We start from the raw sequence: 57,671 nt of genomic DNA, 5'->3' as shown, positions 1-57,671 counted from the left end.
TAATCTAGCGGGGTTCTTTGCCAAGTTGGTGAAGGTTAAATAGTAAAACCTAACAAGAAATTCAAGCCTGACTACCAACGCGTGGCTGAATTAGTTCCAAAATGGTTTAGTGGTTACGGTGCATTGCTTCAAATGACGTTGTGCGTTGGTAGCAGCTTAATTCGGCGTTATACCTTATCGAATACTTTAACTTGGTCACATTTGATATGTTGCGCATTACTGCATATTAAAGTAATTTCATTTCGGCATTTTTATGTTTTTAAAGCACTGATGTATCTAACGAACTTAACCAACTGATACATCGCTTCATCAGTCCAGCAAGTTGGCTCTACCAACTTACTGTAATTCACAATCTGGTGATTGTGTTGGCATAGCCATACAAACATCAGGACTTAGCCTATGGGAATTGAGACTGCATTTCTTATCCTAAAAGCCGCGACCCTAACTGTTGCGCTGGTTACACAATGTGTTCGTCTTTACAAAGAACTGAACAAGTAATCAACAAGTTGAAAATACTCGCCTATTGATAGGCAAATACCAGTAATCTGGAAATAAAAATAAATAAATCAGAAGCGCTTTTGTCTCAATAAAATTAATGAGTTTTGCGCTCACTACAAAATAATCTTGCATAAGGAGTATGTGATGAATGTTAAAGAAATGACAAATGATGAGTTTAAACCAGCTTGTCCTCGATGTGGAAATATCAACTTTATAGCGGTCAGTAATGGCTATGTTGCGCGCGCTGATTTTAGTATAGGAATGATCATTTGTAGTAAAGAAGATTGTCAAACAGTTGTAGGTTGCCTTCCTCAAAAAGATATTTGGCAACAGTAGCTAATATATAAAGTGTCAGCAACGGTATAACAAGGCGTTCAAGAGGGATTCATGCCGCGTGGCATTTTTGGTATGCGGTTGGTTTAGGTGGTGAAAGTGGTGTGCGGAAAGTTGGTTTATGCGGCATTCACCCCTTAACGCGGCGTTAGCCGTCATCGTTGGACTTAGAACTAGAGGAATAAAATTGAGTTCACCAATATTAGAAGCTCTTCCTGCATTACATGTAACTGTGATTGGTGTAGTCGCAGCTTTCTTTTCTGCTTTTGCTATTTACGCGTATCAAAAAGTGAACGATGCGAAAGAAAAGCTAGATGAAGCTCTAAAGCACAGTATGTCTGTTAGCACACCTAATTCAATGATGTTCAATGGTAACAATGTTTACTTGAATCAAGATGGAACTTTGAATTGGGACGAGAGAGGTAAGGAAACATTGCGCAGAGCGGCAATGCTGTATTCATATTTAGATTACGAGGAAAAATATGGAGTACCGCGAAGCTCTTTCCAAAGAGAACCTAGCCCCGAAGAGGTGATTTCAGTATGCAATGAGCTTTTTTCTCTCTTCACAACAATCTTTACGACCTACCCATTTTGGAACAATAATCTTGTTCACATTCAGGGGCAAACGGATAAGGTTAGCCAATTGTGTTCAAAGGAATTTGATACAAAGCGTATTCAGGAAATGCAAAGGATCGTCGGGTATTTGAATTGGACTTGGAGTACGAGTAATCGTTCTCTTATGACGCTGGCAAGTCGTGGTATGGAGTTTACTCGCCAGCAGCAATTGAAAGAACAAACAGAGATGTTTGAAAAGCAGGTGGTCAATATGCCAGATCAAATGCCTAAAAGTGAGCAAGAGAGAATTTGGAAGCAATTTCATCAACCTCATGTTGATAGAGTTACTGACTTTCAAGGTGTCTTTGTTAGTTACTTTGAAAAATCGCATGTTGTTGAAAGGGAAGTTATTCCGTTGCTTTCTTCCTCTATTTCTAGCTTCAATACTTACAACGAAACTTTTAGAGTTAAAGAAACAACGCTCAAAGTTATTACCCTGATTATGTTTAATATGGTGTTTGGTGTACTACTTCCCTTAGTGACTCTAAATTTACTGGTTGGAGTTAATTTTAAGTGGTCTAACTTTTGGTTTAGTTCGTTTGAGTACTTTGTTCTATTTTCAACAATGTTTCCATATCTATGGGCATGTAAGTTCTTGTTTAACAAGGTTAAGAAGTTGAACTTTGCATAAACGGCTAACAAACTGTTTAAGAGTGATTCGCAACGCGTGGCATTTTTACTATGCGTTGGTTTTAGTGTTTAAGGTGGTATGCGGAAGCTTCGGTATTGCGTTGCTCACACCTTAACAGGGCGTTAGGGTTTAATGGAAAGTTTGGAGCATAAATGAGTAATCAAAAGATTGAACCTAGTAAAGTCACTAAGCCTATTCAGTTAGTTGCGGCTTGGTTAGTTGGTCTTGTTTTAGTCAATGGTGCTTTTCTAGGTGCAGCGGTTGGAATAAGTGAACCAGTTTGGTTGAGAGGGACTTTAGTAATAGCATCTGTAGTTAATGTGCCTGTGTTCCTGCTTGCGATATTTATGCTTCAAACTAAGTTTCGACCTCAGTTGCAAGAAGATGAGTATTATTCAAAGTATCTTGACAAAAGTACAAGTGAATACGTTGTTGTATCCAAAGATGAGAGCATTTTGTCAGCAATAACAGAGATTAAAGCAGAACTTGTTACTATAATTGATGATAAATCTGGTAAATGTAATGAAACTCCAGAAATATTAAGTATTCAGGCAGGAGGGTGGTCTCCTCACTACAAGGTTGCACTCTGCGACTATTTACCTGACTTTGAGTCCATCAGAGCAGAGTTAAAGAAAAATAATATTTCAATTAATAAAATTTTTGGTCAGTCTACTACAAAAAATGTACCTGAATTTAATCATTTATCTTTCAGTCGAGACGTGAATTTTAGAACTAAAGTCGCCGTATTAAGAATATTAACTAAGTATAATTTCGATGGGTACGCTTACGCGGTGAGTAACGATGTTAACCCTGAAGAAATATACATTGGTGGTTTTGGATACATGAATGGTGGTTTTTTTCCAATTAACTCCGAGTTAAAGGCTCTTCTGGATTCCGATGTCGAGCCTTCAGACTTGGATTACTTCGAGCAAAAAACAGAGAAAATTAAACCCTAACAAAGCATTTAAGAGTGATTCGCAACGCTTGGCAGTTTCGCTTCGCTCAAGTATAGCCAAGCGTCGCTCACACCTTAATGCGGCGTTAGGCTAGTCGGTAACATCACTAACTGACTCGCATTAATGACGTAATTTTTGTTCTTTCTTTGTTCGGGGCTATCATATTTTCGACGAATGTTGTTGCCACTTTCGATAGGTAAGTTGATGGGTATATTAGTTTTTATTGCAACGATAGTTTTGGTGAAATTTGTAGAAGCGCAACTTGGTTTCACATACAACATTTTCTCAGATCCATTTAACGTAAAACTGGCTGCATTAGACTTAGTGTTGTTTGTGTCTATTTATGCTGCGTTAACATTGGTCTATGAAAAAAGTGGCAAGTACCTAAGAAAGAAGCAGCAAAGCTAAGGGTTCATTGCTAACAGTCAGCACAAGCCTAACAAACTGCTTAAGAGGGATTCGCAATGCGTGGCATTTTCAGCATGCGGTGAGTTTTGTGATTAAGTTGGTGTGCGGTAACTTTTGTAGTGCATTGCTCACCCCTTAGCAGGGCGTTATGTTTAATCACCAACAATCAGTGGATTATGGTTTTTCTTTGTTCCCTCGGCTGATTGGTTTTGTGTTTGTCGGCAAGTTGGCTTCAGCGGACGCTGTTTTCCGGACAATTATTCTTTGGCGCTGGAAATTCAGAGAGTTGCCTCAGTCAATTTTCGGTATCCGCCCCATGAACCCACGGGGCGATATTGTTAGTGTTTGAAGTTCCAAGGCAGGAGTGCATCGATATCAGGTTCCGCTTTCGCTAACTCCTGCATGCACTTGACCATGTAGTCGTAAAGGATAAGGCCGTTGGCTTTCGCTGTCTCGACGATACTGTAAAGCATCGCGCTCGCTTCCGCCCCGTTAGGGTTGGTCGAGAAGAGCCAGTTCTTTCTCCCAATAACCAGCGGTTTTATTGCGCGTTCAGCTCGGTTGTTGTCTATCGATAAGTGACCGTCATCGATATAGCGGGTGAGCTTCGGCCATTGGCCGAGCGTGTATTTTATCGCTTTACCCAGCGGGCTAGACTCAAGCACTTTCTGAGTTGTCATCCATTCATAAAGCTCATCCAGTATCGGCTTAGCATGCTCTTGGCGCTCTGCTTTTCGTTTTTCCGCAGACTCACCTTTTAAGCGTGATTCTATTCCATAAAGCTTCTGGATTTTGGCCAGCGCTTTATCCGCTTTACCTGACTTGCCTTTGCCTTGAAGCTTCTTCGCCTCCATGAACTTGCGCCGAGCATGCGCGAAGCAACCGACATTGGTGACGAGATGAAGCCCATCATAAACACCATAGCCATCGGTTTGTAGATAACCACTGTAATCCCCCAAGAAGGCAACAGGGCACGCCCTAGCTCGACTGTTTTGATAGTCGTACAAGACGATATTTCTCACATTAGGGAGGGCGGCATCTGGCGAGTCTGCGCCCGAGCAGTAAAGCCACATATAACACTGTTTATCTTCTTTGAGGACATTGAGCGGCGTTTCATCCGCCTGAATCACCACTTGCTCAAGTAGGTGCGTTTTTAAGGCCGCGTAAAGTGGAGCGAACTTCTCACTGACTTGGATAATCCACCTTGCCATGGTGGTTCGTGAGAGTTCGATACCCGACTGGGTAAACAGGGATTCTTGACGGTAAAGTGGCATCGCATATTGGTATTTGCCGAGGATGATATTGGTCAACAAGCTTTCTGTGGCGAAGCTCTTCGGGATAATGCTTTGCGGCGCTGGCTTTTGAACAATGCGGCTGTTGTCCTGAGTTTGCTCGCATTGGCGGCAAGCATATTTAGGACGAACATATTCCAACACTTTAAGTACCGCAGGTGTGAACTCAAGTTTCTCGCTACGGTCTTCACCGATTTTATGCAGACTATGTTGGCAGCAAGCGCACTGCTTTTCATCGTCGTCTAAATCGAGTTCGATAACCTCACGAGGCAAGGTCTTTGGCAGTGGCTGACGTTTACCGCGTTTCTTCGTTGTGATGGTCGTTGTGACAACTTCAACCTCTTCTTCCTTAGCGGCTTCACATTCCGCTTCGTTGAAGAGGTCACCTTGTGATTCATTGTAAGGCTTTAACGCCTCCGAGCGTTTAGCGAACTGACGGTCGAAGGCAAGTTTGAGTTGTTCAAGCAGCGATTGGCGCTCTTGTTTCAATTGGTTTTCTGACGCCAACAGTGCTTTCACCATCGCTTGTAGCTCGGCAACATCTTGGCTTTCTGGGTTGATATTTGGCGTCTTTTTCATGGCATTGATGATACTAAAATCATGCCGTTAATGCTTGGTGGATAAGACTTTATTATCGCTTAAGTCATTGTAAAATCGTTTATTCTAACGGGTTTATGGCCGATAATCGTGAAGCCAGAAAGCAGTCTATCAAGCTCGAATTGAGTTAGGGTAAACACCTCATTTTGCTCTTTTGATGGCCACTTGTACTTGGCTTTTTCAAGGCGCTTATACCAAAGAGCAAAGCCTGTTTTATCCCAGTACAACACTTTGATTTTGTCGCGCTGTTTGTTGGTGAACAGGAACAGTGCGCCGCTGCCCAAGGGCAAGTCGGTGTCATTTTCGATAATCGCAGCGAGGCCGTTGATGGACTTTCTAAAATCGACGCTTTCACGATACAAGTAAATCTTTGGAGCGCTGAGCATGCGTTTCATGATAACGCACCGATAAGCTCTGCGAGATAGGTCGCTGGTGTGCCTTGTGGGATGCTCAGTTCAACATTGTTTACAAGTAGTGTCATGTTGGCAACGACAACGTGAGTGGCTTGATACTTTGTCGTCTTTTCAACGACTTCTGCTTTAACAAAGCCAACCGTGTTCGGTTTTTCGATGTGCTTTAACTGTTGGCGCTTAGCGTAAAAAGTGGAAAGGCTCAGTCCGTTACGTTCACAGAATAATCGTTGTGATAGCTGGCTGGATTCATAGTGTTCGAACAGGGTTCGCCATTCTTGGTTAGTGCGTCGTTTGGCCATTTCAAATCTCCTTTGGGTTGGAGGTTTGATCTTATTATTCGGGCTAGACGATTAGAATGCGGGGTTTATGATGCGCTTACGTTTAACCGAATATTGACATCAGAAACCGACTTGGGTAGTCACCATTGGATGAACCAATCAATCGTTATGTGACAAAAGTCACATTATTTATTGGATAATTAAGTGCGGAATGACGGGTTACAGCTATTGATTGCCAATATGAGAATAGATCTGGACGAATGGATAGACTACAACAACAAACATGATAGAACTCATTAAGGAAGAATATGGTGTGGCAAAACGCCAATATAAACATTAGAAGATGGAGAAATCTATCTGAACTGAAAGAATCCAGCCAAATATAATCTGACAGTCACCAAATAGAAGATCGGGCAACTGTCAGGTAAGATATTAATTAGTAAAGAATTATTGGTGTTATGCTTGCACAATAATGACGTTAACACCTTGCTCTTGTAATTGCTTCAAGTATTCATCTGGGATGTCTGAATCAGTGATTAGCGTATCGATATTGTTAAACGCTCGAATCATGTGGCAGCTACGTTTGCCAAATTTACTTGAGTCAGCAACCGCAATTATTGTGTCTGATACTTCACACATTAGTCGGTTAAGTGATGCTTCCTGTTCGCTGTAAGTAGTAATACCAGCTTTTATATCGAAGCCATCTACACCTAAGAATACTTTATCGAATCGATGATTTTTTAATCCATCTTCTGATTTTGGTCCAGAAAAGGACATTGCTTTTTTTCTTAAAACGCCACCAGTCATTAAGACCTCAACGCCAGACTTAGATGAAAGCTCCATCGCGACATCAAGCCCATTAGTCATGACGACCACGTTATCCACATTATTTAAGTAACGTGCAATTTCTAGTGTCGTTGTGCCTGAATCAATGATTATTGCATCACCTTCTTCAACTAGCTTTGCTGCAGCCTTACCTAAAAGTACTTTTCCCTCAGAGTTGTGACGTCTTTTTTCGTGAACCGACAGCTCAGAAATTAATCCAGAATTAGGAATTGCTGTGCCGTGTGAACGAATAACATAACCATTCTTTTCGAGAAATGAGAGATCGCTACGAATTGTAACACTAGACACATTAAACTTAGAGGCTAAGTCTTCAACACGGGCTCGGCCGACAGAATTAACTAGCTCTATAATTTCATTGCGTCTTTCGACCGCCGTTATCATTGGATTACTCCTAGAACATGAAACCAACTTTCATTTTGTTTCTTTAAAGATATTCTATATTAAATCGAAAGTGAGCCTACAACAAGTTATACCAGTTCAACATGTAGAGTATTTACCCTTCGTTTTAGATTTAGATGTTTCGATTATGTTATATATCTAAGGCAAGCGCATGAGTGCCTAAGTTTTGCATTACCTGACTAAAACTAGCACTTAACACAGCCTCTAGCATGGATTCATCATGCGGTACTCTAGCTCGACAGATTTGCCTTTCTCAAAGCGGAGGTTTTCAACCATTACAATGCTCTTCGACCCTTTCCAACGAGAGAAGTTCATACACATCTGTAGAAAATGTCGCTCTTCAAACTTGATACTAAGGAGTTTGTCTTCTAGCACGGGCGCATTTTCGGGCAAAACAATAACTACCGCTAAAAGCGGTGGTTTTGGGATGACAATAAAAAGGGGCTGATGCCCCTTTTCAATTAATAAACGGTTTGGAAAGTTGTACGATATGTCCAACGCATTCCTTGCACAATGACGATGGCTCGGCTGTCTTCCGCCACCTTATAGATAACGCCGTGCATATTTGAGTCGATACGTGGATCGTTTGGATCATCGCAGGTTATTGCACCATTAGAGACACGATAGAAGTTCGACATCCTCTTTACATCAGCATTTAATTGGCAGGTCAGCATAAAATCCAGTTGAGCAAACATACGATCATCGTTAGAGAAGATGAGTGTCATACGTTCCCAATCCGCATAGCTTTGATACATCAGGTCAAAATCAGCGAGTGTTGGCTGCTTGGTGTACGTGGTGTCCACAAGTGTTCTATTACCCTCATCTTTGACTAGCGCGGACACATTACCCTTTGAAAAATGAAACTGAACGGTAGAGTTTTGGTAATGATAGTAGTCGCCAAGTTCCGATTTCACGAAATGGTTCGTATCTATATAAGGACCAATTAAACTGTTGTCGACCACAATGCTACGATTTGAGCTGCTTATATAACCATCCTCGTATCGTTGTGGTGGTCTATATAAATAGATCGCATCTTCATTCGAGCTATAAAAAAGAGACTCCCCGCTTATATCTTTATAAACACCATCGTAACTTTCTGCTAACTCTGATGGAGAATCAGAAGATCCATTACAGCCAGATAATACGATTTGCAATGTTATTGCCATTAACAAGCTTAAATATTTTTTCATTTTATTTACTAATCACACTTAAAAACTGTCATTAAACCGTCATTCCGCACCTAATTATCCAATAAATCATGTGACTTTCATCACATAACGATTGATTGGGCCATCCAATAGTGGCTACCCAAGTCGGTTTCTGATAACAATACTTGGTTAAACTATCTCTCACTACTATCAGGAGGTTAAGCGTGACTCGTCATCAAAAATTACATGCCTCTCTGCTAGAGTCTCAAAAGCAGCAAGATTTCGTAATTGTCACGAACGTGTTGGTATCTTCGGCGAAATAAATTCTAAAAATAGCTGCGGAATCTCGGATTAAAATATGACTTCATGATTATTATGCAAATAATTATAATCATCAAGATAAATATGATTAAACAAGCATACATAAAGGGCGGGATCGAACTTTAGTTACTGAAATTATGAGACTTTTTATATCCTATTGAACTTTCTGGTATTATATCGATCAGATCTTTCAGTCTTAACTACTGGTTACATGAAATGATCATCATCAAACACTTAGACAAAGTATGTGACACCCGATCGCACATCAATCAAGTCTACCCCGTTATTGAAGTCGCTTTCCTTTTCATCTCTGCCATGCTTTGTGGCCCAGGGCGTCCGCATGAATGGTTAGAATTTAGTCATTGACTTAAATCCAGCGACTAAGACTTGATCCAAGAAGCCGGGGTTCATCATGCAACGTTTCTGCTTCATTGGCACACTAATTTTGCTTGGCTTGTAGTGGTCAACTAAAATTGGCCACGGTTTTAGAGTTTTCCCAATACAAGCGTTCCGATTCATTGGGCGTTAACCCACCGTTATACTGATGTGGCCTAAGTTGGCTGTAATATCCAATAATGTATCGAATGATCTCTTGTTGCGCCTCTGCAAAACTACGATAACCCGCCCTGGGAACCCATTCGCTTTTCAGGCTTCTAAAGAAGCGCTCCATCGGCGCATTATCCCAACAATTGCCTAGTCTTGATAGGCTTTGTGTAATCTGACAACGCCATAGTAACTGACGATAATAGCGACTCGTATAATGGCTACCCTGATCACTGTGGAACATGACCCCTTTGGGCCTGCCCCTAGATTCAAAGGCCATCATCAATGCTTTTCCAGTGAGCTTGCTGTCTGGCGATAGTGACATTGCCCAACCAATAGGTTTTCGTGCAAACAGATCCATGACAACAGCCAAATACATCCAACGATGGCCAACCCATACATAGGTGACATCACCAACCCAAACCTGATTCGGTTGAGTCACAGCAAATTGCCGCCCTAAAAGATTGGGGATCTCAAGATGCTCTTGTTCGGCCTTTCTGTATTTATGTTTAGGTGACTGGCAGCTCACTAAGCCTAGTAATTTCATTAGCTTACTTGCTCGATAACGGCTAAGCGGTATGCCCTCAATATTGGTTACCATATCAGCAATCGTACGTGCACCTGCTGAGCCGTGGCTAGCTTCATGCATGTCACTCACAATAGAGTGCAATTTCACCTGCTCTGGCGAGAGTTGTTTGTCTCTGTTACGCCAATACTTGTAGCTACTACGATGAACACTGAACACATGGCATAAGGTTTTTACACTAAAGCTCTTCCTGAGTTTCTCGATCATCGAGAATTGTTCAGTGAGTCCGACATCAAGAGAGCAGTAGCCTTTTTTAAAATTTCATTGTGCTCCTCAAGGTTAGCGATTCTCTTCTTGAGTTCACGAATTTCTATTTGTTCTGGAGTAAGCGGAGAGGCTTTCGGCGATATACCTCGTTGCTCTTGCTTAAGCTGTCGTACCCAGCGATCCATTGCTGATTTACTGACATTCATTGCTTTAGCGGCTTCGGTCACCGAATGGCCGTGCTCTGTTACTAATTGTGCTGCTTCAAGCTTGAACTCTGCACTAAAAGTTCGTCTTGTGCGATTTTTCATAAAGTCACCTATTTGTCTCTGAGATGTATTTTAACACCTCTATTTAGGTGGCCAAATTTACTGTACCACTACAGCTCAGCTCTTAGCATGTTAAGCGCCATGTGTCTTAAACCTGCCAAATTTTCAGCCGCGTTTTGTCGGTAAATCTGACAAGCATCTTCTCGCATGCTCACATCTAACCGTCATTCCGCAGCTAATTCCAGAATTTAAATAGTGTGATCTGGCGATCGGTTTTTCATAAAAACCACGACACCATCTTGACCGCGATCGACAGTTTTGATCTATTATTGCTATTTGACGGTCTCAAAATATGTCTACTCATCCTGTTATTAAACGCTTAGATCACCTTGGTCTCATTGCCGCCTTTTGTCACAAAATTGGCCTGCCACGGATGATAGATGCCGTTATCCCAAAATATTCTGACCATAATGTTTCTCATGGTGACGCGGTATTGGCCATGCTCCTAAATGGACTTGGTTTTCATAGCAGAACATTGCACATGTTCTCGGACTTTTTTAAGACCAAGCCTGTGTCTAAGCTACTCGCCAAAGACATTGAAGCACACCACCTTACTGATGATGTACTAGGCCGCACCTTAGATGCTCTATACAAAGCCGATGTCTCAGCGCTCTATCAGGTTATTGCTGAGCGTGTTGTTGATAAACTGGGCTTGACGACCGATTCTGTTCATCTTGATATCACTAGCTTCCACGTTGATGGTGAGTATGCACAAGATGAAAACACCAACGTGATTAAGCTTGTAAGAGGCTACAGTCGTGATCATAGACCAGAGCTTAACCAAGTCGTGCTTGAACTCATCTGTGAAAACCAAGCAGGTATTCCTGTTTACATGCAAGCACTGAGTGGCAACACCAATGATGCCAAGGCATTCGCTTAAGTCACTAAAAGACACATACATTGCCTAAAAGCCGCGCAAAATAGTCGTTACTTTATCGCTGATGCCGCTTTGTACACCGAAGAAAGCATCTCCTCGCTAGATGAGCAAAATCAAAAGTTCATTACCCGTGTACCCATGACCATCAAGCTCGCAAAACAAGCACTGCTTGCGCTAGAACCAGAGCAATTAATCGCTATCGGTCATGGCTACTCAGGATGTTGGATAGACTCGGATTACGGAAAGGTCAATCAACGTTGGTTGCTCGTTCACAGTGAACAGGCCACCAAGCGGGAAGAAATCACTTTCTTCAAGAACAGAAGTGGCCCCAAATTTTCGGACATGACTTTATTTGGCCAACTACGCGTATGATCGGAACTATACATATTCTAATCTGAATCATGTCAACTAGTTCAAAAGCACTAAAACAGTTTTTATCAAGAAATAACTTACTTGCTGCCGACTGTAGAGAGCCTTCAGATAGCTACTGTCAGATCACGTAGAATTTGCACACCACTTCTGTAGGCCCCCACTGGAAACCTTCAAAAGTGATGTAGGGCAGGGGACCTAAAGAACATCCCTTAGGTCATTTTCACTCTCATTTTTTCTTTTCGGCTTTGGCGTGATACTCAAAACCTCGGGTTCTTCCTGAATTGCTTTCGCAATTCTTGGTTTCTCCGCTTTTTGTTTTTTCGGTGGAGCAAAACTCAATACCCCTTTTCGCGATAAAACACCGTCAACAAACTCAATATCAAACTCCCTTTCCTCACTTTGAGGCAGATAGTTGGACTTCAAGAACCTGACTTTTCTCTCATTTTTTTCCGCTTTTATCGTGATTAAAAACTTAACCAGCCGCATAACAGAGCTAAGCCCGGCACCAGAGGCCATGGTCACTTCTTGCTCTCCACGAATTTCATTTTTATTGACGTGATGAACAAGCAAAATAGCAGCCCCTGTGCGTCTTGCGATGGCTTGAAATCCCGCCTTGATGTGCTTGTCGTGTTTCACTTCATCACAGCTGCCAACGGCTTCCGTGACGGTATCAACAATAATTAGATCAACGTCATTATCAACCGCAGATTGAACGAGATTATTCACATACAGACTGGCCGCGTCATGCTCATCTTTATTCGCCTCTGGCGGCGCTATCAACGGCGTTTGCTCGGTGAGAAAAAGCAGGTTACTAAGCAGTTCATTTTGAATATCAGGTGAAAATGATTTGAGCTTTTCCACCATACGTTCCCGCAAAACCGCACTGCTATCCTCAGAGCTGACAATCAGTACTTTTCTCGGCGTCTCAGCACATGAAAGCCCGAGCGTCACCGCTGACGAAGCATGTTCTATCGCTATCGACAATGCTAGATGACTTTTTCCAGCGCTGGGAGCAGCAATCAGCATACCGATGGAAGCTTTAACCAAACCTTTTAGAACAAAAGGGACTTCCGAAATAGTCTGGTCATTCAGCAATGAGTTTAGATTTTTAATCATGACTACGTCACCTTGAAGAATTGATGTTCACGGCCATCGACGGAGACGATTTGCAGGTTAAAATCGGACTCAATCTGATCCCTAACCTCCAGTAAGCTTCGCTTAAGATCGTATCTGAATGACGCACCCACATTGGACGCCACCGAGTTCATATATTCCTCAATCGCCCAGCTTAATTTTTTTGTATGCAGAAAATCGAGATTATGCGTGGTGAGCCATTTAATGAACGAACGGACAGCGTAAGAACGATAGTTTGTGATTTTGTGCTGCTCAAGTCGGTAGTAATAGCCATGGGATTTGATGGCTTCTAAGAGCCTTTGATCAGGAACAACAAAGATGTGGTTGGCGACAACATCGTCACTCTTGCCGTTTTTGTTTTTAGATTTGTCATAGCAAAGCATGAATTCTTTTACGAAACTCAAAGGCTTACGGCTTGAAATGTGGCCATCTGAATCCATTTCACAAATGAAAAGCTTTGATGTGTTGAGCTGAAAGATCCTATCCTCGATCAACCGATAGTTAGATCGTGTCGGCTTTATCTTCATTCGGGTCGCAAGCTCATACATGCTCATAGATAGAACTATCGCGTTGCTATCAATCCCCTCGTCTAAACTTTGCTCACTTGAGTTTGGAAGTGTTTGAGCATCATTTAACGTTCCTAGCACCGCTCTCCAAGTCATTTTGCCGCCGCTCTTATACGCCTCATCATCCAGCTTAATCAATTTCGCATAGGCTAGAAGCGTCTCAAGCACATCTCGGTGGGCGTGTAACAGGTAGTTATTGTGCAGCTCGACTCGGAAATTTTTACCAAATGAGTTTACAGTCACAACCTCTAGGGGATGATCAAATGAAACCCCGCCCATTGATGCGACTTCAGCCATCCTTTTGCTCATAGATGGCGTCATTCGAGCAGAAGGATGAAAAACCGTTGCTCGTGAGAATAGTAGGGAGCTGATAAATTTATTAGCTCTGTCTTTTTCATCAATTACGGATAGATCTTTCGTTTCTTCGAACATGATCACTATGTCAACTGGGATACCTAGATAGCGATATTATGTCAACTGGGATATCTTTTACAAACATTTTTCTGTCAACTGGTATAGTTTTTCTGTCAACTGGGATACTGATCACCGTCAACTGGTATATCAAATAGGTCAACTGGTATAGTTTTGAGGATCTTCCTAGATCTTTAAGAATATCTTTAGATATTCAAGTTCTTATTCTCACTCGTTCAGACGAGCTGCGACAATCAACGAAGAACTTTCCTCGCGAGGGCGAGAAAAGTCCTTCATTGATTTTTAGAAAGAGCTAGAGTGTGTTGAACTTCAGTATGCAACAGATGTGACATTTATCTTTCTAACGAAAGAAAACTTTAAGAAATACGTCGTTTTAAAGGATTACATTGTAGAGGTAAAGTGCATAAAGGTTATCATTCGCTTTAACCCTGATGTTAGGGTATTAACAACAATGTCTAAGTACTTAAATAATAAGAAGGATTTTGATATGAATGACAAAAAGCAGACTGGTTTAAATAGTCACCTGCCACCTGATTTTGAAGAACAGTTGGAAAGGATGATTGATAGTCAAGGTAGTGACCTCGCTATAGGTAAAGAACTACGAGATTCAATTAACAGTATTAGCCGAGAATCCTCGGTGAATAGATATCAGGCAGGAACACCTGAAGGATTATCTAGAGTGCTCGACATTATTGCTGATTCTCATCATCCAGAATCAACTCCGATTAAACATGAAATTGAAGATAAAATGATGCCTCAAGTAATTTGCCAATGTCACCATTGTGAGCGCGATATTCTGGTTGGTGAAACTATGGCAACACTCAATGTAAGCAAAAATACGATTCACAGTCAGTCTAAAATTCATCCCATTGAACATACTATTGGCGGTGCTTGGTGCGACAACTGTGTCGATAGTCTTTCTAACGTCCTGAATACATCAAATGCGATGACACAAATGGCAGCTGCTGGAGCTAAAGCGGTTAACTACATTATGGATGGTGGGAAGTAGGTTTGTATGTACGTCGCTCTGTGAAGACAGGCCTGTTCCAAGATGGTTTGTGCCTGGACTGATCATAGCGGCGTTCATATTACTTTCCGTTATCGGCAATTAGCAGCAACGCTTTAAGTATTCTGCACTAACGATCTTATATAACGGCCTATTGTGAGATTCACAACAGGTTCAACAGCCTTGATACTTCTCCAGTACAGCCGCGATCGCCTGATCGAGTTCACTTTGCACGTCTTTTAGAAAAGTGGCCAAACTCATACGAGAAATTGCGGCCTTTTACTCGCTTACGGGCAAAAACGCCTTTGCTGTTAAACTGGGCGAGTGGAGTCACTTCAGCTTGCTCTTTCACTTGTTTTGCTTCAGTGATTTTAACTCTGCTTTTATCGCGGCAATGATGTCTAACTTGGTTTCATCAAGGGGCTGTTCAGCCTGAACATTGACAAATTTCTCCTGAACCCGATCGACAAAAAATCTAATTCGTTCGCATTACTTCCCAATAGTTTCATGACCTTACCGAACAACGAAAAATCTATTATCAAGTTTAAAAGGGTGAGTGAGCGGCCAGACGAGATCGCGGCTGGATCTGCTGAATTTGAAAAAATTCTCGATGCGGGTGACGCGAACCTAAGCAAAATTGACTTTAGAATGAGTGGAATCGGCATAGTTAGAGTTTGTGACCCGAGTGGAGCAAGCTGCCTTTATAAGAGCTGCTAAGTTTTACGGTCAAGCAAGATAAAAGCGACTCTTTAAATACCTGCCACAGGAGGCACTTAGTAACACAGAAATGCCCCTTTTCGTGCTGGCGAAAACTAACGGCCCCCATCTCATCCCGAGATTTCTAATGCCAACCGTGAGCTGCGTAAAAATCCCCCATTTTGTCGTATTTCTCATTCTCGCTTTTGAAGTATTACATGCTACCCTAGCAAAAACATGTGGTTACGATAGAGTTCAGTTTTCATTAGATGTATAAAAAACCAAATGGAGTGTTTGAAAGCCCCTGTTTGGGATCGAATAAATTGTTAGTTGCTAAAATGCTTCACTAAAGGAACAAGAATGAGTAGGGATTGGGAGTCAATTTTTTCAAGATGGGCGCAAGGGCCAAGTCAAACTGAGCAGGAGCGAGCTGAAAACGCAGAACGCCAAATCAGGCAGGCAATTCAAAATAGCTCTAAGCTGCAAAGTCGAAATATAAAAGTAATTACTCAAGGTTCTTACAGAAATCGGGTAAATGTAAGAAAAGATAGTGACGTTGATATCGGTGTAATTTGTTATGACGCTTTTTTCCCAGAATATCATGACGATAACGTCAAAGCAGAATTGAATAAAAGTTTTAGCGATGGCAATTACACTTATTTGACTTTTAAAAATGAGCTTGAAGAAGCTCTAGTTGCTCGATTTGGTAGAGCTTCCGTATCTAGAGGTAGTAAGTCTTTCGACATTAAGGAAAACACTTATCGAGTAGAGTCAGACGTAGCAGCGTTCTTTGAACATAGAAGGTATATGTCTACCACTAGGTACTTATCAGGCGTAGAAATGCGGCCTGATGATGGCAAACCGTTTATCGTACGAAATTGGCCAGAGCAACATTATGCTAATGGCGTATCAAAGAACGACGCTACATCCAGAAGATACAAGCGCGTTGTTCGGATTCTTAAAACGCTATCCAATGAAATGGCCGAAAATGGTATCAAGTCAGCCAAAGACGCTCCCAGCTTTTTGATCGAATGCTTAGTTTTTAATGCTTCAAACTCCTGCTTCAACTATTCAACATATAACCAAATGGTTCGTGCAGTTCTTGCTGAAACTTTTAACAATACAATTAATGATGAAAAATGTTCTGAATGGGGTGAAGTTAGTGAGCTTAAGTACTTATTTCGAGGCTCACAGCCTTGGACGAGGCAGGGAGCGCATCAGTTCTTAAGCGATGCATGGGACTACATAGGTCACGAGTAATGCTAACTAGACTTCATATTTCATCATTTATTGGTCTCACGATCGCGGTTTGGTTACTTGCACTTTGGGTTCAAGGTATGCCTGTACTCAGTGCGGACTTTGTAAAACCATTTGGTACAGTAGTCGGTGTAATAACTCTGTTTGTAACCTTGTTTAACAAATACATGTGGTCATGGAAAATATTTAAAGGTTGGTATGTTAAAAGACCGGACTTGAGGGGGACGTGGAAAGTTGAGCTGAAAAGTAGTTGGATAGACCCTAACACTGGTGAAGGCATTGCGCCAATCTATGGATATGCAGTCATCAGGCAATCGTTAACATCTCTTAGTTTGAGGCTGATGACAAAGGAATCTAGATCCGTTTTGGTGGCTCACAGTATAGAGCAGCAAGAAGATGAAGATCTGTTCAAGCTAGTTGGTGTTTATCGAAATGAACCCAAAATTGAATTACAGGGTGTAAGAAGCGAAATGCATCATGGCTCTTTCGCCCTAGAAATTCATGGTTCTCCAGTCGAAGAACTAGCAGGGCATTATTGGACAGATAGAGCAACCAAAGGTGGAATGAAATTGGTTGGTCGTGTGGAAAAATTATATAGCACATATGAGCAAGCAGAGCGTGAAATCGGCGACTAACAGATATGATCCCTTCTCGGGTCAATAGGCAATAGCATTCTTTTGGTTGCATCAGCAGCCAATGCTCTCGAACAACAAAGCCGTCTGCTTCGCTTTACCCAATCCGAAATTATCCGAAGTGTTTGCTTTAGAGCATAAGGTCTAACAGATTTCTGTCCAAAGGTGTGCTGACGGGGTATGTAACACGAAATTGCCCCATAACCTGTTGGGGAAGGAAAGAAGCTGTAGAAGTAACGAACGAAGAAAGGTAAGCAGCTATATCTGTTAAGTTGAGATATAACTGCTTCTTGAAGTGAGAGGTTAAAGTTATTTCACTTCGTACCTCAGTAGGACTTCATTATCCAAAACAACGTTTGTTGACCAAATAAAACTTGCCCCAGCACCACTAAATTTCTCAATGAAGTTCATGTAAGATTTTTTGTTGTTCACACCAATTTCATCTTCTGAATATTCAGTCGCTTGAGGCCATGAAACGGCATCGAAGTCTTTTGCCATCCAGTTACTTGGGGTCTCCCAGTGAGCTGCATAAGCATTTGCACCGTTATCTGTGCCTTTTGTTGTGCAGTTCTCCGATAAGCGTTTACCATCAACCTCACTCAGGCAGCTTAAATCATAGACTGGTGCAGTATAAAATGTCTGTGCTTGCCAGTCGGAACTCGTCATAGTGCCATCACTAAAGCTTGCGATAAAGCCACCATCACCTGGGTGGAATGCCTTGCCACGGTTATCTTCTGTACCTAAACCTAAGTTTTCTTCCCAATCAATTACTTTTACAGCAATAGTGTATGGCTTATTTACTTTGAACTTTACGATACTAGAGTTAAACGGCGTAAAGGGTACGGTGTCTACCGCAACAAGCTGACCATTGATATATAACTCGAAGTAGTTGTCAGCAAAGATGTAACCAGTGATCTCTTCACCATTTGCATCAACTATGGTCACAGGGACTGAGTCTTCGTCCACATCGGCAATGCTTTCAGGAGTGATGTTGGCGCACTCTTCATAAAGATCGACCACTTTTGGCGCAGTTGTAAAATGGTTTTGAGCAGGAACTGTCCATACCTTTCCGCTAGCATCAGCAATTTCACCAATGCCTGCAACACGGCTTCGACCATTCGCACACTCAAAAAGGTTTTCTTCTACTGTTTTTGCGAGACCTTGAGTAATGCTAGCTGAACCTTTGTAATCACTGACACTTCCGCTAACAGTTAGGTCGGAGGATGGAGAACAACCAGCCAACAACACGGCGATAGACGAAAGAGCTAATACTCTATTATTTGTAATAATCATCAATAAAAATTCTGTCGTTAGCATGGAGCTTAAGTGTAGATAATTAATCTCAACAGATCAATATGTTGGACTGGTGAGATAGCTGGCGCTGGCGCGTAGATATAGACTATATAATGCAAATCAACGTAAACGATGTGCAATTCTCGGTAAATGAACTTCTGTTCCGAGCTTTCACAGACTGCACTTCGTAACTCACAAATGTCGGGTGGACGACACCTGTTACCAAGTGCCGTCTCCCTAAGAACCCAGCGTGCAACTTTCACTGCACTAGGCTCAAGCCTCCACGAAGGCATCGTTTGATACCCAGCAACTTATAAAGCAGTCGGAGCAGGTTCTTTCCAAGAGTTACGAGCTAGCCTTTTGGACTTCCTTTTGGTCGAATGATCAGATCGGGGAACGAGCAATTAGTTCCTCTGCCAGCTCAGTTTCTTATCCAGAGTTCAGGTTAAATTAGTGATAACGTGCGATTTTGGCTGTAAGATTCTCTCGAAATAACGTATGCGCCCCATGATCCCACCGGCTGATGTTGCTAATGTTTGAAGTTCCAAGGTAGGAGCGCATCGATATCAGGCTCAGATTTCGCTAGCTCTTTCATGCACTTGACCATGTAGTCGTAAAGGATAAGGCCGTTGGCTTTCGCTGTCTCGACGATACTGTAAAGCATCGCGCTCGCTTCAGCTCCATTGGGATTGGTCGAGAAGAGCCAGTTCTTTCTCCCAATAACCAGCGGTTTTATTGCGCGTTCAGCTCGGTTGTTGTCTATCGATAAGTGACCGTCATCGATATAGCGGGTGAGCTTCGGCCATTGGCCGAGCGTGTATTTTATCGCTTTACCCAGCGGGCTAGACTCAAGCACTTTCTGAGTTGTCATCCATTCATAAAGCTCATCCAGTATCGGCTTAGCATGCTCTTGGCGCTCTGCTTTCCGTTTTTCGGCACTGGCACCTTTTAAGCGTGATTCTATCCCATAAAGCTTCTGGATTTTGGCCAGCGCTTTATCCGCTTTGCCTGACTTACCTTTGCCTTGAAGCTTTTTCGCCTCCATGAACTTGCGCCGAGCATGCGCAAAGCAACCGACATTGGTGACTCGATGAAGCCCATCATAAACACCATAGCCATCGGTTTGCAGATACCCATCATAGTCGCCCAAGAAGGCAACAGGGCACGACCTCGCGCGACTGTTTTGATAGTCATACAAGACGATATTTCTCACATTAGGGAGTGCGGCATCTGGCGAGTCCGCGCCTGAGCAGTAAAGCCACATATAACATTGCTTGTCTTCCTTGAGGACATTGAGCGGCGTTTCATCCGCCTGAACCACCACTTGCTCTAGCAGGTGCGTTTTTAAGGCCGCGTAAAGCGGGGCGAACTTCTCACTGACTTGGATAATCCACCTTGCCATCGTGGTTCGTGAGAGTTCGATACCCGATTGGGTAAACAGTGACTCTTGGCGGTAAAGTGGCATCGCGTATTGATATTTGCCGAGGATGATATTGGCCAACAAGCTTTCTGTGGCGAAGCTCTTAGGGATAATGCTTTGCGGCGCTGGCTTTTGAACGACGTGGTTTTTGTCCTGAGTTTGCTCGCATTGGCGGCAAGCATATTTAGGACGAACATATTCCAACACTTTAAGTACCGCAGGTGTGAACTCAAGTTTCTCACTGCGGTCTTCACCGATTTTATGCAGACTATGTTGGCAGCAAGTGCACTGCTTTTCATCGTCGTCTAAATCGAGTTCGATAACCTCACGAGGCAAGGTCTTTGGCAGGGGCTGACGTTTACCGCGTTTCTTCGTTGTGGTGGTCGTCGTGACCTCAACCTCTTCTTCTTTAGCAGCTTCACATTCCGCTTCGTTGAAGAGGTCACCTTGGGATTCATCGTAAGGCTTTAACGCCTCCGAGCGTTTAGCGAACTGACGGTCGAAGGCAAGTTTGAGCTGTTCAAGCAGCGATTGACGCTCTTGTTTCAATTGGGTTTCTGACGCCAACAGCGCTTTCACCATCGCTTGTAGCTCGGCAACATCTTGGCTTTCTGGGTTGATATTTGGCGTCTTTTTCATGGCATTGATTATACTAAAATCATGCCGTTAATGCTTGGTGGATAAGACTTTATTATCGCTTAAGTCATTGTAAAATCGTTTATTCTAACGGGTTTGTGGCCGATAATCGTGAAACCAGAAAGCAGTCTATCAAGCTCGAATTGAGTGAGAGTAAACACCTCATTTTGCTCTTTTGATGGCCACTTGTACTTCGCTTTTTCAAGACGTTTGTACCAAAGAGCGAAGCCTGTTTTATCCCAGTACAACACTTTGACTTTATCGCGCTGTTTGTTGGTGAAGAGGAATAGTGCGCCGCTGCCCAAGGGCAAGTCGGTGTCATTTTCGATAATCGCAGCGAGGCCGTTGATGGACTTTCTAAAATCGACGCTTTCGCGATAGAGATAGATTTCGGGAGCACTGAGCATACGTTTCATGACAGCGCACCGATAAGCTCTGCGAGATAGGTCGCTGGCGTGCCTTGTGGGATGCTCAGTTCAACATCATTGACGAGCAGCGTCATATTGGCAACGACAACGTGAGTGGCTTGATACTTTGTGGTCTTTTCAACGACTTCTGCTTTAACAAAGCCAACCGTGTTCGGTTTTTCGATGTGCTTTAACTGTTGGCGCTTAGCGTAAAAAGTGGAGAGGCTCAGTCCGTTACGTTCACAGAATAATCGTTGTGATAGTTGGCTGGATTCATAGTGTTCGAACAGGGTTCGCCATTCTTGGTTAGTGCGTCGTTTGGCCATTTCAAATCTCCTTTGGGTTGGAGGTTTGATCTTATTATTCGGGCTAGGTGATTAGAATGCGGGGTTTATGACGCGCTTAGAACGCTAGGCAAAGCTGGCGAATAAATAATGGGTGGAAGTCCCATCTCAGTAAGGACTAACCATCCGCTGAGTCCTCGAGCTATGCGCTGAGTGTGGGTAACTGCATTAGTGAAGTGTTAGTAGAGGCATCTGTAGGCTAAGTATTGAGCCACGAAATTCAGTTTGGAAGTGGAGATGTTGTTAAGCGAAGCAGAATCCAATAGTGACAAGAGCGTAATTTGGTGAGTTCTTGGGCACACTTCCCGGGGTCGTAGACCTTATGCATACAGAGAAATTTATACGCCGGAACCTAGGAGATCCTATACAGTCCCGGTAAGTATCAATCGGGCATAATTATTGAACCCTCTCAGGCAAGATAAATATGGTATAGGAAGTCGGACAGGATAATAGTACTGATGAAACAGACGAACAAAACTCGTAAAACAGACGCGGAGTCTGCGGAGGGAAGTATCCTGACCAAGGGAAATGGTCAACAGTCTAACCACGGCCAGACACAGAGCTGGATCCCCGTGATGTCAAAGTTGGTGGCCATACGCAAACTCGCAGCTCAAAATAAGACACTGAAGTTTAACAATCTTCTTCATCTTATAACGGAAGAATTGCTCATGGAGTGCTTTTACACTCTCAAGCGTGATTCTGCCGCAGGGATCGATCAGGGCAAGATCATGAACATTTCTTGTACAACGCAAGGTTAAATTTGACCTGAAGCACGGTCTGTGATCTTATGCTCTTCTTTTGGGGAGCGACCATGAATATTAATACCATCAAAGCGCATTTCAGTATCATCCGTGACAAACGGCAAAGTGCAAAAGTTGATTATCCTCTGTTTGATATTTTGTTTGGGTCTATCTGTGCCGTGATAGCCGGAGGTCAAGGCTGGACTGACATTCGTGAATATGTTCTTGGCCACCATGAGTGGTTTCTTAAACAGGGGCTGTTTGAAAACGGTGTGCCTGTCGACGATACCTTTGCTCGTTTGATTGCAAATATTGATCCTGCCGAGTTTCGCGACTGCTTCCTGGGTTGGATGAATGCGGTACATACCATGACGTTTGGTGAGGTGGTTGCCATTGATGGCAAGACTTTGCGCGGCTCCTACGATAGAGACGACAGGCAAAGCACCATCCATATGGTGAGCGCCTATGCAAGTGCTAACCAAATGGTACTGGGTCAACTCAAAACCAACAATAAAAGCAATGAAATTACCGCGATTCCAGAGCTTATTAAGATGCTCGACTTGCGAGGAGCTATCGTGACGATTGATGCGATGGCCTGTCAGACCAAGATTGCCAAGGCGATCACTAGCAAGGGCGGTGATTACTTGTTGGCAGTAAAGGGGAATCAAGGCAAGTTGTCGGCAGCCATACAGACAGCCTTCGCCCCACACCGCCGTGCTCCGATTGACAAAACCACCTATCAAATCGAGAAACAAAAAGGCCGCGTTGAAGCACGTACTTGCCATGTACTCAAGGCTAGTGAGTTAGAGGGTGACTTCTCAACGTGGAGCGGACTCACCAGTATTGTCATGGTTGAAAATTACCGAGTAGCCAAAGGTAAAGCGCCAAAGTTGGAGTACCGCTACTACATAAGTTCAGCAGACCTGACCGCGGAGCAGGCAGGAAATGCCATTCGAGCCCACTGGGGCATAGAGTCAATGCACTGGATTTTAGATGTGAGCATGCGAGAAGACGCTTGTCAGATTTACCGACAAAACGCGGCTGAAAATTTGGCAGGTTTAAGACACATGGCACTTAACATGCTAAGAGCTGAGCCAAGCAAAATTAGTGTGCCAATGAAGCAGAAACGTTGCATGATGAACCCCGGCTTCTTGGAGCAAGTCTTAGTTGCTGGATTTAAGTCAATGACTAAATTCTAACCATTCATGCGGACGCCCTGAGGGATCGATGGGGTAACATGGGATAAATATCAATTATTCTCAAAACAACTCATCAAGCAGCTATGTGAAGATATTCAATCAGGACGATATAAGCCAAAACCTGCCAGAAGAATTTATATCCCTAAACAAGACGGTAGTCAGCGACCGCTGAACATATTATGCATTAGGGACAAAATTGTTCAACAAGCAGTCAGTAAAGTTCTAGAATCGATCTATGAGAGCGACTTTATGGGCTTTTCATATGGTTTTCGACCAGAGCGGAGTCAGCATCAAGCTCTTGATGCACTTTATGTTGCACTCAACCGGAGAAAGATAAACTGGGTGCTTGATTTAGATATAACCAAGTTCTTTGATACTGTAGAACATGATTGGTTGATCCAATTCTTAGAGCATCGAGTCGCAGATAAACCATTGCTCAAAATTATTACCAAATGGTTAAAAGTAGGATACGTTGATGAGCATAACCAGCGAGTTAAATCGCTCCTCGGGACTCCTCAAGGAGCGGTGATCTCACCATTGTTGGCAAATGTTTATCTTCATTATACTTTTGATCTTTGGCTGAACCGAGAACGGCATCGAAGTGCAATCGGCGATGTCATCATGGTTAGGTACGCTGACGATGCTGTTATCGGTTTTCAGTATAAAAATGATGCAAATGCGTGTTTAGAGGGGTTGAAAAGACGCCTCACTCAATTTGGCTTATCGGTTCATCCGGACAAAACCAAGTTGATACACTTTGGACGATTCGCTTTTGAAGACTTTAAAAGAGGGAAAGTTCAAAGACCAGGCACCTTTGATTTCCTTGGATTCACACATTACTGTGACTTGACTAAGAGCCGAAAGGCCATAGTGATCAAGCGGAAGACAATCAAAAAGCGACTTATCAGTAAGATAAAATGTGTCAGACAGGAGCTAAAGAAAAGGCTTCACTTACCGCCGTGGAAGGTTGGAAAGTGGCTGAATCAGATTATTCGAGGGCACATCAACTATTATGGTGTCCCAATGAATGGTCGCTCCCTAAATCTGTTTATTACAGAGATCACTAATGCATGGCTAAAGCAGCTGCGAAGGCGTAGCCAGCGTCATAAGATGACATGGTCACGTTTTAGGAAATTAGTTGATTACTGGATCCCCAAAGCAAGAATTGTCCACCCTTATCCTGAGCAGCGATTTGACGTTAGACCCAAGGTAGGAGCCGTATGCGTTAGTAGCGCACGTACGGATCTGTGCGGGGGGTAGCGGGTGACCGCTATTCCTACCGCGACCGAAATAACAAAACTTTAGCAATGTCTTAAAATTAAACTAAATCAGCCCCTTACCTTGCATAACATAGTAGCCTGTACCAATCTTATTTCATAAGCATGGATAAGGATTGTGTATGCCCGCAAGTTCAATGAAAAACAAAGGGGTGGTGGGGAAAGTCCTACTGCCTTCTTTGCTCATAAATCTTCTTTCTCTCGCCGTTCCGCTAACGGTTTTACAAATTTACGATCGTATCTTACCTAACCAGAGTTATGGGACTGCCACTCTGTTATTAGCGGGTGCGACGTTGGCTGTCGCTATGGAAGCGCTAATCCGGTTTGTGCGAACTTGGCTTTTGTCTGCCGCGGCCAGTAACACCGAGAAAGCGACCTATCAAACCTTGGTTGAAAGGGTGACTAACGCTTCATCAGGTCATCTGCGTCATTTAGGTGTTGGTGGCGTAGAAGAAGGGCTCGGCTCTGTATCCAAAGTTAAAGATTGGTATTCCGGAGGGGTGATTGCAGGCTTTATTGATTTGCCTTTCGCATTGATCTTCTTGGGTTTGGTGGCTTATATCGGCGGTGAACTGGTGGCGATACCTTTGGCAGTTTGGCTGATTACTCTCGGAATTGTTTGGTTATCTTCTATTCGCGTTAAAAGCCTAAGTGAAGAAGCTTCCCAAGATGAGCAGGAGCGAAAAGCGTTTTTAATTTTGCTAAGCCAAACCATTCAAGGAATCAAACGTCAGGCCGTTGAGTCTCGAATCTTCAACCAGTTTAAATCCCTCAATAATGTTCGCTCTCAGTCTAAAGCGAGAGAAGAAGAACAGAACGCCTTCGCCCAAGAATGTATTCAGCTTGCAGCATTAGCGACGTCAGTTTTACTTGTGATTACTGGCAGCTTGTGGGTGCTGGATGGACAGTTAACCACAGGTGGGCTGGCAGCATGTTCTATTTTATCTGGCCGAGCGGTTGCACCGTTAAGTGCTTTAGTGGGAGTTCGAATCAAGCTTAATTCAATACACAGTGCCAATCAGGCAATAGAAAAATTGAGTGACTTGTCACTATCGGACTCTTCAGATTCTGAGCAAGCCGAGAGCCACTTATCTGACTTTGAGGTGTTGGAAATCAAGCAAGCGACCGTTGAAAGATACGGTGAACTCGCTCATGCAGATGTCACATTGAATAAAGGCGAGTTGGTATTGCTAGAGAGTGAGGATCGCCACACCAACAGTCATTTATTGTCATCGATTGCAGGTATTGACGATCTAAAAGCGGGGGAGTGCTCCATTAACGGAGTTACCGTTTCGATCGCATCCGTAACCAACATTGCGGCCTACTGCGGTGTTAAAGGGCAGTTGGTGTCAGGTACTATTCTCGACAACTTGTGCGGGTTTGATCCTGAGAGAACACATAGCGCCAGTGACTATGCTAAGCGTTTGGGTTTAACCAAGGAAATCACTCGATTACCCGATGGACTAGAGACACAAATTGGCCATACGAGTGCGTCTCTGCTGAGTATGGGCAACGTGAAAATGCTCAATATCGCGACTCAACTGGCAAGTGATAAACCCATTATCATGTTAGAAAGGCCAGATTCCTCGCTTGATTTAGATGCCCTCGGAAACCTAGCTAATGTTCTGGAAGAAGAAGTGACGGCAGGACGCACGATACTGATGGTGAGCTACCATTCTAAACTTCGCGAATTGGCTAATCGAATCATTACAGTGGAAAGTCGAACTATTGCGGTCGACAGTGAGAACAACCAGGAGGCTATTGTATGAATCGTTTAGATACTGGTAACCCTTCAGGTACGAACAACCTTGCAGATACGAATGGTCGACAAGAGGTGATGAATCATTTAGAAAATGAAAGCCTTTCTGTCCTTAAACAGTTGGAAGTGAATACGAATATCCAGTTGTTTGCACGTCAATGGGTCGATGAAAATGGGATTGAATCAATCGACGATATGTTTGCCTTGTTCGATAGGCTTGCATTGCCATATCGCTTGGTTGCCAACCTAGACGAAGTTGGCGAGCATAAATTGGTTCTACTGGTGCTTGGTGAAAATGAGCTGGTCTCTGGTCATTTAGAATCCAAACAATTTGTTTCTTTTAACGCCAATGACGACATCACCGATGTCCCGCAGTTTTGCATCGTTATCGAAGGTCCGCCATTAGAGAAAGCCTCTCCTGATTGGGTTGGCGAAAGGTTACATGCGTTTCGTCCCATCATTCCTAAATTGTTGTTGGTCAGCTTTATTACCAACTTGTTTGCACTTGCCGTCCCCTTCATCACGATGTCGATCTATGACCACGTGATTGGTGGAGACGCAGGTCATGAGCTTCAAGGTATCGCGATTGGTGCAGCGTTGTTGTTTGTGATGATGGGCTGGTTAAGAACATTACGTAGCCGCGTGTTTGCTTCAGTTTCGAACCGAGTAAGCCGTGAAATTTCTCAATCCCTCGTGCAGCGTCTGCTTCGTAATAGCTATGCTCAAAATCAGCAAACAGCTTCTTCTAGTCAGCAAAACCAAGTGATGTTGTCAGAGCGTATTTCAGGTGTGCTATCGGGGCCATTAGGAAATGCGTTATTTGACCTACCATTCATTCTTATTTTTGTACTTGCGATAGGTGTTTTAGGCGGGTGGTTGGTACTGGTTCCAGTCGTCTCTTTAATCCTTTATTACTTGCTAGCAAAACGCTCGATACGCTCTAGCAGCAAGCGCTCTATGCAATCGACAGTGGCAGGTACGAATCGTCAAAACATGACTAATGAGCTGTCATCCAAGCTTGCCTTTATTCGCAGTGCTGGATTCTCAGAGCACTGGATTCAACGTTTCAAAAAGGCCAATCTTCTTGCTTCAACAGTGACCTTTAATCAATCGGTTCTCCAGAGCCGGTACACCTCGATTTACTATTTCATTGGTGTGGGGTCGACACTCGCCGTGATGGGGTTAGGTATAGGACTTATTTTTGAACAAGTGATGACCCCTGGTGGTTTGATTGCTTCAATGATGTTGATATCTAAAGTGACAGGCCCTGCTCAGGTATTGGCGAATAGCGCGATGCGTTTTAATAGCTTTAATCAATCCAAGTTGCAAGTGAACCGTATTTTGTCTCAGCCGTCTGAGCGTGAATTCAGTTACCAGCATCACCCGTTACCTGTGGTAGCGCCTAATTTGAAATTAGACCAAGTGACACTGCGCTATCCCAAACAGAGTCGCCCGGCCTTGAATGGTGTGAGTTTTGATATTGAAGCCGGTGAAATTGTCGCGATTACCGGCCCTTCTGGGAGCGGTAAATCAACATTAATTGAAGTGCTGTCTGGCTTGCAGCCTATCCAAAATGGCATGGTCGAGCTTGAAGGCGTTAACCTCGTTCAATACGATCCGCAGCTTTATCGCCATTGGTGTTTCATTCGAGCCGCATATCCTGATTTGCTTACGCTGAGTATTCGAGAGTGGCTAAACGACGGTCACAAAGTCGAAGATCAGAAAATGATCTCTGCAATTGAAATGGTCGGTGGAAAGCGTTGGTTCGAGACATTATCAGGTGGGCTCGATACTTCCATCAGCAGTATTCAGCCGGACAGCCTTTTTGACATGTTGTCTGGCAGCGTCGCGCAGATCCTCATTGACGCGAAAGCGCTGGTTTATGACTACCCAATGTTCTTAATGGATAATCCTGTGCCTGATGCTCACCCAAATGCTAAACGTATATTTGGTGAGTTTGTGCAATCGAAAAAAGGAAAAGCAACGGTGATTTACACGTCCCACGATCCGGATTTAATCAAGCTTGCCGATAAAGTGGTGGTATTAAATGAAGGTGCAGTGGTTTATGCAGGCCCATTAGAGCCGGAACAGTCTTCGAAGCAGGGACAGCCTTCAGAGCCTCAAACTTCCCAAGAACAAGATCCGTCTGCTCAACAAAATGCAGCCCCACAAGAACAATCTGAGTCTAAGCAAGGAGTCGCTAATGGCTAAACAATCTATCGAGAAGGGCAAGCGCTACGGTGAACTTGTTGAATCACAAAATACGGCTCGTACATTGGCATTGGCGACGTGGTCAGTTGCTTTGTGTGTTATCGCTTTTGCCACTTGGTCTGTCGTCACCCAAGTTGATGAAATTGCCAAAGCCAAAGGCGCAGTGATTCCTGAAGGAGAGAAGCAGATACTGCAAAGCGACATTGGCGGGAAATTAAAACGTATTCTTGTGAAAGAGGGGCAGCTGGTGGAGGTTGGTCAGCCGTTGGTAGAGTTTGATGCAACGTTCCAACAAACGGCGCTCGAAGAGTTGCAATCACAACAAGTTACACTGCAAATGAGTGTTGAGCGAATGAATGCGCTGCTTGAGCAACGAGAGCCGAACTTTGCTGAGTTTGAAGTGGACTTTCCCGACATTGTCAGCCAACAAAAAGCCCAGCTGAATGCCCAAAAAGCGTTGTATTTCCAAAAAAGAATTGTACTGGAAAAAGAGAGCGAGCAAATATCAGAGCAGCTAAGAAGTGTTGAAAAGACGTTGCCCAGCTATGAAAAAGAACTCACCGCCACTAAGCAAGAATTAGTGATACTTGAAAAAGGTTTCAAAGCGGGAAATATATCCCGTTTGCGTGTACTCGAAATGCGTCAGAAACTAGCCTCCATCGAACAAAAGATAGAAGAAGCACGAGGCAAGAAATCCGTGTTGATTCGTCAAGGTGAAAGTAATGATCAAAAAATAGAGCAGTTACTCGCTGAGGCTAAAGTGGAAGTGAGCGATCAACGCTCCAAAGCGGTTTCAGACTTGTCCGCATTGAACGCAAGAGTGCGATCCAGTCAAGCTAAGTTAGTCAATACGGTTATGGAATCCCCAGTGCAAGGCTTGGTTCAAAGTATTCCTAGCACAAGAAATGGTGGCGTGATTCAACCGGGAGGTACTGTTGTTGAAATTGTCCCTGTTGGTGGAAAAGCCGCATTCAAAGCGCGTTTATCTCCACGAGATATCGGCTTTGTGAGCGTTGGTCAGCCAACCCGTATCAAGGTAGATGCCTTTGACTACAGCCGATTTGGTGCATTGAAGGGGTTAGTTGAAAGTATCTCGCCGACGACGAGCCAAAGTGAAAGAGGCGAGATTTTCTACGAGGTGATCGTGTCGGTAGACAAGCCGTATTTTAGAGATAACCCTGAACAGTTTGTTATTTTACCGGGGATGACCGGTGAAGTTGACATTACCACGGGTGAGAAATCGGTTTTTCAGTACCTATGGAAACCGATTTATACCAATGTGAGTGTCGCGTTTGGTGAACGTTAGTTTCTTTTTATAATTTCATTTAAAATAATCACACATAAAAAGGAACGCGATCTAGCGTTCCTTTTTTGGGTTTACATGTATACCAAATCCACTAAATAACTACTTAATCTTGCTTGTTAAAAGAAGCTATTTCAGCGCTGAATATTTCGTAAAGGTAATACTATTACATCAATGTTCGCCTTTAACTAACTTCTTTTTCACACCCAATATTTGATCACTTTATTAGTGGAAATGGTATTAATTATCGACTTGCTGATGCTGATCATCATGTTGGTTGTCGTGACCATTATCATCTTGATGATTTTCATCTGTAACTGCATCAGAAACATCAATATGTATACCATGTTCATCAACGAGTGACGCTTGCTCGCTTTGCGCCCAAACAAGATCCATATCAGCGGGTTGATGTTGCTGCTCATTTTCTATTGCGTGATGTGTTGGTGTTATACCAAGGGCATCAAGGTAAGCATTTGCTCCAGTCATTGAGGTATCATTCTCATGACCACTTTGTATTGCGTCGGCACTGTTCAATTGGTTAAATTTATCGTCACTCGGGATGGCGATATCTACCTCAACGCTAAACTCCTCACTGTTAACTTGCTCAAAATCAGGAGTGTCATGTTGGATAGGAGAATCAGGTACTAAGTTAGTAGTTGCACCTGTATGAGCCACACCACCGTGTGCATCCTTAACGTCATAGCTAAAATGTACATCGCCGTTATAGTCTTTTTCTGGGGTAAAAGTAAACGTGCCATCGGTATTGTTTAGAATGGATCCATGGTCAGCATGCAGGTTTTCAATGGTTAGTTTACCGGCGTCATTGGCATCCACATCGACGGTATTCGCTAATAGTTGCGCGGTGGTTAAGGTTTGGCGTGTATCTTCACTGCCATTTGCAAGCACCACTTCAGATGAACAGTAAGGTCTGTCGTTACTGCCGTGAATGGTGATGACAATATCGTGTGTTGTGCCATCTTTGGAGTGAACTGTAATCGTGTCGGTTAGGCTTTGGCCGTCGCCGAGTTGGTCAATCGCGCTGCCACGAGTTGTCGTTGTACCACCAATAGCTGCTCTGTTCCCTGCATCAGCATGGTAATGCCAGGTGCCATCGGTGAGTAAGATTAGATCGCCATAGGTGCCGTGATAGTCGTAACCATTGCTGCCTTGGCGTTCAAATCCTGACTCGCCTACATCGGGGTCTGTGATGGTCAGCTTGCCATCCGCATAGAGTGTTTTATTGCCAAGTGTGGCGATGCCTGGTTGAGCATAATCCGGTGACATATCGACACCCGCACTGTTTTCGGTTATTGAACCAGTATCAACGCCAGCGATTTGGGCTTTATCGCCAACTGCCGAGAGTGTTGTTGATGCACCGGTGTGTGTTACACCACCGTGTGCATCTTTGACGTCATAGCTAAAGTGCACATCGCCGTTGTAGTCTTTTTCTGGGGTAAAGGTGTAAGTACCGTCTTTGTTGTCGGTGATCGTGCCGTGGTCTGCACTGAGGTTATGCACACTGAGCAGCGCTGCTTCACCATGATCAACATCTGAGGCATTGGCCAGCAGTTGCGCTTCAGTCAATGTGACTGTTGTATCCTCAGTACCCGTCGCTAAAGCCACATTCGATGAAACCACTGGCGCATCGTTTGTGCCTGTCACTGTGATCACAACAGTCTGGTCGACGCTGGCTCCATAACTGTCGGTCACCCTAAGAGTGAATGTTTCTTGCTTTTGTTCACCATCTGCAAGAGCTTGCGTATGAGCGCCCTGATCCAGACGATAAACCCACTGACCGGTTGAAGGTAAGACCGCCAGATTCCCATAGTTCCCTGTACCAGGATTTGAACCACTGCCAACGACCTCCCAAGACAGTTGGTCACCCTTATCTAAATCACTCGCCGACAACTGGCCGCTGACTCTGGTGGCACCATCTTCTACTGTAGCGCCCTGTGAGTCGCTCACAGCATTCGTAATCACAGGCCCATCATTACGCCCTGTCAGCGAGATTTGGAAGGTTTCTATCGCGGTATTCCCAGCTTTGTCTGTGACCGTAAACGTGAAGGTTTCTTGCTGGTGCTCATTGAGGTTTAGTGCTTGCGCTCGTGCATCAGGCGTATAGGTGTAGGAGCCATTAGCATGGATCACAAACTTGCCATAGCTGCCCAGTTGCTCACCGAGCCCACCGGTTACTTGAACACCGGCTTCGTCATCAGCAATCAAGTTGCCATGAATGCTAGGCTGATTTTCGTTCATGCTGGCGTTGTTATCGTGCACGGTGGCCACGCTATCTTTGATAATCGTGTCAGTCGAGGTAGCGGTTGTACCGTCATGACTTGTCGCATGCGCCGTCACAGTCAGCGTTCCGTCTTTTAAGGAGGAAATATCTGCGGTTGTTTGATAGGTGCCGTCTGCAGCGACGGTGATATTGGCTTTGTCGACGGTGACCGTCGTTGTGCCATCGGTGATCTCAATGCGCTCCAGTGTCGATGCTACGCTCGGGTCAAGTGTCCCTGAGATAGCTGCCGCGCCAGATTCGCTGTCATTCAGGGTATTATCAGAAGTATCCGTAATATCGACATTCAAGATAGGCTTATCGGCCACGGCGGCCAAGGCCATGGATGCCGAGGTAGCAACCGTCGCACCCTGAGGGTCTTGAACATCGTAGGTAAAGTGTACCGTCCCGTTATAATCTGCATCTGGGTTGAAAGTGTAGGTGCCGTCTTTATGGTCTGTGACCGTCCCGTGATCTGCACTTAGGTTATGCACACTGAGCTGCGCGGTTTCACCATCATCATAGTCGCCGGCTTGTGCGAGCAAATCTGCGACGTGCAAAGTGACAGCGGTGTCCTCAATACCGGCAGAAAGGGTAGCGGCACCGCGCACAAAAGGCGCATCGTTGGTACCTTCGATGACGAATTCAACCTGGTGTGGCGTTCCATCGACACTGTGAATAGTAAAAGTTTCCTTGGCCTCCTGTCCCGCAGCAAGGTGGTTAACCGTACTATTGTCAATATCGTAAAAATAGTTCCCATTACCATAAAGTTGCAACGTTCCACCAAGACTTCCGGTGTGGTGATGCAAACCGTCCGGAAACTTCGACTGGCTTGGCCCATCAGGATCAACGACCTGAAACTGGCCGTTTGTTTTAATCGTATAGCCGTAATATAGATTATCTTCCTCAAGTAGATGACCGCCCGTTCCTGTGATGACAGCCGCATCATCAACCGCCGACAGTGTCGTTGATGCCCCTGTGTGGGTCACTCCACCATGTGCATCTTTGACGTCATAGCTAAAGTGTACATCGCCGTTGTAGTCTTTTTCTGGGGTAAAGGTGAAGGTGCCATCGGCATTGTTTAGAATGGAACCATGGTCAGCATGAAGATTTTCAATGGATAGTAATCCGGCATCGTTTTTATCGACATCGACGGTATTCGCTAATAGTTGCGCTGTGGTTAAGGTTTGACGGGTATCTTCAGTGCCACTTTGTAGTATCACCTCTGACGAGCAATATGGCCTGTCGTTACTGCCATGAATAGTGATGACGATGTCGTGAGTTGTACCATCTTTTGAATGAACCGTAATCGTGTCGGTTAGACTTTGGTTTTCACCGAGTTGGTCAATAGCGGTGCCACGAGTTGTCGTAGTACCGCCAATAAGGGCTCTGTGCCCTGCATCAGCTTGATAATGCCAAGTACCATCAGTGAGTAATATTAAATCACCATAGGTACCATGGTAGTCATAACCATTGCTACCTTGGCGCTCAAACCCTGCTTCGCCAACATCAGGATCGGTTATTGTTAGCTTACCATCAGCATAAAGAGGAGCATTGCCAAGTGTGGCTATGCCTGGTTGGGCATAGTCAGGTGACTTGTCCACGCCCGCAGTATTCTCGGATATCGATCCTGTATCAATGCCAGCGATTTGGGCTTTATCGCCAACCGCCGAGAGTGTCGTTGATGCGCCAGTGTGGGTAACACCACCATGAGCATCTTTGACGTCATAGCTGAAGTGCACATCGCCGTTATAGTCTTTTTCTGGGGTAAAGGTAAAGGTGCCATCGGTATTTAATGCAATAGCGCCATGATCAGCGTGTAGGTTTTCAATGGATAATTTGCCAATATCGTTATCATCGATATCAGTCGTGTTAGCAAGTAGCAGTGCTGGGGTGAGGACAATTTTGCTATCTTCTAAGCCATTCGCTAAACGTACTTCAGCTGATGCGACGGGGGCATCGTTGGTGCCATGAACGGTCACTGTGATATCTTTTTTAGCACTGCCATCAATAGATTCAACGGTAAAGGTTTGCTGGAAGCTTTCCCCTGCGCCTAAATATTGGACTTTATCATTGTCAATATCGTATGACCATTGGCCCTGTGCGTTGATATTGAACCGACCACCTTCAGCGGTGGTGATGGTTTGTGCAATAAAACCGGCTTGGTCGTGATCGGGGTCAATGACCTGTAACGTGCCGCCACTACTGAGCTTATTGGTGGTATTGCCAAAGGAAGTGTGATCTTCGTAAACATGATTATTTAGGCTCGAGTAGGGCGTCACTGCAATTTTTGCTTGGTTATCTTCACCGGTCACTTTCACCATAATGGTGAGCTTCTGACCATCAGAGGTTTCGACTTCGTAGGGGAACTCCTTCGACTCGCCAGCATGTAGGCTACCAATGAGTTCATCCGCATGACGATTGGTACCAGCATCTAATTTGAATTGATAAGAGCCATTAGGCCAAACATCAAGGTAACCAGGTGCAAAACCTTGACCTAAATACTTCCCGCTAAATACAAACTGAGTATTATCACCACTATCAGGGTCAATCAGCTGAAGCTGGCCTCTATAGGATTTAAATTCACTATCCAGCGCTTGTGTTTCAGTGAGCTGAATGACATTAGAAACCAGTGTGGCTTTATCATCTGTCCCGGCAATCGTAAGCGTGGCGGTTTGTTGCGTACTTCCACCATGGCCATCTTCTACTTGATAAGTGATAGCGATTTGTTGCGACTGACCATTGGCCAAATGATTAAATGCGGGATCAGTGGCATCAACAATTAATGTATGACCATCAGCATCTAAGGTGATACCTGCGGGGATTTTCCCTGCCTGAGGTTGACCATCGATGGCATATTCAAGGTGACTGATAGTTAAAGCGTCGCCCTCTTTATCTGTGGCACCTAATAGCAGATTGAGGGTGTGATGATTATCGGCCCCCTCACTGACACTGTCGGTTAAAGGTGTCACATCAGGGTTATCGTTAACTGCAGCCAAGTTGGTGGTTGCGCCGGTGTGTGTCACACCACCGTGTGCATCTTTAACGTCATAGCGGAAGTGTACATCGCCGTTATAGTCTTTTTCTGGGGTAAAGGTAAACGTGCCATCGGCATTGTTTAGAATGGATCCATGGTCAGCATGCAGGTTTTCAATGGTTAGTTTACCGGCGTCATTGGCATCCACATCGACGGTATTCGCTAATAGTTGCGCGGTGGTTAAGGTTTGGCGTGTATCTTCACTGCCATTTGCAAGCACCACTTCAGATGAACAGTAAGGTCTGTCGTTACTGCCGTGAATGGTGATGACAATATCGTGTGTTGTACCATCTTTTGAATGGACTGTAATCGTATCGGTTAAGCTTTGCCCTTCACCAAGTTGGTCAATTGCAGTGCCACGCGTTGTGGGTCTAGCACCTATACCTGATAGATGCCCAGCATCGGCATGGTAATGCCAGGTGCCATCGGTGAGTAAGATTAGATCGCCATAGGTGCCGTGATAGTCGTAACCATTGCTGCCTTGGCGTTCAAATCCTGACTCGCCTACATCGGGGTCTGTGATGGTCAGCTTGCCATCAGCATAGAGTGTTGTATTGCCAAGTGTGGCGATGCCTGAGTGAGCATAGTCGGGTGACATGTCGACACCCGCGCTGTTTTCGGTTATTGAACCAGTATCAACGCCAGCGATTTGGGCTTTATCGCCAACAGCCGAGAGCGTCGTTGATGCGCCAGTGTGGGTCACACCACCGTGTGCATCTTTGACGTCATAGCTAAAGTGCACATCGCCGTTATAGTCTTTTTCTGGGGTAAAGGTAAACGTGCCATCGGCATTGTTTAGAATGGATCCATGGTCAGCATGCAGGTTTTCAATGGTTAGTTTACCGGCGTCATTGGCATCCACATCGACGGTATTCGCTAATAGTTGCGCGGTGGTTAAGGTTTGGCGTGTATCTTCACTGCCATTTGCAAGCACCACTTCAGATGAACAGTAAGGTCTGTCGTTACTGCCGTGAATGGTGATGACAATATCGTGTGTTGTACCATCTTTTGAATGGACTGTAATCGTATCGGTTAAGCTTTGCCCTTCACCAAGTTGATCTATAGTGGTGCCAATCGTTGTTTTTTTATTACCAACCCAATCACTACTTCCCACTGTTACATCGTAATGCCAAGTTCCATCACTGTTTAATAATAAGTGGCCATATTGGCCATTGTAGGAGTTATTCCAAGCACCGCCTTTAGGGTCAAATTGGGCTTCACCACTATCAGGATCAACTATATCCAACTTGCCATCAGCAGTTATTGCATCTTGCCCTAGTTTCGCCATGCCAGGATGAGCATAGTCTGGTGACCTATCGCCATAACTGCCATGTCCTTCATCGACATCACCTGTGCTAACACCGCTGATCGTCGCAGAGTTATTGGCACCTGTTATTGTGATCGAAAGGTTTTGGGTGCTGCTAGCGTGGTGTTCATCGGTCAAGGTTACAGGAATTGTGAGTGTTTTTGTTGCTCCCGATGCTAACGACAGGTAGGTGGCATGACTGGGGTCAAAACTGTAACTACCATCAGGGTTAAGAACTAAGCCATCAACCTGCGGTGCACTGTAAGTCAATGTCGCACCTGTATCAATGTCGTGCCCAACCATTTTTCCATTTAAGAGGCTACCTCCTTCAACAACGGAGTGAGATTGAGCATTAATGACGGGGGCATCATTAGTGCCGTTAATCGTCACCTTGATGGTCGATGGTGTGCCATCAACAGACGACACGGTGAAGGTTTCTTCGACCTTATCGCCAACGTTTAATTGATTGAACGCACTGTTCGCGGTGAAATTCCAATGACCATTGGCATCAATGGTGAGGTCACCGTTAGATCCAGTAATCGAGGCGGGTATGAAAGTGTTGTCTGGGTTATCTACGTCGGTGCTGGTTAGTGTGCCTGAAGTCGTTACCGCTTGGTCGGTTTCATCAATGGCGATGGTCGCGCTGCTGACCGTGGCTTTGTCATTAGTGCCATTAATTGTGACCTTGATGGTCGATGGTGTGCCATCAACAGACGACACTGTGAATGTTTCTTCGACCTTATCGCCGACGTTTAATTGATTGAACGCGCTGCTTGCGGTGAACACCCAATGACCATTGGCATCAATGGTCAGGTCACCGTTAGCACCTGAAATAGAACCGGGTGTAAACGCATTATCTGGATTATCTACGTCGGTGCTGGTCAACGTTCCCGAGGTGGTAACCGCTTTGTCGGTTTCATCGATGGCAATGGTTGCAGTGCTGACCGTTGCTTTGTCGTTGGTGCCATTAATCGTGACCTTGATGGTCGATGGTGTGCCATCAACAGACGACACTGTGAAGGTTTCTTCGACCTTATCGCCAACGTTTAATTGATTGAACGCGCTGCTTGCGGTGAACACCCAATGACCATTGGCATCAATAGTCAGATCGCCATTAGTGCCTGAAATAGAACCGGGTGTAAACGTATTATCTGGATTATCTACGTCGGTACTGGTTAGTGTTCCCGAGGTGGTAACCGCTTTGTCAGTTTCATCCACACTGACCGTTGCGGTACTGACCGTCGCTTTATCATTAGTGCCATTAATCGTCACCTTGATGGTCGATGGTGTGCCATCAACAGACGACACTGTGAAGGTTTCTTCGACCTTATCGCCAACGTTTAATTGATTGAACGCACTGTTCGCGGTGAATGACCAATGTCCATTAGCATCAATGGTGAGGTCACCGTTAGAGCCAGTAATCGAGGCGGGTATGAAAGTGTTGTCTGGATTATCTACGTCGGTACTGGCCAACGTGCCTGATGTCGTCACCGCTTTGTCGGTTTCATCGATGGCAATGGTTGCAGTGCTGACCGTTGCTTTGTCGTTGGTGCCATTAATCGTCACCTTGATGGTCGATGGTGTGCCATCAACAGACGACACGGTGAAGGTTTCTTCGACCTTATCGCCAACGTTTAATTGATTGAACGCACTGTTCGCGGTGAAATTCCAATGACCATTGGCATCAATGGTGAGGTCACCGTTAGATCCAGTAATCGAGGCGGGTATGAAAGTGTTGTCTGGGTTATCTACGTCGGTGCTGGTTAGTGTGCCTGAAGTCGTTACCGCTTGGTCGGTTTCATCAATGGCGATGGTCGCGCTGCTGACCGTGGCTTTGTCATTAGTGCCATTAATTGTGACCTTGATGGTCGATGGTGTGCCATCAACAGACGACACTGTGAATGTTTCTTCGACCTTATCGCCGACGTTTAATTGATTGAACGCGCTGCTTGCGGTGAACACCCAATGACCATTGGCATCAATGGTGAGGTCACCGTTAGATCCAGTAATCGAGGCGGGTATGAAAGTGTTGTCTGGGTTATCTACGTCGGTGCTGGCCAACGTGCCTGATGTCGTCACCGCTTTGTCAGTCTCATCGATGGCAATGGTTGCAGTGCTGACCGTTGCTTTGTCGTTGGTGCCATTAATCGTCACCTTGATGGTCGATGGTGTGCCATCAACAGACGACACTGTGAAGGTTTCTTCGACCTTATCGCCAACGTTTAATTGATTGAATGCACTGTTCGCGGTGAACACCCAATGACCATTGGCATCAATGGTCAGGTCACCGTTAGCACCTGAAATAGAACCGGGTGTAAACGCATTATCTGGATTATCTACGTCGGTGCTGGTCAACGTTCCCGAGGTGGTAACCGCTTTGTCGGTTTCATCGATGGCGATGGTCGCGCTGCTGACCGTTGCTTTGTCATTAGTGCCATTAATCGTGACTTTGATGGTCGATGGTGTGCCATCAACAGACGACACTGTGAAGGTTTCTTCGACCTTATCGCCGACGTTTAATTGATTGAACGCACTGTTCGCGGTGAAATTCCAATGACCATTGGCATCAATGGTGAGGTCACCGTTAGATCCAGTAATCGAGGCGGGTATGAAAGTGTTGTCTGGATTATCTACGTCGGTACTGGTTAGTGTGCCTGAAGTCGTTACCGCTTGGTCAGTCTCATCGATGGCAATGGTTGCAGTGCTGACCGTTGCTTTGTCGTTGGTGCCATTAATCGTCACCTTGATGGTCGATGGTGTGCCATCAACAGACGACACTGTGAAGGTTTCTTCGACCTTATCGCCAACGTTTAATTGATTGAATGCACTGTTCGCGGTGAACACCCAATGACCATTGGCATCAATGGTCAGGTCACCGTTAGATCCAGTAATCGAGGCGGGTATGAAAGTGTTGTCTGGGTTATCTACGTCGGTGCTGGCCAACGTGCCTGATGTCGTCACCGCTTTGTCAGTTTCATCCACACTGACCGTTGCGGTACTGACCGTTGCTTTGTCGTTGGTGCCATTAATCGTCACCTTGATGGTCGATGGTGTGCCATCAACAGACGACACTGTGAAGGTTTCTTCGACCTTATCGCCAACGTTTAATTGATTGAATGCACTGTTCGCGGTGAACACCCAATGACCATTGGCATCAATGGTCAGGTCACCGTTAGCACCTGAAATAGAACCGGGTGTAAACGCATTATCTGGATTATCTACGTCGGTGCTGGTCAACGTTCCCGAGGTGGTAACCGCTTGGTCAGTCTCATTGATGGCAACGGTCGCACTGCTAACAGTGGCTTTGTCATTAGTGCCATTAATCGTCACCTTGATGGTCGATGGGGTGCCATCAACAGACGACACTGTGAATGTTTCTTCGACCTTATCGCCGACGTTTAATTGATTGAACGCGCTGCTTGCGGTGAACACCCAATGACCATTGGCATCAATGGTCAGGTCACCGTTAGCACCTGAAATAGAACCGGGTGTAAACGCATTATCTGGATTATCTACGTCGGTGCTGGTCAACGTTCCCGAGGTGGTAACCGCTTTGTCGGTTTCATCGATGGCAATGGTTGCAGTGCTGACCGTTGCTTTGTCGTTGGTGCCATTAATCGTGACCTTGATGGTCGATGGTGTGCCATCAACAGACGACACTGTGAAGGTTTCTTCGACCTTATCGCCAACGTTTAATTGATTGAACGCGCTGCTTGCGGTGAACACCCAATGACCATTGGCATCAATAGTCAGATCGCCATTAGTGCCTGAAATAGAACCGGGTGTAAACGTATTATCTGGATTATCTACGTCGGTACTGGTTAGTGTTCCCGAGGTGGTAACCGCTTTGTCAGTTTCATCCACACTGACCGTTGCGGTACTGACCGTCGCTTTATCATTAGTGCCATTAATCGTCACCTTGATGGTCGATGGTGTGCCATCAACAGACGACACTGTGAAGGTTTCTTCGACCTTATCGCCAACGTTTAATTGATTGAACGCACTGTTCGCGGTGAATGACCAATGTCCATTAGCATCAATGGTGAGGTCACCGTTAGAGCCAGTAATCGAGGCGGGTATGAAAGTGTTGTCTGGATTATCTACGTCGGTACTGGCCAACGTGCCTGATGTCGTCACCGCTTTGTCGGTTTCATCGATGGCAATGGTTGCAGTGCTGACCGTTGCTTTGTCGTTGGTGCCATTAATCGTCACCTTGATGGTCGATGGTGTGCCATCAACAGACGACACGGTGAAGGTTTCTTCGACCTTATCGCCAACGTTTAATTGATTGAACGCACTGTTCGCGGTGAAATTCCAATGACCATTGGCATCAATGGTGAGGTCACCGTTAGATCCAGTAATCGAGGCGGGTATGAAAGTGTTGTCTGGGTTATCTACGTCGGTGCTGGTTAGTGTGCCTGAAGTCGTTACCGCTTGGTCGGTTTCATCAATGGCGATGGTCGCGCTGCTGACCGTGGCTTTGTCATTAGTGCCATTAATTGTGACCTTGATGGTCGATGGTGTGCCATCAACAGACGACACTGTGAATGTTTCTTCGACCTTATCGCCGACGTTTAATTGATTGAACGCGCTGCTTGCGGTGAACACCCAATGACCATTGGCATCAATGGTGAGGTCACCGTTAGATCCAGTAATCGAGGCGGGTATGAAAGTGTTGTCTGGGTTATCTACGTCGGTGCTGGCCAACGTGCCTGATGTCGTCACCGCTTTGTCAGTCTCATCGATGGCAATGGTTGCAGTGCTGACCGTTGCTTTGTCGTTGGTGCCATTAATCGTCACCTTGATGGTCGATGGTGTGCCATCAACAGACGACACTGTGAAGGTTTCTTCGACCTTATCGCCAACGTTTAATTGATTGAATGCACTGTTCGCGGTGAACACCCAATGACCATTGGCATCAATGGTCAGGTCACCGTTAGCACCTGAAATAGAACCGGGTGTAAACGCATTATCTGGATTATCTACGTCGGTGCTGGTCAACGTTCCCGAGGTGGTAACCGCTTTGTCGGTTTCATCGATGGCGATGGTCGCGCTGCTGACCGTTGCTTTGTCATTAGTGCCATTAATCGTGACTTTGATGGTCGATGGTGTGCCATCAACAGACGACACTGTGAAGGTTTCTTCGACCTTATCGCCGACGTTTAATTGATTGAACGCACTGTTCGCGGTGAAATTCCAATGACCATTGGCATCAATGGTGAGGTCACCGTTAGATCCAGTAATCGAGGCGGGTATGAAAGTGTTGTCTGGATTATCTACGTCGGTACTGGTTAGTGTGCCTGAAGTCGTTACCGCTTGGTCAGTCTCATCGATGGCAATGGTTGCAGTGCTGACCGTTGCTTTGTCGTTGGTGCCATTAATCGTCACCTTGATGGTCGATGGTGTGCCATCAACAGACGACACTGTGAAGGTTTCTTCGACCTTATCGCCAACGTTTAATTGATTGAATGCACTGTTCGCGGTGAACACCCAATGACCATTGGCATCAATGGTCAGGTCACCGTTAGCACCTGAAATAGAACCGGGTGTAAACGCATTATCTGGATTATCTACGTCGGTGCTGGTCAACGTTCCCGAGGTGGTAACCGCTTTGTCGGTTTCATCGATGGCGATGGTCGCGCTGCTGACCGTTGCTTTGTCATTAGTGCCATTAATCGTGACTTTGATGGTCGATGGTGTGCCATCAACAGACGACACTGTGAAGGTTTCTTCGACCTTATCGCCGACGTTTAATTGATTGAACGCACTGTTCGCGGTGAAATTCCAATGACCATTGGCATCAATGGTGAGGTCACCGTTAGATCCAGTAATCGAGGCGGGTATGAAAGTGTTGTCTGGATTATCTACGTCGGTACTGGTTAGTGTGCCTGAAGTCGTTACCGCTTGGTCAGTCTCATCGATGGCAATGGTTGCAGTGCTGACCGTTGCTTTGTCGTTGGTGCCATTAATCGTCACCTTGATGGTCGATGGTGTGCCATCAACAGACGACACGGTGAAGGTTTCTTCGACCTTATCGCCAACGTTTAATTGATTGAACGCACTGTTCGCGGTGAAATTCCAATGACCATTGGCATCAATGGTGAGGTCACCGTTAGATCCAGTAATCGAGGCGGGTATGAAAGTGTTGTCTGGGTTATCTACGTCGGTGCTGGTTAGTGTGCCTGAAGTCGTTACCGCTTGGTCGGTTTCATCAATGGCGATGGTCGCGCTGCTGACCGTGGCTTTGTCATTAGTGCCATTAATTGTGACCTTGATGGTCGATGGTGTGCCATCAACAGACGACACTGTGAATGTTTCTTCGACCTTATCGCCGACGTTTAATTGATTGAACGCGCTGCTTGCGGTGAACACCCAATGACCATTGGCATCAATGGTGAGGTCACCGTTAGATCCAGTAATCGAGGCGGGTATGAAAGTGTTGTCTGGGTTATCTACGTCGGTGCTGGTCAACGTGCCTGATGTCGTCACCGCTTTGTCAGTCTCATCGATGGCAATGGTTGCAGTGCTGACCGTTGCTTTGTCGTTGGTGCCATTAATCGTGACCTTGATGGTCGATGGTGTGCCATCAACAGACGACACTGTGAAGGTTTCTTCGACCTTATCGCCAACGTTTAATTGATTGAACGCACTGTTCGCGGTGAATGACCAATGTCCATTAGCATCAATGGTGAGGTCACCGTTAGAGCCAGTAATCGAGGCGGGTATGAAAGTGTTGTCTGGATTATCTACGTCGGTACTGGCCAACGTGCCTGATGTCGTCACCGCTTTGTCGGTTTCATCGATGGCAATGGTTGCAGTGCTGACCGTTGCTTTGTCGTTGGTGCCATTAATCGTCACCTTGATGGTCGATGGTGTGCCATCAACAGACGACACGGTGAAGGTTTCTTCGACCTTATCGCCAACGTTTAATTGATTGAACGCACTGTTCGCGGTGAAATTCCAATGACCATTGGCATCAATGGTGAGGTCACCGTTAGATCCAGTAATCGAGGCGGGTATGAAAGTGTTGTCTGGGTTATCTACGTCGGTGCTGGCCAACGTGCCTGATGTCGTCACCGCTTTGTCAGTCTCATCGATGGCAATGGTTGCAGTGCTGACCGTTGCTTTGTCGTTGGTGCCATTAATCGTCACCTTGATGGTCGATGGTGTGCCATCAACAGACGACACGGTGAAGGTTTCTTCGACCTTATCGCCAACGTTTAATTGATTGAATGCACTGTTCGCGGTGAACACCCAATGACCATTGGCATCAATGGTCAGGTCACCGTTAGCACCTGAAATAGAACCGGGTGTAAACGCATTATCTGGATTATCTACGTCGGTGCTGGTCAACGTTCCCGAGGTGGTAACCGCTTTGTCGGTTTCATCGATGGCGATGGTCGCGCTGCTGACCGTTGCTTTGTCATTAGTGCCATTAATCGTGACTTTGATGGTCGATGGTGTGCCATCAACAGACGACACTGTGAAGGTTTCTTCGACCTTATCGCCGACGTTTAATTGATTGAACGCACTGTTCGCGGTGAAATTCCAATGACCATTGGCATCAATGGTGAGGTCACCGTTAGATCCAGTAATCGAGGCGGGTATGAAAGTGTTGTCTGGATTATCTACGTCGGTACTGGTTAGTGTGCCTGAAGTCGTTACCGCTTGGTCAGTCTCATCGATGGCAATGGTTGCAGTGCTGACCGTTGCTTTGTCGTTGGTGCCATTAATCGTCACCTTGATGGTCGATGGTGTGCCATCAACAGACGACACGGTGAAGGTTTCTTCGACCTTATCGCCAACGTTTAATTGATTGAACGCACTGTTCGCGGTGAAATTCCAATGACCATTGGCATCAATGGTGAGGTCACCGTTAGATCCAGTAATCGAGGCGGGTATGAAAGTGTTGTCTGGGTTATCTACGTCGGTGCTGGTTAGTGTGCCTGAAGTCGTTACCGCTTGGTCGGTTTCATCAATGGCGATGGTCGCGCTGCTGACCGTGGCTTTGTCATTAGTGCCATTAATTGTGACCTTGATGGTCGATGGTGTGCCATCAACAGACGACACTGTGAAGGTTTCTTCGACCTTATCGCCGACGTTTAATTGATTGAACGCGCTGCTTGCGGTGAACACCCAATGACCATTGGCATCAATGGTGAGGTCACCGTTAGATCCAGTAATCGAGGCGGGTATGAAAGTGTTGTCTGGGTTATCTACGTCGGTGCTGGTCAACGTGCCTGATGTCGTCACCGCTTTGTCAGTCTCATCGATGGCAATGGTTGCAGTGCTGACCGTTGCTTTGTCGTTGGTGCCATTAATCGTGACCTTGATGGTCGATGGTGTGCCATCAACAGACGACACTGTGAAGGTTTCTTCGACCTTATCGCCAACGTTTAATTGATTGAACGCGCTGCTTGCGGTGAACACCCAATGACCATTGGCATCAATAGTCAGATCGCCATTAGTGCCTGAAATAGAACCGGGTGTAAACGTATTATCTGGATTATCTACGTCGGTACTGGTTAGTGTTCCCGAGGTGGTAACCGCTTTGTCAGTTTCATCCACACTGACCGTTGCGGTACTGACCGTCGCTTTATCATTAGTGCCATTAATCGTCACCTTGATGGTCGATGGTGTGCCATCAACAGACGACACTGTGAAGGTTTCTTCGACCTTATCGCCAACGTTTAATTGATTGAACGCACTGTTCGCGGTGAATGACCAATGTCCATTAGCATCAATGGTGAGGTCACCGTTAGAGCCAGTAATCGAGGCGGGTATGAAAGTGTTGTCTGGATTATCTACGTCGGTACTGGTTAGTGTGCCCGAGGTGGTAACCGCTTTGTCGGTTTCATCGATGGCAATGGTTGCAGTGCTGACCGTTGCTTTGTCGTTGGTGCCATTAATCGTCACCTTGATGGTCGATGGTGTGCCATCAACAGACGACACGGTGAAGGTTTCTTCGACCTTATCGCCAACGTTTAATTGATTGAACGCACTGTTCGCGGTGAAATTCCAATGACCATTGGCATCAATGGTGAGGTCACCGTTAGATCCAGTAATCGAGGCGGGTATGAAAGTGTTGTCTGGGTTATCAACATCGATACTGGTTAGCGTGCCTGAGGTTGTTACCGCTTTGTCAGTTTCATCCACACTGACCGTTGCGGTACTGACCGTCGCTTTATCATTGGTGCCATTAATTGTGACTTTGATGGTCGATGGCGTGCCATCAATCGAATTGACGGTAAACGTCTCTTCGACCTTATCGCCAACGTTTAATTGATTGAACGCACTGCTTGCGGTGAAATTCCAATGACCATTGGCATCAATGGTGAGGTCACCGTTAGATCCAGTAATCGAGGCGGGTATGAAAGTGTTGTCTGGGTTATCTACGTCGGTGCTGGCCAACGTGCCTGAAGTCGTTACCGCTTGGTCGGTTTCATCAATGGCGATGGTCGCGCTGCTGACCGTGGCTTTGTCATTAGTGCCATTAATTGTGACCTTGATGGTCGATGGTGTGCCATCAACAGACGACACTGTGAATGTTTCTTCGACCTTATCGCCGACGTTTAATTGATTGAACGCACTGCTTGCGGTGAAATTCCAATGACCATTGGCATCAATGGTGAGGTCACCGTTAGAGCCAGTAATCGAGGCGGGTATGAAAGTGTTGTCTGGATTATCTACGTCGGTACTGGTTAGTGTGCCTGAAGTCGTTACCGCTTGGTCGGTTTCATCAATGGCGATGGTCGCGCTGCTGACTGTGGCTTTGTCATTAGTGCCATTAATCGTTAATGTAATCTGATGTGCAGTACCATCGGCTGAATGTACTGTAATGGTATCGGTGGTTGTTTTATTCGCGCTTAATTCTTGAACCGCAGGGTTTGTGTTATCGAGAACGTACGTCCACACACCATCTTCCGTGATATTGAGTGTACCCAAATGACCAGTTACTTGTGATGCTTGAAAGTGACTTTCTCCAAAGTCAGAGTCAGCTACAGAAAGTTTACCTTGGATTTGTGTCGTTAAATCTTCTATCACCACTCCTGCATCCACTCCATAAATTACGGCATTGTCGTCGTTTCCTCCAATCGTCATATCAATGGTTTGTGGAGTTCCATCTTTGGTGTGAACAGTGAAACTTTCGTGTAATGAAGTGGCAGCGGTTAACGCTTGAATATTCGAAAGAGAGTTATCCACTTGATACTGCCAGTGTCCATCAGCATCAATAGTTAGCGCCCCATACTTTCCAGAGATGATTTCATGCTTCATTGAACTTTCATTTTGGTCAGGATCTATTACATCAATTTTACCGTTCGCATGTAACAAGCCTTGTGAATCAATGTTGTGATCTTCTGTTACAACACCAGCTAAGTCTCCAGAAATGCTTGGCGTGTCTTGTTTACCGGTTACCGGTATCTGAACAATGATGTTCGATCCATTAGATAGATGTAACGTAAAATGGTCAGTACCTTGTTGGTGCTGGTTCAGCAGGATGTATTGAGGAGATTTTGGATTCAATACAAATGTGTATTGACCATTTACATCAACATGTAGCTCTCCGTATGTACCTTTTATTACTTCTGGCATAAAAGTTACTGGTAGAGCTGGTGTCGAAGGCGTACTTGAAGGAATAGGATGCCAGTTACTTCCTGCAGAGATGGCAGGCATCGATACTGAAGGAATATAATGGACTTGTGGGTGAGAAAACGTCGATAAATGATGAGAAGGGACTAAGTGACTGTTAGAACCATGTGGAGTCTGGTTTGTACTTAAGATCGGGCTTACGTGCTCTTCACCGGTTTGAGCTTCTTGATGACTAACCACTGATGATTCTGCTTTGCCATGGTCGGATATGATGCCTTTTTCTGTCGCGCTATTTGTGTTTACTCGATCTACCGTATCGCTGGTATCGTCTCCATTTCTGGCTGATGCGTGCTTTGCCAGCGATGGTAGTATCATCATAAGTGATTGAAAAATTGGTATTTTAACTTTAAGGTGCGAATGCAGTCTGAGCTTCTTTTTTTGTGTCGGCTTCTTTTGTTCTAGCTCGTTATTTTTCTTGTTTGCTTCGACGTTTTTTTTGTTAGCCATTTTTATCATCCGTGAATCGTGATTGTCTATCTTAAGTAAAATACACAGATAGAGGTTTAGCTAGCTAATTGGATAATTTTTAAAGAAAAAACCAGAAATTGAGAAGGTTCTACGTTTTAGGTATCAATGGATGTAAACAACTATGTATTTGCATACTCTAATTAGCGTTTAACCGACCAGCTTGTTTACATATATATTGGATTCAAGGAGTGGGTAGCAGTTGTTAATCTCAAGATGTAGTCATAGAGTGAAAGGGGTCTTCTGATCAGGAATTTAGTATTACAAAAAGTAATCTATGTAATACTAAATTAGTAAAGCCACTAACTTACTTTTGTCCGTGCGACCTGAAGTCGTATGAAGCGTTGTTCACCACGATAAGAGTGAACCATCTGTATCACCAGATGACCCTAGGATCCTGAATAAAGCAGCGGATCCGACAATGTAACGAAACTCAGCCGTTAGGCAGAGTGGGAATGGAATCGTGAGAGGACGTTCCTCCTGATAACCACAAATTGGGTAAGTGCTAGGGTGTCAGTATGATGAACGTAAGTGAATCCACGCAAGGCGCGTTATATGATGAAGCAGCGGAAGTGGTTAATACGCTGTGGCCAAAAATGGCAATGAGAGTCGGAAAGAAGTTGGACAGTACTCTTTCGTGATCGATGTACTCTCCGCACTATAGTGGGCATCTAAGCTGATATTTTGCGCGACATACGGAACAGGGTAAGCCTGTATATCTCCCATTGGGAAAGCAGTCTGCGAAGATTGCCGATAGGTGTGCAGGTAAAGGAGGTTAGAAAAAGCAAAGGCCGCTTTGTAATGAAGTGGATACAGGTTTATATCTGGCGTGAAAGCGAGCTGACTTCTAACTGGTCTCCCGTTGCAAGATGATTTGAAGAACTTTATTCAAGGAGAAACGCAAATGGTGGCTTCATCAGAAGTTAGTGCCTCTCCTAATGGCACTCAATGGCAATCCATCGATTGGAAAGCTGTCGAGTCGCACGTGTTAAAGCTTCAAATGCGCATTGAAAAAGCAACTCGAGAGGGAAAACACAGTAAAGCGAAGGCTTTGCAGTGGATCTTAACCCACTCCAGATCAGCGAAATTACTTGCTGTGAAGCGGGTGTCCCAAAACAAAGGCAGTAACACTCCAGGAATCGATGGTGTCATTTGGAATACGGATGCCCGTCGAATGACCGCAGTGGATCAATTGAATCGCAAAGGTTACCGAGCTAAACCGCTCAGACGTATCTACATCCCGAAAAAGAATGGCAAACTTAGACCCCTAGGCATTCCATGCATGATAGACCGAGCGCAACAAGCGCTTTATCTGCTTGCTTTGGAACCGATATCGGAAACGATAGCAGATCCAAATAGCTACGGTTTTCGCCCTAATCGCAGTACGGCTGACGCAATAGCACAATGTTTCAAATGCTTGTGTCTTAAGCGCTCAGGTCGCTGGGTTTTGGAGGGGGATATTAAAGCTTGCTTTGACAAGATTGGGCATGAATGGCTACTTGAACATGTTCAAATAGACAAAAGGATGCTGAAGCAGTGGTTAGGCTCTGGCTATATCGATAAGGGCTTGTTCTACCGAACGTCGGAGGGAACTCCGCAAGGAGGAATTATCTCTCCAACGCTTATGTTACTGACGCTTGCGGGCCTAGAAAAGCTCGTGAAAGAAGTCGCTAAGAAATCGGGAGAACGAGTTAACTTTATCGGTTATGCGGATGATTTTGTGATAACAGGTTCGTCAAAAGATGTTCTTGTTAACGAAGTCAAACCAAGGGTGATTGATTTTCTAAAAGAAAGAGGGTTGACACTCTCTGAAGAGAAAACACACATTACTCATATAGATGATGGCTTTGATTTTCTGGGCTTTAACCTCAGGAAGTACAAAGGCAAACTACTCATCAAACCGAGTAAGAGCAACGTTCTCTCTTTCTTGGGTAACTTGCGTGAACTCATCAAGAAGCACGCAACAATGCCAGTCAATGATCTCATTAGATTACTGAACCCTAAGCTGAAAGGTTGGGCGAACTATTATCGCCACTGCGTTGCAAAGCGCACTTTCGGTTACCTCGGTCATCAAATCTTCTGGTTACTGTGGCGATGGGCGGTTAGACGTCATCCCACTAAACCCAAAGACTGGGTAAGGCGAAAATACTACATGAACAGAAGTGGTGGATGGCAATTTCACGGTTGGCAGAAAATCGCCAATATGGACTGTCACTACAACCTAATTCAAATAGCGAAAACGCCGATCAAAAGGCATGTGAAAATTAGAAGTGCAGCAACCCCATTCGATCCGCTTTACCAAGATTACTTGGCAAAGAGGAAGCCGAAAAAGGAAAGTCGTCACTCTTGGTTTGACCCTGCCTTAACTGCTATCTAGGTTGCTGGGTAACGTAATACGCCTTAGCGGAGGCTTGAGCCGTATGCAGTGAAAGTTGCACGTACGGTTCTTAGGAGGGCGGCATCTGGTAACAGGTGTCGCCTATCCGACAAAAATGAGCTGGAGTCTTTATGACCCACAATAGGCAGCTAAGCTAAGAGCTGCCTATTGCGAGAATCACAACAGGTTCAACGGTCTTGATACTTCTCCAATACCGCCGCGATCGCTTGGTCGAGTTCACTTTGCACGTCCTTAGACAAGCGGCCAAACTCATACGAGAAATTACGGCCTTTTACTCGCTTACGGGCAAAAACGCCTTTGCTCTTAAACTGGGCTAGGGGGGTCACTTCCGCTTGTTCTTTAACTTGTTTTGCTTCAGTGATTTTTAACTCTGCTTTTATCGCGGCAATGATGTCTAACTTGGTTTCATCAAGGGGCTGTTCAGCCTGAACATTGACAGTTCTTTCCTGAACTCGCTCGACGAATAAATCCAATTCTTCAGCACTATTTCCCAATATTTTCATGACTTTATCGAGTAACGAATAGTCAGTGTGTGAGAGAAGATTAACATCCGAAAATAAGGAGATAAGTTTGTCATCGATACTGGCGGCTTTGAGAGCTTTGCTGACCGCGGGACGGCTCATTCCCATCACTTTAGCGACATCTTCTTGCGTAAATTCGCCACTGGCCATGATCGCTTTACACTGCAAACCGATTTCACGCTGATTATGCTCTTTGGCGGTTTGTAACTGCTTGGCTAGTGCTTTGGCATCGGAGTAGGATATTGGATCTTGAGTGACCAATATTCTAAACGTTTGCACTTTCCCGCGATTTTGTAAGAACCATGCGCGGCGACGTGAACCATCGAGCACATCGATCTTTCCATCCAGTTCTCGGCCAACGGCAGGGTAAAACTGCTGAAACTCTAGAGAAGCAAGATCAGACAATGAATCTTTAGTCAAAAGAGACTGATCACGGCCATTTACTTCAAAGGTGACGTAGGTATTATCGCGAACTTGTTCGTATGACAGTGTCACTTCGTTAAATGTCGCCTGACTCCCTGATTCCAATTGCCATACGACGCTATTACCGACAGATTGAATACCAAAAGTTTGCTGTAGATAGTGGACAACGCTTTCGCCGGCATTAGTGAGCTCTTGGGATAGCTGCCGAGTTAAACTGTCAATATTCGCTTTTGCCGCTGATACTTGGGCTTCTTGAGACCCTGGGGCATTACCTAAGGGGCTTCCTCCACGTTTTTTTGCCATTATTTTTGTTCCTCTCGCCAAACGTTAACGATGTCGCGCAAAATTTGGCTCGTCACTTCATAACCATTTTGCTGCGCACTTTGGAAAGTGCCTTTGCTCTTCGGATACTCACTTTTCGACATATCAAAGACGGTGGAAAGTAGGGAAGAGGCCTGACGGATCGCTTCACTATGTTTGAACTCTTTAGAGTAAAGATAAGGAGAAAAATGGTCGTACAAGCTGTTCATTAATTCAGTGGTTGTCGAGCCGTCTCTATGGTTAGTTAATAGTATTTTCATAAAGTCATAACCAGAGTGGTTGGCATTCGCCAACAAGGCCCACACTTGAGGGATGTAACTGAAATAGGAGCACGTAGCATCGATGTCGTTTTCGGTAATCGAAAGTGGGAAAACGACACTGGTCGCTGCAAAGTAGGCGTTATAGGTGGCGTACCCTAATGATGGTGGGGTATCAATCAGGATAATATCAAACTCATCTCGCACCGAGTTGATAATCTCACTCAAAATTGAGTAAGGGGAAGGCAGTTTGTGGCTAAACACTTGCTCATGAAACCAGCCTTCAATCGCTCGGTCGGTTTGTGATGCCGGTAGGATACGCAGATTAGGTATGGTGGTTTTCAAAAACGAATCCGACACCACTTGAGCCAGTGTTTCACCTTCTTCGAGATCAAAGTTTTGCATCATCAAGTCGCCCACGGACAAACAACCTTCCTGTTCTGCTTCTGGAGCGTAGTACATGGAAAGTGTCGCTTGGCCATCCATATCGATCAGACCGACGCGATATTCTTGATGAAATTCAGTGGCTAAACCAGATGCAATCGTTGCGGCAGAGACGGTTTTCCCAACGCCTCCTTTTTGGTTTTGAATCACGATAATTTGGGTCTTTTGGTGACTATCGCGGACAAATTTAGCTTCTTTGCGCAGAGAGTCGGGCAACAAATCGCGCACCGTATACATCTCTTCAATGTTAATCGACCACTGAGAATCTTGATGGCGGCGTGGGTCGATCCCGGCATTGGCGACGTACTTATCCAATGTTTTAGCATCGATATCGAGATAGGCAGTGGCTTCAGCACGAGTAAAGTTACGCAGTTCTTTACGATGGTTGGCGAGTAAACGCTGATTGCGGCGTTTGATGTAACCGTCGGCACCTTGCTTAAGAGCTTGAAAGGTCAATGTGGTTTGTTGGGTATCCATTTCTATCTCCATAGAGGATTTAAAAATAGTATATACTTTAATTTTCAAGGTGTGTATTAAAAAATGAGGTATGGATGAATGTTGTTATCCGGATATCAGTTTAAATAAAAGTAAGTCGGTTAAAATATGCGACTTTAATGAATCATATGTGTGGTACTACTTTAATGAAACACATCGCCTTTCCTCGTTGACAGGAGTACAATGTACGCCTAAAATATTTTAAAAAAGGAGATTGATATTAGCCATGCAATCGAATTTGTTGAGACGCCGTTATTTAGTTCTCAGCGAGAGGAGTTGATCACTGATGAAGAATTCAGAGATCTACAAACAGATATTATTAAAAACCCTGAAGTTGGAAAACTCATCAAGGGAACGGGTGGATTGAGGAAAGTTCGCCTAGCAACAGAGAATGGCGGCAAAAGCGGAGGGTACCGCATCATCTATCTTTACGTGTTACCTGACACCGTTTACTTGATATTGGCGTACAAGAAAGGCCGAAAAGATAGTCTAACTGATAGTGAGAAGAACCAGCTAAAGAGTTTTTCTTCTGAGCTAATTAAGAAACATCGAAGTCGCGAGCAAGAGACTCGTGAGATGTTAAAGAAAAAGCGAGATAAAAATGAGTATTTTTAAAGACCTATCTACATCAATGCAGCAGGCAATTGAGATTGCAGAAGGCAAATCAGAGGCCGCTCGCATTACACGCTATGAAGTGGCTGACGTTAAGGCTATTCGCTCTCAGCTACACGTAACTCAAAAGGAATTGGCTAGCGCGCTAGATGTAAGTGTAGATACAGTGAAATCATGGGAGCAAAAGCGAAGAAACCCAACAGGCTTAGCTGAAAAGGTTCTTTGTGTTCTTAGGGATGAGCCTGAGCTGTTTAATAAATTTGCAGCGGTATAAAGCAACAAGGTGCACATTCCCCTCTTAACATGTGCACCTTACAGGAACAGAACTTTTACAAAAACTTCTCAGCAATCGTTTTCTTGCGTTTAGGATCAGACGCTTCCAGATTGTCTTTCTCTGGGTAGTAGTAACCTGTAACCGACTGATCATAGTTTTCAATGTCTACTCTGTTCGAAAACTCTGTACCATCTCCCCATGTATCGCGCACCTGTGATTTACATAACTCACCCTGAGCCGGATATCGTTCATAGTGATCGAGGTAGCCAGTGCTGCTCAAAAGGCTATTGAGATATAATAAGTGCTTATATTTAGGACAAAGCATGAGTCGATGATGACAAGATAGGCGATGCACCAAACGGTGTTTGAATACATAGAAGTTGATTATAATCGGACAAGAATGCACAGTGCTCTTGGGGATCTAAACCCAGTTAACTTTGAACATCAAAATGTCGGGCTTAATGAAGTCTCCAGCGTTGTTGATGCAGATCATTAATCTAACACGGAGGATAGTATGCCGAACGAGTATAACAATAAGGTGCCAAGTACTGAGTATCACAAACTCCCGTTAGTAATACAGGTTTTAATTTACTTCATTGGCTACGACGAAATGTACACGCTTATTAATGAACACGGTGGACAAAATATTTACATCCCAAAGAACCCCAGTAGAGGTAAAGTGAGTAATCTACTTTCGCCTCATTCCCTTAATGTCCTCAGTGAACATTTTGGCGGAACCTACCTTATGCTGCCCACCTTACTGTCGGTCGATATACAAAGGGGGTGAAATTACGGCAAAAGTAGACGGTATTATAGGCGAACGAATTGCTGACATTTGGTTACAAGAAAACGGGTTCAACTAAATAGATTGCAGAAACCAGACAATCATCAGTGGGTCGTGTAGTGGCATCAAACTTGAAGTTAAAGCAAAAAGAAGAACTGTATTACCCATAACCTTCATAGCAAACTAATCGAACGGCAGACAGAGCTCCGAAAGAAAAATATGAACCTCTTGCTATGCACTAAATTCGACGAAAGCGACGCCCCTTTATCTTATGGCTGGATGGTCAGTGCACATTCGTACGAGGGAATACAGCTTATTGAGCTTGGTGATACAACTGTCGATCCGGTAGTAAGTGCTGGGCGTGCTGTTTCGCATCGAAATGTAATGGATTACCAGCCTTGCCGAGCACAAGATGTACTAAAATACACTGCCCGTAGCTGGACTGAACGAGGAAGAGCTAACCGTATGTTTGAAGACGACGTCACAAACGTAGCTTTCAACACAATTGATTTTATCCTAGAAAGTGGCGTATACACTGAATACAACCTGTCAGAAAAACAATAAGTTATATTGTAAATTTTAGCACCTTACCTTAGGCAGATCTCGCCAACGGGTCGTGTATTGTGGCGTGAGCATTTCGCGCCGCATTTCCCATTTACTCCCTATGCTTTGCGCTGCTAGAAAAACAGCACCGTCCCCATAACGTTGATTTAAGCTGTCAAATACGGCCATCAATTTTTCATCGTTCGGACATGGGTTGAAAAGGTCTTTTTGCTCATGTCGGCCGTCTTGCAAATCGAGCAAACCAACCCCAAATTTGTAGAAGCGAACCCCCTCATGAAACACTTCATTGGCTAAACGGGACGCCGCAGAAGTGATCTGAGTAACGTCAGATGTAGGGTAAGCAAAGCGATGTATGGCTTTAAAACTCACCGGTTTTTCATCAAATGGAGAGTTCGAGGCAAACACTAACATCACACGGCATAGCGAACTTTGTTTTCTCGCTTTGCGTGAGGCTATCCCAGCATGCAGGCACAATGCCTGGCGCAGTGATTCAACATCGGTGATCCGCTGGCCTGCGCTGCGTGTAGAAAAAATCTGTTTCTTATCAGCCCTCGCAACATCCCAATCTTTACAGCGTTGACCGTTCAGTTCTCGAATGGTCCGTTCGACTTCAACATTAAAATTTTTGCGCATTAACGGCGCAGGTTTTTTGGCGAGATCAAGTGCGGTATTGATACCCATTAGTTTGAAATGGGAAGAGAGTTTACGGCCAACTCCCCATACGTCTGAAACAGGCGTTTTTGCTAAGACTTTTAGGCGCTCGGCTTCATTATCGAGCACACAAACGCCGGAGTAACCGGGTATTTTTTTCGCCGCGTGGTTGGCAAGCTTAGCTAAAGTAAGGGTGGGGCCCATGCCAACACAAACGGGTAAACGGCACTCTTTCCAAACCGCTCGACGAATCAAAGTGCCGTGCTGACGGAAATCGCCGATCGCAGCTAAACAACGTTCAAAAGAAAGAAAAGTTTCATCGATAGAGTAAACATGCTGCTCTGGTGCGAATCGACCGATCACTTGCATCATTTTTTCTGACAGATCGGCGTACAGCTCGTAGTTAGAAGAAAGGGCAATCACCCCTCGCTGTTCACACAAGGCGCGTACTTGAAAATAGGGCTTAAACTTTTCGATTCCGGCTTCTTTGGCTTGCCGGTTTGCGGCAACGATACAGCCATCGTTATTCGACAAAACAATCACCGGCTTACCCCGCCATTCAGGCCGAAAGACTTGCTCTGCACTGCAGTAAAACGAGTTAGCATCGACAAGCGCGAACATTATTCACCACACAACAACGGGCTAGGGCGGTGGCAGCGAATCGAGCGAATCACCACACCTTCAATTGAAAAAGAATCAAACTCATGGATAGGAACAGGCTGTAAATGTTCATTGGCTGAAAGTAACAAACGGCGACGAATATCGAGGATCTTACAGACAAATTCACCGTTGTAATTAGCAACAATGATGTCTTGATCTGAAGCTTGCACATGCCGATCAACAATCAACAAATCCCCATCAAAGATCCCAACGCCTTGCATCGAGTCGCCCTTTGCTTGCCCTAGAAAGGTTGCGCTCGGGTGCTCAATGAGCAATTCATCTAAATCTATTGCAAGCTTCTTGTACTCAGCCGCAGGGCTTTCAAAGCCAGTAATGCCGGCACTCGCGTAAATAGGGATAACTTTCATAGATAATAATACTGTTTATTTATACAGCATTATTTTGATATGAGGTACGGAAAAAAGCAATATGATTAGAGAGAGTCGCGCTGTCATCGCAGAACAAAAAAGAAAAAAGCCAGACGCAAAGGGCGGCTGGCTAAATTTTGTGAACAAATTCATTCACTAACAACGTCAGTTGGCTAGGTGACCCTCGGCTTAAAAGGGTCACTGTATGTATATCAAATAGCGTGCCAAATAGAAATGGTTAAATATCCAACAAAACAGGGGATTAAATGGTGTTTATATCATCACGTTTCATATTTTGAATTGCAATGTGCAAGATAGTTGCAAAATGCACACAACTACTTACCTATTCATCTTGCTCTTGATATTCACAGACTTGATGTAAAAAGTCGTCGAAATCTTGTTTCGACTCAATACGAACATCACGTGACGCTAACGCCACATTGAGCGCCCCAATGATTTCTCTAACAGTGATCTTCTCTATCTGACGCAACCTTTCGACCAAGTTGACCATTTTCTGATCAATTAAGAAGTTTTTCATAAATGCTCCGTAGGTTTTGGGGCGTAAGCCCCAAAACCATTAGCCTAAGTTTGTCGCCAATTCACCCAAGGGAACATATTGCGATTTGTTCTCTGTGGACCAAAAACGCACCTTTCTCACCTGCCAGCCACAACGAATGTAATCTTTATCTGTGAGATAGGTACCGGCCCCCATCGAGTAGTTTTCTCGGTGCTCCGCACTGTTGGCTACATTGGCCAAAAACTCAGTTTCAGGATGGTTGAGGCAAGCTTTGCGCAATTCAGGAAACAAACGACGTTGATGTTTTGACCAAGCCAATATGATGGTTTTCTCGGTTCGATATTGGTAATAATCACTTACGGGTTTGTCAGCTTTGTTGTGCAAAAAAACTCCACCCGAAGGTGGAGTCTGCTGTTTATCGAGTAAGGGACACTCAGATTGCTCAAGTTTTATGGCATTAAGGAGTAGGTGTTACAGTTACACAAGACACAAATTGGTTGAAATTTGTGGTTAGTGTTGCGGAGTTACCACTTGTAGAAGCATACATACGCAGAGCCCAGTATTTAAGAGGGTCTGTACCGATACGGACTGATGCACTCATGTAGTGCGTTTTGATATCGACAGGCGTTGACGCGCCCGTTGGCCAACCAAACACTGGTGACATCAAGCGATCGACTTCTTCATTTGAGGT

The 57,671-nt window shown here is 44.9% G+C and carries 41 protein-coding genes and 3 pseudogenes (1 of these 44 only partly in view); 22 read left to right on the top strand and 22 right to left on the bottom strand.

Annotated elements, in window-relative coordinates; translation table 11 throughout:
• The first annotated feature begins 642 nt into the window (after nucleotides 1–642).
• The 5 genes from I3X05_RS23365 (at nucleotide 643) to I3X05_RS23340 (ending at nucleotide 3,790) form a co-directional block, all read left to right on the top strand.
• Nucleotides 643–834 carry a hypothetical protein gene (locus I3X05_RS23365; RefSeq protein WP_337971466.1) on the top strand — a complete coding sequence of 64 codons (192 nt, stop codon included), beginning with the start codon at nucleotides 643–645 and terminating at the stop codon, nucleotides 832–834.
• A 184-nt stretch (nucleotides 835–1,018) separates the two neighbouring features.
• Nucleotides 1,019–2,077 (top strand): hypothetical protein, encoded by a 1,059-nt coding sequence (locus tag I3X05_RS23355; protein WP_337971465.1) that lies wholly within the window; start codon nucleotides 1,019–1,021, stop codon nucleotides 2,075–2,077.
• Nucleotides 2,078–2,229: 152 nt separating this feature from the next.
• A complete protein-coding gene (locus tag I3X05_RS23350; RefSeq protein ID WP_337971464.1) occupies nucleotides 2,230–3,033 on the top strand; it encodes a hypothetical protein in 804 nt (267 codons plus the stop codon).
• A gap of 204 nt (nucleotides 3,034–3,237) precedes the next feature.
• Complete coding sequence (locus tag I3X05_RS23345) at nucleotides 3,238–3,441, top strand: hypothetical protein (RefSeq protein WP_045571655.1); 204 nt, start codon at nucleotides 3,238–3,240, stop codon at nucleotides 3,439–3,441.
• 148 nt (nucleotides 3,442–3,589) lie between these two features.
• Entirely contained in the window at nucleotides 3,590–3,790 is a 201-nt protein-coding gene (locus I3X05_RS23340) for a hypothetical protein (RefSeq protein ID WP_337971463.1), read from the top strand.
• Here I3X05_RS23340 and tnpC (I3X05_RS23335) read toward each other — a convergent pair.
• The 5 genes from tnpC (I3X05_RS23335) to I3X05_RS23315 all read right to left on the bottom strand — a co-directional run bounded on the left by tnpC (I3X05_RS23335) (nucleotide 3,780) and on the right by I3X05_RS23315 (nucleotide 8,456).
• Nucleotides 3,780–5,312 (bottom strand): IS66 family transposase, encoded by a 1,533-nt coding sequence (gene tnpC / locus I3X05_RS23335; RefSeq protein ID WP_193277853.1) that lies wholly within the window; start codon nucleotides 5,310–5,312, stop codon nucleotides 3,780–3,782. The genes I3X05_RS23340 and tnpC (I3X05_RS23335) overlap by 11 nt on opposite strands.
• A gap of 59 nt (nucleotides 5,313–5,371) precedes the next feature.
• Complete coding sequence (gene tnpB / locus I3X05_RS23330; RefSeq protein WP_337970604.1) at nucleotides 5,372–5,725, bottom strand: IS66 family insertion sequence element accessory protein TnpB; 354 nt, start codon at nucleotides 5,723–5,725, stop codon at nucleotides 5,372–5,374.
• Nucleotides 5,722–6,042 (bottom strand): IS66 family insertion sequence element accessory protein TnpA, encoded by a 321-nt coding sequence (gene tnpA / locus I3X05_RS23325; RefSeq protein WP_045569184.1) that lies wholly within the window; start codon nucleotides 6,040–6,042, stop codon nucleotides 5,722–5,724. Before tnpA (I3X05_RS23325) ends, tnpB (I3X05_RS23330) begins: the two co-directional genes overlap by 4 nt.
• 435 nt (nucleotides 6,043–6,477) lie before the next feature.
• Nucleotides 6,478–7,248, bottom strand: coding sequence for a transcriptional repressor AgaR (gene agaR, locus I3X05_RS23320; RefSeq protein ID WP_045570728.1), 771 nt, complete (start codon nucleotides 7,246–7,248; stop codon nucleotides 6,478–6,480).
• Between the two features lie 479 nt (nucleotides 7,249–7,727).
• A complete protein-coding gene (locus I3X05_RS23315) occupies nucleotides 7,728–8,456 on the bottom strand; it encodes a hypothetical protein (RefSeq protein ID WP_045570730.1) in 729 nt (242 codons plus the stop codon).
• Nucleotides 8,457–8,951: 495 nt separating this feature from the next.
• Between I3X05_RS23315 and I3X05_RS23310 the strand changes: the two are divergent.
• A pseudogene (locus tag I3X05_RS23310) lies at nucleotides 8,952–9,092 on the top strand (ISAs1 family transposase); the annotation flags it as partial.
• A gap of 106 nt (nucleotides 9,093–9,198) precedes the next feature.
• On the opposite strand, the gene I3X05_RS23305 reads toward I3X05_RS23310, so the two are convergent.
• Nucleotides 9,199–10,379, bottom strand: a protein-coding gene (locus tag I3X05_RS23305; RefSeq protein ID WP_193158292.1) for an IS3 family transposase whose coding sequence is annotated in 2 segments (ribosomal slippage) — nucleotides 9,199–10,112 and nucleotides 10,112–10,379 — 1,182 coding nt in all. Because the reading frame shifts where the segments join, the coding sequence is not laid out codon by codon here.
• 310 nt (nucleotides 10,380–10,689) lie between these two features.
• On the opposite strand from I3X05_RS23305, the pseudogene I3X05_RS23300 reads away from it, so the two are divergent.
• Nucleotides 10,690–11,592, top strand: a pseudogene (locus I3X05_RS23300) (IS1634-like element ISSpu7 family transposase); the annotation flags it as partial.
• Nucleotides 11,593–11,841: 249 nt separating this feature from the next.
• On the opposite strand, the gene I3X05_RS23295 reads toward I3X05_RS23300, so the two are convergent.
• Entirely contained in the window at nucleotides 11,842–12,762 is a 921-nt protein-coding gene (locus I3X05_RS23295; protein ID WP_193277941.1) for an AAA family ATPase, read from the bottom strand.
• A gap of 2 nt (nucleotides 12,763–12,764) precedes the next feature.
• On the bottom strand, nucleotides 12,765–13,778 hold the full coding sequence (locus tag I3X05_RS23290) for a DNA mismatch repair protein (protein WP_337971462.1): 1,014 nt from the start codon (nucleotides 13,776–13,778) through the stop codon (nucleotides 12,765–12,767).
• A gap of 451 nt (nucleotides 13,779–14,229) precedes the next feature.
• Between I3X05_RS23290 and I3X05_RS23285 the strand changes: the two genes are divergently transcribed.
• A complete protein-coding gene (locus tag I3X05_RS23285) occupies nucleotides 14,230–14,787 on the top strand; it encodes a hypothetical protein (protein WP_193158045.1) in 558 nt (185 codons plus the stop codon).
• Between the two features lie 220 nt (nucleotides 14,788–15,007).
• Here I3X05_RS23285 and I3X05_RS23280 read toward each other — a convergent pair whose 3' ends face one another.
• Complete coding sequence (locus I3X05_RS23280) at nucleotides 15,008–15,118, bottom strand: ParB family protein (protein WP_337971508.1); 111 nt, start codon at nucleotides 15,116–15,118, stop codon at nucleotides 15,008–15,010.
• 722 nt (nucleotides 15,119–15,840) lie between these two features.
• On the opposite strand from I3X05_RS23280, the gene I3X05_RS23275 reads away from it, so the two are divergent.
• Both I3X05_RS23275 and I3X05_RS23270 read left to right on the top strand, forming a co-directional pair.
• On the top strand, nucleotides 15,841–16,740 hold the full coding sequence (locus tag I3X05_RS23275; RefSeq protein WP_337971461.1) for a nucleotidyltransferase domain-containing protein: 900 nt from the start codon (nucleotides 15,841–15,843) through the stop codon (nucleotides 16,738–16,740).
• The gene (locus I3X05_RS23270) at nucleotides 16,740–17,372 is read left to right on the top strand and encodes a hypothetical protein (protein ID WP_337971460.1); all 633 of its coding nucleotides are present in this window, start codon (nucleotides 16,740–16,742) and stop codon (nucleotides 17,370–17,372) included. The genes I3X05_RS23275 and I3X05_RS23270 overlap by 1 nt, the downstream gene beginning before the upstream one ends.
• 306 nt (nucleotides 17,373–17,678) lie before the next feature.
• Here the strand turns inward: I3X05_RS23270 and I3X05_RS23265 are convergent, their stop codons facing one another.
• The 4 genes from I3X05_RS23265 to tnpA (I3X05_RS23250) all read right to left on the bottom strand — a co-directional run bounded on the left by I3X05_RS23265 (nucleotide 17,679) and on the right by tnpA (I3X05_RS23250) (nucleotide 21,451).
• The gene (locus I3X05_RS23265) at nucleotides 17,679–18,662 is read right to left on the bottom strand and encodes a hypothetical protein (protein ID WP_337971507.1); all 984 of its coding nucleotides are present in this window, start codon (nucleotides 18,660–18,662) and stop codon (nucleotides 17,679–17,681) included.
• Nucleotides 18,663–19,191: 529 nt separating this feature from the next.
• Nucleotides 19,192–20,721, bottom strand: a complete 1,530-nt coding sequence (gene tnpC, locus I3X05_RS23260; protein WP_337971459.1) for an IS66 family transposase — start codon at nucleotides 20,719–20,721, stop codon at nucleotides 19,192–19,194.
• Between the two features lie 59 nt (nucleotides 20,722–20,780).
• Nucleotides 20,781–21,134: an IS66 family insertion sequence element accessory protein TnpB gene (tnpB, locus tag I3X05_RS23255; protein WP_080536422.1), complete on the bottom strand. Its 354-nt coding sequence runs from the start codon at nucleotides 21,132–21,134 to the stop codon at nucleotides 20,781–20,783.
• Entirely contained in the window at nucleotides 21,131–21,451 is a 321-nt protein-coding gene (tnpA, locus tag I3X05_RS23250; RefSeq protein WP_019283194.1) for an IS66 family insertion sequence element accessory protein TnpA, read from the bottom strand. The genes tnpB (I3X05_RS23255) and tnpA (I3X05_RS23250) overlap by 4 nt, the downstream gene beginning before the upstream one ends.
• 476 nt (nucleotides 21,452–21,927) lie before the next feature.
• Between tnpA (I3X05_RS23250) and I3X05_RS23245 the strand changes: the two genes are divergently transcribed.
• The 6 genes from I3X05_RS23245 (at nucleotide 21,928) to I3X05_RS23220 (ending at nucleotide 29,961) form a co-directional block, all read left to right on the top strand.
• Entirely contained in the window at nucleotides 21,928–22,227 is a 300-nt protein-coding gene (locus I3X05_RS23245) for a hypothetical protein (RefSeq protein WP_337971458.1), read from the top strand.
• A 53-nt stretch (nucleotides 22,228–22,280) separates the two neighbouring features.
• Complete coding sequence (locus tag I3X05_RS23240) at nucleotides 22,281–23,408, top strand: ISAs1 family transposase (RefSeq protein WP_337970597.1); 1,128 nt, start codon at nucleotides 22,281–22,283, stop codon at nucleotides 23,406–23,408.
• Nucleotides 23,409–23,432: 24 nt separating this feature from the next.
• Nucleotides 23,433–24,668, top strand: coding sequence for a group II intron reverse transcriptase/maturase (ltrA, locus tag I3X05_RS23235; RefSeq protein ID WP_337971506.1), 1,236 nt, complete (start codon nucleotides 23,433–23,435; stop codon nucleotides 24,666–24,668).
• 139 nt (nucleotides 24,669–24,807) lie between these two features.
• The gene (locus I3X05_RS23230; RefSeq protein WP_337971505.1) at nucleotides 24,808–26,454 is read left to right on the top strand and encodes an ABC transporter transmembrane domain-containing protein; all 1,647 of its coding nucleotides are present in this window, start codon (nucleotides 24,808–24,810) and stop codon (nucleotides 26,452–26,454) included.
• Complete coding sequence (locus I3X05_RS23225; protein WP_337971504.1) at nucleotides 26,451–28,655, top strand: peptidase domain-containing ABC transporter; 2,205 nt, start codon at nucleotides 26,451–26,453, stop codon at nucleotides 28,653–28,655. Before I3X05_RS23230 ends, I3X05_RS23225 begins: the two co-directional genes overlap by 4 nt.
• Nucleotides 28,648–29,961, top strand: coding sequence for an HlyD family type I secretion periplasmic adaptor subunit (locus I3X05_RS23220; protein ID WP_194575439.1), 1,314 nt, complete (start codon nucleotides 28,648–28,650; stop codon nucleotides 29,959–29,961). The genes I3X05_RS23225 and I3X05_RS23220 overlap by 8 nt, the downstream gene beginning before the upstream one ends.
• Nucleotides 29,962–30,198: 237 nt before the next feature.
• On the opposite strand, the gene I3X05_RS23215 is transcribed toward I3X05_RS23220, so the two are convergent.
• Entirely contained in the window at nucleotides 30,199–47,544 is a 17,346-nt protein-coding gene (locus I3X05_RS23215) for a VCBS domain-containing protein (protein ID WP_337971503.1), read from the bottom strand.
• 665 nt (nucleotides 47,545–48,209) lie between these two features.
• On the opposite strand from I3X05_RS23215, the gene I3X05_RS23210 reads away from it, so the two are divergent.
• Together I3X05_RS23210 and ltrA (I3X05_RS23205) are read left to right on the top strand one after the other, a co-directional pair.
• Entirely contained in the window at nucleotides 48,210–48,332 is a 123-nt protein-coding gene (locus I3X05_RS23210) for a hypothetical protein (RefSeq protein WP_337971502.1), read from the top strand.
• 263 nt (nucleotides 48,333–48,595) lie between these two features.
• Nucleotides 48,596–50,068 carry a group II intron reverse transcriptase/maturase gene (gene ltrA / locus I3X05_RS23205; RefSeq protein WP_337971151.1) on the top strand — a complete coding sequence of 491 codons (1,473 nt, stop codon included), beginning with the start codon at nucleotides 48,596–48,598 and terminating at the stop codon, nucleotides 50,066–50,068.
• A 188-nt stretch (nucleotides 50,069–50,256) separates the two neighbouring features.
• On the opposite strand, the gene I3X05_RS23200 is transcribed toward ltrA (I3X05_RS23205), so the two are convergent.
• On the bottom strand, nucleotides 50,257–51,336 hold the full coding sequence (locus I3X05_RS23200) for a ParB family protein (RefSeq protein WP_337971501.1): 1,080 nt from the start codon (nucleotides 51,334–51,336) through the stop codon (nucleotides 50,257–50,259).
• The gene (locus I3X05_RS23195; RefSeq protein ID WP_061894795.1) at nucleotides 51,336–52,532 is read right to left on the bottom strand and encodes a ParA family protein; all 1,197 of its coding nucleotides are present in this window, start codon (nucleotides 52,530–52,532) and stop codon (nucleotides 51,336–51,338) included. Before I3X05_RS23195 ends, I3X05_RS23200 begins: the two co-directional genes overlap by 1 nt.
• A 237-nt stretch (nucleotides 52,533–52,769) precedes the next feature.
• Here I3X05_RS23195 and I3X05_RS23190 point away from each other — a divergent pair, with 237 nt between their 5' ends.
• A complete protein-coding gene (locus I3X05_RS23190) occupies nucleotides 52,770–53,165 on the top strand; it encodes a type II toxin-antitoxin system RelE/ParE family toxin (RefSeq protein ID WP_045570749.1) in 396 nt (131 codons plus the stop codon).
• Nucleotides 53,152–53,436, top strand: a complete 285-nt coding sequence (gene nadS / locus I3X05_RS23185) for a NadS family protein (RefSeq protein WP_045570750.1) — start codon at nucleotides 53,152–53,154, stop codon at nucleotides 53,434–53,436. The genes I3X05_RS23190 and nadS overlap by 14 nt, the downstream gene beginning before the upstream one ends.
• A gap of 55 nt (nucleotides 53,437–53,491) precedes the next feature.
• On the opposite strand, the gene I3X05_RS23180 is transcribed toward nadS, so the two are convergent.
• Complete coding sequence (locus tag I3X05_RS23180; RefSeq protein WP_242402015.1) at nucleotides 53,492–53,647, bottom strand: hypothetical protein; 156 nt, start codon at nucleotides 53,645–53,647, stop codon at nucleotides 53,492–53,494.
• A 138-nt stretch (nucleotides 53,648–53,785) separates the two neighbouring features.
• Here I3X05_RS23180 and I3X05_RS23885 point away from each other — a divergent pair.
• Both I3X05_RS23885 and I3X05_RS23170 read left to right on the top strand, forming a co-directional pair.
• Nucleotides 53,786–53,932 (top strand): annotated as a pseudogene (locus tag I3X05_RS23885) (IS3 family transposase); the annotation flags it as partial.
• A gap of 507 nt (nucleotides 53,933–54,439) precedes the next feature.
• A complete protein-coding gene (locus I3X05_RS23170) occupies nucleotides 54,440–54,784 on the top strand; it encodes a hypothetical protein (protein WP_193158031.1) in 345 nt (114 codons plus the stop codon).
• Nucleotides 54,785–54,799: 15 nt separating this feature from the next.
• On the opposite strand, the gene I3X05_RS23165 is transcribed toward I3X05_RS23170, so the two are convergent.
• From I3X05_RS23165 to I3X05_RS23145, 5 genes are all read right to left on the bottom strand, one after another.
• Entirely contained in the window at nucleotides 54,800–56,056 is a 1,257-nt protein-coding gene (locus I3X05_RS23165; RefSeq protein WP_045570754.1) for a Y-family DNA polymerase, read from the bottom strand.
• Entirely contained in the window at nucleotides 56,056–56,463 is a 408-nt protein-coding gene (gene umuD / locus I3X05_RS23160; RefSeq protein ID WP_039461217.1) for a translesion error-prone DNA polymerase V autoproteolytic subunit, read from the bottom strand. The genes I3X05_RS23165 and umuD overlap by 1 nt, the downstream gene beginning before the upstream one ends.
• Nucleotides 56,464–56,806: 343 nt before the next feature.
• Nucleotides 56,807–57,001 (bottom strand): hypothetical protein, encoded by a 195-nt coding sequence (locus I3X05_RS23155; RefSeq protein ID WP_045570755.1) that lies wholly within the window; start codon nucleotides 56,999–57,001, stop codon nucleotides 56,807–56,809.
• Nucleotides 57,002–57,040: 39 nt separating this feature from the next.
• The gene (locus I3X05_RS23150) at nucleotides 57,041–57,364 is read right to left on the bottom strand and encodes a hypothetical protein (RefSeq protein WP_052702560.1); all 324 of its coding nucleotides are present in this window, start codon (nucleotides 57,362–57,364) and stop codon (nucleotides 57,041–57,043) included.
• Between the two features lie 73 nt (nucleotides 57,365–57,437).
• On the bottom strand, nucleotides 57,438–57,671 hold the 3' portion of the coding sequence (locus I3X05_RS23145; RefSeq protein WP_337971500.1) for a hypothetical protein. It continues 1,989 nt past the right edge of the window; the window shows 234 of its 2,223 coding nt (coding positions 1,990–2,223); its start codon lies beyond the right edge, outside the window; it ends in the stop codon at nucleotides 57,438–57,440.

Origin of the sequence: Vibrio navarrensis, assembly GCF_015767675.1 — a bacterium.
Classification (GTDB): Bacteria; Pseudomonadota; Gammaproteobacteria; order Enterobacterales; family Vibrionaceae; genus Vibrio.
Note: the sequence above shows the minus strand (reverse complement) of the source record. Positions and strands in the feature narration are given on the sequence as shown.

Bases quoted from the DNA above. Each gene is read 5' to 3' on its own strand.
- I3X05_RS23155 (WP_045570755.1), bottom strand. From the start codon at position 57,001: ATGAAAAACTTCTTAATTGATCAGAAAATGGTCAACTTGGTCGAAAGG.
- I3X05_RS23340 (WP_337971463.1), top strand. From the start codon at position 3,590: ATGTTTAATCACCAACAATCAGTGGATTATGGTTTTTCTTTGTTCCCT.
- ltrA (WP_337971151.1), top strand. From the start codon at position 48,596: ATGGTGGCTTCATCAGAAGTTAGTGCCTCTCCTAATGGCACTCAATGG.
- I3X05_RS23170 (WP_193158031.1), top strand. From the start codon at position 54,440: ATGAACCTCTTGCTATGCACTAAATTCGACGAAAGCGACGCCCCTTTA.
- I3X05_RS23220 (WP_194575439.1), top strand. From the start codon at position 28,648: ATGGCTAAACAATCTATCGAGAAGGGCAAGCGCTACGGTGAACTTGTT.
- I3X05_RS23285 (WP_193158045.1), top strand. From the start codon at position 14,230: ATGTCTAAGTACTTAAATAATAAGAAGGATTTTGATATGAATGACAAA.
- I3X05_RS23240 (WP_337970597.1), top strand. From the start codon at position 22,281: ATGAATATTAATACCATCAAAGCGCATTTCAGTATCATCCGTGACAAA.
- I3X05_RS23200 (WP_337971501.1), bottom strand. From the start codon at position 51,336: ATGGCAAAAAAACGTGGAGGAAGCCCCTTAGGTAATGCCCCAGGGTCT.
- tnpC (WP_193277853.1), bottom strand. From the start codon at position 5,312: ATGAAAAAGACGCCAAATATCAACCCAGAAAGCCAAGATGTTGCCGAG.
- I3X05_RS23165 (WP_045570754.1), bottom strand. From the start codon at position 56,056: ATGTTCGCGCTTGTCGATGCTAACTCGTTTTACTGCAGTGCAGAGCAA.
- tnpC (WP_337971459.1), bottom strand. From the start codon at position 20,721: ATGAAAAAGACGCCAAATATCAACCCAGAAAGCCAAGATGTTGCCGAG.
- I3X05_RS23350 (WP_337971464.1), top strand. From the start codon at position 2,230: ATGAGTAATCAAAAGATTGAACCTAGTAAAGTCACTAAGCCTATTCAG.
- I3X05_RS23345 (WP_045571655.1), top strand. From the start codon at position 3,238: ATGGGTATATTAGTTTTTATTGCAACGATAGTTTTGGTGAAATTTGTA.
- nadS (WP_045570750.1), top strand. From the start codon at position 53,152: ATGAGTATTTTTAAAGACCTATCTACATCAATGCAGCAGGCAATTGAG.
- I3X05_RS23245 (WP_337971458.1), top strand. From the start codon at position 21,928: ATGAAACAGACGAACAAAACTCGTAAAACAGACGCGGAGTCTGCGGAG.
- I3X05_RS23225 (WP_337971504.1), top strand. From the start codon at position 26,451: ATGAATCGTTTAGATACTGGTAACCCTTCAGGTACGAACAACCTTGCA.
- I3X05_RS23295 (WP_193277941.1), bottom strand. From the start codon at position 12,762: ATGATTAAAAATCTAAACTCATTGCTGAATGACCAGACTATTTCGGAA.
- I3X05_RS23195 (WP_061894795.1), bottom strand. From the start codon at position 52,532: ATGGATACCCAACAAACCACATTGACCTTTCAAGCTCTTAAGCAAGGT.
- I3X05_RS23270 (WP_337971460.1), top strand. From the start codon at position 16,740: ATGCTAACTAGACTTCATATTTCATCATTTATTGGTCTCACGATCGCG.
- I3X05_RS23290 (WP_337971462.1), bottom strand. From the start codon at position 13,778: ATGTTCGAAGAAACGAAAGATCTATCCGTAATTGATGAAAAAGACAGA.
- I3X05_RS23275 (WP_337971461.1), top strand. From the start codon at position 15,841: ATGAGTAGGGATTGGGAGTCAATTTTTTCAAGATGGGCGCAAGGGCCA.
- I3X05_RS23230 (WP_337971505.1), top strand. From the start codon at position 24,808: ATGCCCGCAAGTTCAATGAAAAACAAAGGGGTGGTGGGGAAAGTCCTA.
- tnpA (WP_045569184.1), bottom strand. From the start codon at position 6,042: ATGGCCAAACGACGCACTAACCAAGAATGGCGAACCCTGTTCGAACAC.
- umuD (WP_039461217.1), bottom strand. From the start codon at position 56,463: ATGAAAGTTATCCCTATTTACGCGAGTGCCGGCATTACTGGCTTTGAA.
- agaR (WP_045570728.1), bottom strand. From the start codon at position 7,248: ATGATAACGGCGGTCGAAAGACGCAATGAAATTATAGAGCTAGTTAAT.
- I3X05_RS23215 (WP_337971503.1), bottom strand. From the start codon at position 47,544: ATGATGATACTACCATCGCTGGCAAAGCACGCATCAGCCAGAAATGGA.
- I3X05_RS23265 (WP_337971507.1), bottom strand. From the start codon at position 18,662: ATGATTATTACAAATAATAGAGTATTAGCTCTTTCGTCTATCGCCGTG.
- I3X05_RS23210 (WP_337971502.1), top strand. From the start codon at position 48,210: ATGATGAACGTAAGTGAATCCACGCAAGGCGCGTTATATGATGAAGCA.
- tnpB (WP_337970604.1), bottom strand. From the start codon at position 5,725: ATGAAACGCATGCTCAGCGCTCCAAAGATTTACTTGTATCGTGAAAGC.
- tnpB (WP_080536422.1), bottom strand. From the start codon at position 21,134: ATGAAACGTATGCTCAGTGCTCCCGAAATCTATCTCTATCGCGAAAGC.
- I3X05_RS23315 (WP_045570730.1), bottom strand. From the start codon at position 8,456: ATGAAAAAATATTTAAGCTTGTTAATGGCAATAACATTGCAAATCGTA.
- tnpA (WP_019283194.1), bottom strand. From the start codon at position 21,451: ATGGCCAAACGACGCACTAACCAAGAATGGCGAACCCTGTTCGAACAC.
- I3X05_RS23365 (WP_337971466.1), top strand. From the start codon at position 643: ATGAATGTTAAAGAAATGACAAATGATGAGTTTAAACCAGCTTGTCCT.